The sequence below is a fragment of the Veillonella montpellierensis genome, assembly GCF_947090115.1.
Classification (GTDB): Bacteria; Bacillota; Negativicutes; order Veillonellales; family Veillonellaceae; genus Veillonella; species Veillonella montpellierensis.
The window spans coordinates 57,672-115,342 of record NZ_CAMUMS010000004.1 but is presented as its reverse complement, the minus strand read 5'-3'; the positions used below and the strand labels follow the sequence as shown (position 1 = coordinate 115,342).

Here is a 57,671-nt window from a genome sequence, read left to right as displayed (position 1 = left end):
AAGACCAGGACGGGTGATGGTGATGATAACGGCGTAGACTACAAAGAAGAATGTGCCGGCTTGTACCATGTTAATTTCTCGTGTGTAGGAAGCCATGAAACCGAGCACACCAGAATAGGCCAACCCAACAAGGATAGAAATGAGGGTAACAGAGTTTACACGAGGTTCTAAGTAATCTGAAATGTGAAATGCTGTATGTGCGCCTTTTGGTGCGGAGAAGGTAGGTTCTTTAAATTTCATTAAGAACGCGCCGATAATACAAAGAATAACTAAGGCGACACAGAAGTAAATGATAAAATCGAAACTTGTTAAGTGCAATAAGAAAATGCCGAGGAATGGACCGATAGCAGCGGCCAAACTTGTGCTAAGACCGTAGTAGTTGATACCTTCGCCACGGCGTGCTTTTGGAATAACGCTAGCGATAATAGTACTTGTTGCTGTGGAAGTAATACCATAGGCAAAACCGTTTATAAAGCGAACGATATCAAGGACTGCAAGGTTTGGTGTGTAAAAGTAAAGGATGGTAGACACCAAATATATAAATAAACCGCCGTATAAGACTTTTCTACATCCGAGCGTACCTACAAAGCGACCAGCAAATATACGAGCCACGACGGTACCAATGATGTAGATGCCGACTGCTAACCCAGCTTGACTAGCACTGGCGTGAAAGTTATCTTTAGCAACCACGGCGATGATTACCATGAGTAAGTAATAAATTAAAAATACTAATAAGTTGATGATTGTATCCAACACAAAGGGCATTGTCCACAATCGTTCTTTTGAATCAGCCATTGTATAACACCTCTATTTTCATATTTTTTTCTATAGTTTTTAACTGATGTAGATGATTATAAGACTAAGAAAATAACTTGTAAAATGATAAAATGAGAATACAGTTATAATATTTTTTTATAAATTAATTATAGGCGTGTTGAAAAGTAATATTCATAAAATAAATTAATAGAGTGATGCTATAAAAAAGAAATGGGTACACAATCGTTGATAAAATATAATAGTGTAAGGGTGTGTTATTTTTTGTCATTGCAGATAATTCTGCATAGATTTTATTAATAGCATATCTTATATGTATAAAAGTTGCTTGCAAATAAGAAAATAAATGCCTCTGTTTTGTCAATGTTTCTAGGCACTGGGACGGAGGTATGTTTGCTATGCATAGAGGATGAGTGTATGAGTGTATCATTCGGCATAAAACAGAGAAAACCCGTTGTGATAGGGATGGTATCACAACGGGTTTTCTCCGTAGATAGGAATATATGATCGTTCATGTGCTGCGTTTGATGATTGAAAGGTTACAACTCATGAACGATATGTCCAATATAATGATGCATCAATGTAGCCTAAGTAGCAGAAGAACTCACAATCGATAGTAAGTGTTATTATTTCAGTGCCTTTACTGGATAGGGTTATGGATTAGGCGCCAGCTCGTTGGGCTGTTTGGATTGGTTCTGTAGGTTGTACATTTTGCGTAGGTACAGTACTAGCCACTGGCGTTGCGTTTGGTACGTCTGGTGTAGTAAGGCCTAAGGTCAAGTCTTGAATCATCTGTAAATCTTCTAATGGTGAACGACCGCCTGTTGTCAAATAGCCACCAACCATTAAACCGTTTAAGCCACCAGTTAAGGCGTAGGCTTGTAAATCACGAAGATTTACTTCGCGACCACCAGCGGTACGAATTAATGCTTTTGGCAATACGAAGCGGAATACGGCAAAGGCACGAAGTATTTCAAAAGGAGTCAATCCTTTATTATGTTCAAAAGGAGTGCCTTTGATAGGATTTAGAATATTTAATGGCACCGAATCAATGCCTAATCGTTTTAGCTCAAAAGCCATTTCTACTCGTTGGTCTAAGGTTTCATTCAAGCCTAAAATACCACCGGAACAAACGCGAATACCTGCTTTTTTGGCATTTTCAATAGTACTCATTTTATCCTCATAGGAATGGGTGGTGCAAATGTCTGGGAAATGGCTTGGTGCCGTTTCAATATTGGAGTGATAGCGAGTTACACCAATTTCTTTTAGGGCGAGAGCTTGTTCATAGGTCAATAATCCAAGGGAACAACAAATTTCGAGGCCCACTTCGTTACGAATGCGTGTTAAGGCATGGAGAATTTGATCAAATTCATTAGGGTTGGTGGTGTTTCGTCCGCTAGTAACGATGGAAAAGCGAACGGCACCAGCTTCTTTCGCCTTTTTAGCCGCATTGACGATATCATCTTCTTTCATAAATGGGTATACAGTAACCCCTGTATCGTGATGGGCCGATTGGGCACAGAATTTACAGTTTTCTGGGCATTTGCCGGAACGAGCGTTGACGATGGCGCAAATATCTACCTTGTTATCGTTGTAGTGTTGACGAATTTTGTCGGCCATGGCCAATAAAATCATTGTATCTTCATCGGGTGTGCGAATGAGTTCACGCGCCTCTTCTACGGTGATTTCACCACCGTCTAATACCTTTTTTGCATATTGAATAATTGTTTCGTAATGACCGACTTGGGCCTTAGGATGATTTGTGTCTCTCATAATTTTTACCTCACATATATTGTTAACCTAACCTATTGTTTATAGGTTGATAGTATAAGGCTATTATATATCTCATAGGTGTAATCGTCAATCATGAAAGAAAATAAAGGTTAACAAAAAAAGAAAACTAGACCTCCTGTTGTGGACGTAAGAAAAAGAGAACTAGGGGTGAAAGAGAGAGGAGTTTTATGCTATAAGTGTATAGAACCGATGAGAAACGTAACGCACGTTATACCAAGTCCTACAAAGAGCGTAAACTAGCATATAGGAGCGCATGTGTTATGGACGCAAGAGAAAGAGGGCTAGGGGTGAAAGACAGAGGAGTTTTATGCTATAAGCGTATGAAACCGATGAGGAACGTAACGAGCGCTACGCCAAGGTCCTACAAAGAGCCTGAACTAGCATATAGGAACGCATGTGTTATGGACACAAGCGAAAGAGAACTAGTGGTGAAAAACAGAGGAGTTTTATGCTATAAGCGTATGAAACCGATGAGGCGTGAACGGAATGTGTGAGCATCCGTAGAACTGCGCGTGAAGAAGCGACTTTTAAAATGATAGATACGAAACGCTTTACACGACATAAAGGTAACCCTTACACGACATAAAGGTAATTCTTATATGATATAAAGATAAATAAGGCTAAGTCTTATAGGATATACAAGTAATTCATCATGTATCACGAAATGAGTAATCATTACAGCTATATCTTACACGATATGAAGTTAAATAAGGCTAAGTCTTATAGGATATACAAGTAATTCATCATGTATCACGAAATGAGTAATCATTACAGCTACATCCTACACGATATGAAACTAAAAAAGCACTGTTTGTCATATTGGAAGCGGGTTCATCAGATACAAGGGGGAACGTTTACATAGGGCCTATGAGTTAGTTCTTAAACTTTTACATAGGATACATGACTAGTCATCAAACTTTTATATAGGAATATACGTCGGCATCAAACTTTCACATAGGAACATGGACAGTCATGGATAGGTCTATTCATTTCTTATAGGTCTATGTGGTACAATACAGGTACTAATGAGTGTGCCAGTAGAACGTGGCGCTTGGCACGCAACGATTACGGATAGAGTCGTTGATTACCATGTATGGGTGTACCACGTATGGTATAGATGATTATGACGACCATGACGGGTCGTAGTAGATAGAATTGAGAGAGGATGATTCGATGCAGCCATTTCGTTTTATTCAATGTGGCGATTTACATTTGGGTACGCCTTTTTCCTATGTGAAGATGGATAATCCACAAGTTAATCAAGTGGTGGCTACTTCGACCTATCGGTCATTTGAGCGTATCGTAGAGCTAGCTATTGTAGAAGGGGTCGACGCTCTATTCATTACAGGGGATGTTTACAATAGTGCGGATCATAATTTAGCAGCTCAGGTGCAATTTGTTCGTTTGTTGCGCCCGTTGGAAGCAGCACAGATTTCCGTTTATATTGTGCAAGGTAATCATGATCCTGCTGAAAGTTGGCAGGCCCATATCGCCATGCCGAGCAATGTGCATATATTTTCAGATACCGAGGTGGAACGGATGCCGCTTATGGTAGGAAATGTTGAAATTGGTGGTATTTATGGTATCAGTTGTGGTCACGGTAATGAACGAGTGTCGCAAGTGGAGAACTTTCAGAAATGGGATAGGGACGAGTTTAGTATTGCCATGATGCACGGCACCGTAGGAGGCGTTAGTACGGAGCATATGACGGTGAATCCTTGTACGCAGGGAGCACTGCTAGATAGGGGCATGGATTATTGGGCGTTAGGTCATATTCATAAGCGGAGTGTAGTACATCAACAGCCGTATGTGGTGTATGCAGGCAATTCCCAAGGGTTACATAAGAAAGAAACGGGACCGAAAGGTTGTTATTTGGTACAGGTGGCCAGTAATGGTCATTGTGAGTTGACGTTCAAGGAAACGAATGCGGTGCGTTTTGAACACGTGGATATTCCGATTGACTCACTTCATACAGAAGCGGAAATGGTAGAAATGATACGTCATCATAAAGAGATGATACGAACGAAGGTGGCGGTACCTGTGTTGCTAGACATTACATTGACGGGGATGGGCCCTATGTATCGGTTGTGCGCAGATGAACAAGTGCGCCAAAGTTGGTTGGTTGCATCGCAAGAAGATGAAGCACATCGTCATCAATTTGTCATGCCTTATGAAATACGAAATGCATCTGAGCCAAAGATGGACCTTGCTATACGCCTTCAGGGCGCTGATGTGGTAGGCGACTATTTGCGGGCCTTTATGACGATAGGTGAAGGACGACAGATTATAGAAGAGCGACCTGAAATGAAACGACTAGGTCCCTATCAAGCATTATTAACAGATGAGTTGATTGAGAGGGCTTTACAGCGAGCAAAAATAGAGGGTGCCATGCGTTTAGCAGGAGAGAGCGATGAAGATTAAACAGTTACAGTTAGAAGAATTTGGACCCTATCGAAATTGGTCGTTTACGGCTGGTCAAAAGGGGGTACAACTGATATATGGAGCCAATGAAAGCGGTAAAACATCGCTGTTAGAAGGAATGCGTACCATTTTGTTCGGAGGCAAGGCCAAAGGGTATGCTACTTGTATAGGCTCTATGATTGTGGAGCATGAAGGACACGATTATTATATTGGTCGCCATCAGAAACGGCTTGACTTTTATCCGCTTGGTGAAAGTCCGATTACCCAAGAACCTGCGGCGTATTGGTGGCATGGGTTGAGTAAAAAAACATACAACCGTATTTTTGCCTTAACCTTGGCCGATTTACAAGGGGTACAAATCGTACAAGAAGTAGATGTACGAACACGTTTTTTTGGCGCCGAAGGTGGAGAAAGTCTTAGTGCGGTGGTGCAGAATATTGAAAAGGCGTCACAAGAGTTATTGGTTACGTCGGTGAATGGAAAACGAAAAATCAATCGTTTAGTAGAAGCGTTGCAGCAAAATCAATCGCGGATTGCGGAATTATCCGCTCACGAGGTGACGTATCGGCAATTACAACAACAACTGGATAATACGATTCTTACAGAGCGCGAATTGTTAGACCAATTACAAGAGCGACAAGCGTATATCCACAGTGTTGATTTGGTGTTACAAGCGTGGGAAACCTATGGACGTGCAGAAGAGGCAAAGAAGCAAATTAGCATGTTAGCATCGGTTAAGCAGTTAGAGCGCGATCGCTTTTTAGCGTTGGATCGTGAGCTTAACCAATGCCGCGAACATATGCAGATTTGGAGAGATAAAGAAGCGGGACTTATGCCGGATCATTTCAGTCCTCAATCCCCATTAGGTGTATATGCACAAGATATTGAAGAATTGTATCAAGAGGTGTCTAAATGGGATCAATTACGGAAGGAATGTAAACAAGGCGAAGCCTATTTAGAGAAAGTACAAGAGCAATTAGCCTTGTCACGGACATTGCATTCTGCTTGGCGCAGTGATGTGCCTATGGATACGGACATCAACTGGTATGAAGGAGAGCGCTTGGCCAACCAATTGCGCATAGCCACCGCCAATTATGAACAGTGGCAAGCAAGAGAACCAGTATTGCCGAAAGAGTTAGAAGGTCATGAAGCGGTTGTGAATGGTTCGCCTAGACCAACTGTATCGCCTGAGGCGGTACAAGATATACGCCGAGCCTATGCGGCGCTACAAGACGTACGTGCAGACCAGAAAGAATGGATGAGCAAGAGGAAATGGTGGCTCAAGGTCACTACAGTCGCATGGGTCATGGCGGCTATTGGCATTTTTATGGTCCTTCTTGGCGTAGCACTAGCTATGATGCCCTTATGGATAGGGATAGCACTCTTGGTGATAGGGATTAGTGGGGGCACGTATAGTTATTGGCAAGGCCATAGAGCGAGTACGAATCAGCAAGAGATGGCAGTGTCTGTTGCACATAAAGAAACAGCTCTTCGTCAGTTAGCTCAGCACTATGAGGTGCCTATGCCGACGAGTGAAGTGGATTTACAAGAGATAGAACGGGCTCGTGCCATTACTGCTTCTATGACGCAAGACGTGACCTTGATGAAAGCCCATGCCTATCAGGAACTATGTGCACACTGGCGAGAGGAAGGAAAGACATTAGAAACGGCGAAAGCAGAGGCGCTACGAGCTTGGCAACATTGGTTGCCAGAGGCAGCTAGACGGACGCTAGTGGATACAGATTTTTTTGCTATGAAACAAGAATATGACCGCTACCTAGAACAACTACACCTTTTTAAAGGCTATGAACGTCGCATGGAAGAACATCGAGCGGCACTCAATGCCATTGAAGAGAGAGCACATACGTTATGGGACAACGTGGGGATGAAAACCGCGGTGATACCTAGTGAAATGAGGCGCTTGTATCGCCTGTTAAAAGAGTTTCGTCAAAAAAAGATACGATGGGAACAAAAGGAATCGCAACGGAAAAATTTCCGTGAAGAATTTGATCAGTGGAATCGAAAAGAAAAAGATGTATTACTTGCTCAAGATGAGTTAATTCAGCGTAGTGGATTGCAGTCTGCTGCAGAATATCGGCAACAACTATTGCGTTACGATCAATTGAAGCAATGGGAAACAATTTACCATCAGAGCCGCATTCAATTAGATTTGATTGCAAAGCAAGATGATAATCCAGATATTCTATATCGTCGATTGCGTGAAGGAAACTATGATAAATGGGTGTCCGAATCGAAACATAACGCAGATGAAGTGGCGATAGTAGAACAAAAACTAGCAGACCTTTATGAAAAACGGGGAACGATTACGGAAGCGATGCGCACATTGGCGGATGATGTAGTCTTGGCAAATACGTTGCAAGAACGAGAAGCGTTGGAAAGTGAATTATCTGAGGCCTTAGAAGAATGGGCTACACAAGTATTTATGCATCATGCCATGGATCTAGCACAACGTGAATATGAAGTGCATAGCCGACCGCACATGCTCTCGCTTGCATCGGACTATGTATCCAGTTTGACCAATGGGCAGTACACGTTAGAACAGGATAGAATAGAAGAAACGGTGTATGTAAAAGATTGTCATGGTCAGCGGAAGGATAGTCGCTATTGGAGTAGCGGCTTAGGCGATCAAGTCTATTTGGCGTTGCGCTTAGCCTTGGCCACTTCCTTTTCAGAACGGGTAGAACCATTACCACTGGTGCTAGACGATATTCTAGTGCGCTTTGACCAAGATCGACAAGAACAAGCGCTTTCCTTGTTACGTCGTATAGGTGCCACACAGCAAGTGTGGATCTTCACTTGCCAACGAGAATTGCTTGCTATGGCGCGTAAACAAGATGGCATTGATACCTACGTGTTAGAGGATCAAAACGTGGTAGCTCTCAGTTAGCACAATGAGTCAGTTTGCTCCTACAAACCTTTTTATCGAAACGCGAGAGACCTAGGTATTCCTACTTGTTATAGGCGGTACAGTTTTAGTACGGCACACGTTTTTGTAACGATGAAACAAGTGATACGCCGTATATGATTCGCCCAGCGCATACTAAGGCTAGGCGTAGAGCGACGTATAGGCCGCTATGCATCGTAGCGCCAGAGGGCGACTTGTTTGTATGAGTCGATATAAATCGTAGAGACTAGCGGTGAGCAGTTTAGTGGGATATGGGAAAGATGAAACGAGTGATACGCCGTATATGATTCGCCAAACGCATACCAAGGCTAGGCGTAGAGCAACCTGTAGGCCGCTATGTATCGTAGTGCCAGCGAGGCGACTCATTTGTATAAGTCAATATAAATTGTAGCGACTAGCGGCGCGTCGTTTTATAAGGTATCGGATTGTGTGTTATTGTGTATACAAAAAACAATAATGTTTTAAATGCATGGTATTATGATGAAAAATCATAATACCATGTTTTTTATATATTTTTCTTTTTCAGTAGACTTTATTATACTAGTAGTAGACATTTTCTATAGAATTTATAAATATGAGTGTGACTGTACTCTCCGTTAAGGAGAATTATAGGGACGTGGTTAATGTATATACAAATATAGCTTTGTATATATATTAATAATTGTATAGTCCTATTATGTAAGAAAGTGTAGAGCAGAACTGGAAAATGAAAAATGTGATACATATACATACGACATATTTATACTAAATCTATAGATGAGTGAATCCATGTACATAGGTTATGTACATGGTATAGTTAGTAATACTATGAGATCCAGTAGTATGTATCATATGATACAGTAGTAAGAGAGAGGTTGTTTATAGATAAGGCAATACCTATAAACACGGAAGGAGTCTAGTATGGCAGAAGACAGAGACTGTATAGAGCAGCAACAAGGAGTATGGGAAGAAAATGGCTTATATGATCGCCGTTTTGAAAAAGATGCATGTGGCATGGGCTTTGTGGTTAATATTAAAGGGAAAAAATCACATGACATCATTGACGATGCGTTAGGCGTATTGGAGCGACTTGAACATCGTGGCGCTAGTGGTGCCGATAAAGATACTGGTGATGGTGCTGGTATTATGGTGCAAATTCCTCATGATTTCTTCCGACGTGAATGTGATGTGTTAGGCATTAATTTGCCACCTGCTGGAGAGTATGGGGTGGGCATGGTATTTGCTCATCGGTATGAATCATTTAGAAATGAACAAAAATCGATTTTGGAAGATATTGTTCGTGAAGAAGGGCAAGTTGTATTAGGTTGGCGTGAAGTGCCCGTTGATTCGGGGGCAGTGGGCGCGAGTGCTGCTGCCATTCGTCCGTGGTTTTGCCAAATTATTATTGGCAAAGGTAAGTGCGTTACGAATCAAATGGAATTTGAACGGAAGTTGTATGTGATTCGTAAATTGGCAGAAAAACGAATTATTCCTATTTCCAAGGCGCAAAGCAGTGACTTTTACATTGCGTCCTTATCGTCGAAAACCATTGTGTATAAAGGCATGTTGACGCCGGCACAATTACGTGAGTTTTACCTAGATTTATCGGATTTAGATTTTACCTCCGCCTTAGCCATGGTGCATAGTCGGTTTAGTACGAATACATTCCCTAGTTGGGCGAGAGCACATCCGAATCGCTATCTAGTACATAATGGAGAAATTAATACGATTCGCGGTAATATTAACTGGATTAATGCACGGGAAGAACGAGCAGAATCACCGTATTTCCCAGATATTAAAAAAGTGTTCCCTGTTGTAGATGATACGGGATCCGATTCAGCCATGTTTGATAACACGTTGGAATTTTTGCATATGACTGGGCGCAGTTTGCCCCATGCGATTATGATGATGATTCCAGAACCATGGGAAAAACATACGTTGATGGATCAAGCAAAGCACGATTTCTATGAGTTTAACAGTTTTATGATGGAACCATGGGACGGACCAGCAGCGATGGGCTTTACAGACGGTAAAGTAATCGGTGGTATCCTCGATCGCAATGGACTACGACCAGCACGGTATTATGTAACGAATGATGATCGTGTGATTATGGCGTCTGAAGTAGGCGTTGTAGATGAAGCGGATGAGAATATCCGCTATAAAGGCCGTTTAGAACCAGGTAAAATGTTACTCATTGATACAGAGGAAGGGCGCATTATTTCCGATGAAGAAGTGAAACATCAGATTGCCACAGAACGACCTTATAGTGACTGGGTGAAAGAACATATTATTCATTTGGAAGATATTGAAAAAGCAAATCATCAGGATATTCCTGCAGTAGATGATGTATTTTTAGCACAACAAGCATTTGGCTATACCCAAGAAGATATTGTGCGCATGATTACGCCGATGGCAAAAGATGGAAAAGACCCAGTAGGCGCCATGGGGGTGGATGCACCGTTGGCGATTTTATCGGATAAGCCACAGCTACTGTATACGTACTTTAAACAACTGTTTGCGCAAGTGACGAATCCACCAATCGATGCGATTCGTGAAAAAATGGTTACCTCTACGCGCGTTATGCTCGGCAATTGTGGTAACATGACAGAACCTAATAAAGTAGGCACCTATGCAATCAGTTTGAAAACGCCTATATTGACGAATGAAGAATTAGCGACCATCAAGCAATTAGATTGTCGGCGCATGAAAACAATTACCTTGCCGATTTTGTTTAATCCTGCTGAAGGAGAACAAGGCTTGCGAAGCGCCTTACAAGATTTATGCTTGAAAGCTGAAGAAGCGGCTCGTGGGGATCAAAATATTCTTATTTTATCAGACCGTGGCGTCGATAAAGATCATGCAGCCATTCCAGCCTTGTTAGCGGTGGCAGCGGTACATAATCATCTGATTCGTAACACGTTGCGTACGGAAATTGGCTTGATTTTAGAGTCTGGCGAACCGCGAGAAGTCCATCATTTCTGTACCCTCATCGGTTATGGTGTTACAGCCATCAATCCATACTTGGCCTTAGAAACAGTGAAAGACTTAGTGGGTAAAAAACGACTTGGTGCGATGACCGTAGAAGAAGCAGAACAGAACTATATTAAAGCGGCCGTAGGGGGCATGATGAAAGTTATGTCTAAGATGGGGATTTCTACGGTGCGTTCTTACCATGGGGCACAAATTTTTGAGGCTCTAGGCTTGAACAGTGATTTTATCAACAAGTACTTTGTAAATACACCAACACGTATCGGTGGTATTGGTACTCGCGGTATCGCCTTAGAAGCGTGTGCTAGACATGAACGGGCCTTTGGGGATAACGCCCCTAGCGTATTAGCGCCAGGTGGTTTCTACGGCCCTATGAAAGATGGAGAAGAGCATTTATTTAATCCTAAATCCATTGAATTGTTGCAACGCTCCTGTATTGACAATGACTATGCTGCGTATAAAGAATATGCCCACGATATTCAGACGAACTATCATGTGACGTTGCGCAGTTTACTAGAACTTAATTTCCCTGTAGGCGGTGGTATAGCCATTGAAGAAGTGGAACCAGTAGAAAGCATTATTAAGCGTTTTAAAGCAGGGGCTATGAGTTATGGCGCTATTAGTAAAGAAGCTCATGAAACTATCGCCATTGCTATGAACCGCATGGGTTGCTTGTCTAACTCGGGCGAAGGCGGCGAAGATGTGGCTCGCTTTACCCTATTGCCGAATGGGGATTCCATGAATAGTGAAGTGAAACAAGTATCATCAGGACGATTTGGAGTTACCGCTAACTATTTAGTGCATGCACAAGAATTACAAATTAAATGTGCCCAAGGTGCTAAACCGGGGGAAGGCGGTCAATTGCCAGGGAAAAAAGTAGATCCCGCCATTGCCCATGCACGTCATTCTACACCGGGCGTAGAACTTGTATCACCGCCACCGCATCATGATATATACTCTATTGAAGACTTAGCGGAACTCATTTATGACTTGAAATGTGTGAATTGCGATGCACGGGTATCAGTAAAATTAACATCAGAAGCGGGGATTGGTACTATCGCAGCTGGTGTAGCAAAAGCCAAAGCGGATAATATTTTAATCAGTGGTTATGATGGCGGTACAGGTGCTGCAGGGCGCACATCGGTAAAACATGCTGGCGTACCTTGGGAATTGGGTTTGTCGGAAACACATCAAACCTTAATGCTCAATCGCTTGCGTGATCGTATTATCCTAGAAGTGGATAGTAAATTGATGACCGGTTTTGATGTGGTTGTAGCGGCGCTATTAGGAGCGGAAGTATTCGGCTTTGGTACGTTGCCATTGGTAGCGGTAGGCTGTAAGATGGCTCGTGTATGCAATTTAAATACATGTCCGTATGGTGTGGCCACACAAGATGAAAGATTACGGGCTCGCTTTACGGGTAAACCTGAATATGTAGTGAATATGTTCCATCATATTGCTCGTGAAGTTCGTGAAATATTAGCACGCTTAGGCTTACGGAGTATGGAAGAGTTAGTCGGTCGTGTAGAGTTACTTCGTCAAAAATCCAATGATGATAGTTTTAAATTATCTCGTGTCGATTTAAAGCGGATTCTCTTCCATCCGTATACAGATCCATCCATTGGTCATTTCCATACACAGGAACAAGATCATGAATTAGGCAAAACACTAGACGTGTCTAAATTGTTGCGCATGTGTCGACCTGCCATTGAAGAACAAAAACCAATTCGTGCTAAATTGGCGATTAACAATACGAATCGCGTAGTCGGTACCGTAGTGGGATCCGAAGTTACACGCAAATATGGTGAAGCCGGCTTGCCAGATAATACGATTAAATTGAGTTTTGTAGGTAGTGCGGGACAAAGCTTTGGGGCCTTTATTCCTCATGGCATTACATTGGCGTTGCAAGGTGATGCGAATGACTATGTGGGTAAAGGACTTTCAGGGGGGCGCATTAGCGTGTTCCCACCAGCAAAAGCAACCTTTGAAGCGGACGAAAATATTATCATCGGCAATACCTCTTTCTATGGCGCTACATCAGGCGAAGGATATATCAATGGTCGTGCAGGCGAACGTTTTTGCGTGCGCAATAGTGGTATGACTACCGTAGTAGAAGGTGTAGGTGACCATGGTTGCGAATATATGACAGGCGGGGAAGCCTTGATTCTAGGTTCTATCGGTCGTAATTTTGGTGCTGGTATGTCGGGTGGCTATGCGTATATTCTCGATTGTGATACACGGTATATAAACCAAGAATTAGTAGAACCACGCCCAGCGACAGAGGAAGATGTGGCTCATATTAAAACATTAATTGAACAGCATGTACTCCATACGAACAGTAAAAAAGGCCGTCATATTTTAGATAATTGGCAAACCTTTGCGAAACGATTTACAAAAATTGTGCCACTCGCTTATGAAGCCATGCAAGCCGCCATTGCTCGCCATATGCAAGATGGCTTGAGTCAAGCCGAAGCGGAAATGGCAGCATTCAAAGAAAAATATGCGAAGTAATATTGACATGCTATAGAGTTAGACTCTGTGGATAAGACTCGATTGACGTACGCTCATGTGCGTGCGAAATTTTCTTGTGGTGTCACGATACATAGACATACTGCCTTTCTCTATTGGTAGGGAGATATAAAAATCAGGGATACGTAAGCATCCCTGATTTTTTATTGGTATTGACAAGTGATAGGCAAGGCTTATTAGATTGCATTGTGAATAGGGTGATGAGTCTACGCGTTAGGCATAGTGTTATGGGTAAGATCGTATGTAGAGAACGGTCCTTTGCTATACGCATTACACAGATTCTTGATGATAGCACTTGTATTGTCATACTATGTTGTATATAGACGTAGTAATATATGCTGTCATAGACCGCTAGCTATTTAGTTCTGGTATTCGTAGGTGTTGTTATAGGTGCAAGGGACTGTATCGATTCAGCGTATGGTATTCCTAGCATGACTTGATTCCTACTGCACAAGACGTTCAAAGGCGGGATCACCGTGAAAGGCGGCAAAGTGATCTTGCGTGCGTGCTACTTCTTTTACAGTAGGATCGGTGTCAATGGCACGCTTTAAATAGGCTAAGGCTTGATCGTGGTCGTGGGTGTCTGCATATATGGTGGCCATACCGTAAAGAGACCACGTGTGCGCGGGATCGGTGACGAGCAATCGTTCAAACCATAGGCGTGCATCTTGCAATTGACCGTTTAATTTATAGACCATGGCCATATTGTAAAAGTTGGCTACATACCGCGGTTGCAACTCATACGCATGAGTCGTGTCTGCAAGGCCTTGTTGCGTGTCACCTTGTAGGGCCTTTTCTATACCTAATAAGGAGTACGCCACATAATTAGTAGGATTCATCTGAATGGTCTTCTCTGCCAGTTTGATGCAATGTGGATAGTCGCCTTGTTGAAAGGCTGTAGTAGCCGCTTTGGTTTCCTCAGTTAAACGAGTTAGCTCATTTTGCTCGTCAGTGGATAGAATAATTGGTGTAGACCACTCAGGCGAAGTAGTAGTACTATCTTTTTGAGATAGGGATGCTTGCTTTTTATCTTCAGTGACTCGTGGTGCCTTTGTGACTACTGCAACTAGGCGATGAACACTTGATGATAGAGTGCTACTTTCAGTATGCCAAGCATAGAGACTGGTGATTAGTAGGATACAGATTAGGATAAGAATGGAGCAATGCGATGGTTTCATGGGGGACCTTTCTGGTATATAATAGGTTGTAGAATGTTAAAAGTGCTACTAGTTAGGTAACTTAGTATATAGTGTGATAGTAAGGGAAGAAACATGAATAATTTATATATTTGTATGACATTATATCATATATTTTATACAATTCTTAGACTTAATGAGACAGACAATAATCATTTAATTTTAATGGAACCTATTGAGAATCGAGAGGAGCTAAAACACTTATTAGTAGAAACAGGTTTATTTGATAAGGTTAGTTTATTAGAAGAATTAGATGATAAGTTTGTGTATACAGAAGATGTTATGTCTCTATGCTGGAAAGAATATTTTAAAAACTTCAATGATATATTTCTTTTTAATGATAGTAATATAATGGGCGATTATATTCATTGCCATGGAATAATATATAGATTATTAGATGATGGTCGTGATTCATATTTGGCTCGTGGGAGTTATCATAAAAATTATTTAAAACGAATTAAGTATTATTTTAGGAACAGGTATTGTAATAGAAAGCATTCGTGGGGTTTTTCTCCATATTGTAAATCAATTGAAGTTAATAATAAAATGATTTTAGAACGAGATAAGAGATGGAATAAGTATATAGAAGTTCCTTTTCAGCAATTGATTGAACATGCAAGTAATATAAAAATTAGTGCACTTACTAAAGTATTTCCTATGCCTATAATTAATAATACTAGTAGAAAAAAATTATTATTATTAACACAGCCTCTTTATGAATCTCGAGGTGCATTTTCGATTTTACGTAAAATTACATCGCTAGATAAGCAATTAGAGTTTTACAAGAGTGTAATCGAATCCTATAAAGATAATTATGATATTTATATAAAACCGCATCCTAGAGATAATTGTGATTATTCGTCTTTAGGTGGAATTATTATTAATAAGGCATTTCCTATAGAATTGATAGAGTATATCTCTACTATTGAATTTGATATAGGTATTACATATTTTTCCACAAGTCTTGCTAATTTATCTTGTGTAAAAGAAAAGATCATGTTAGTAGAGTTGAGAAAAGTGTACTAATAATAGTAGAAATATTTGAAAGGATCGTAGTATGAAAAAAGAAATTTTATTAGGAGACTCTATTTATATGGGGGGGGACCATAGACCTGTTATTATTCCAGAAATAGGAATTAATCACGGTGGTAGTTTAGATGTGGCCAAAAAAATGGTAGATGCTGCACATCGTGCAGGAGCTAGACTGATTAAACACCAAACGCATATTATTGAAGATGAAATGAGTGCGTATGCTAAACAGGTCATTCCAGGTAATGCAGATATATCAATATATGATATTATGAAATCATGTGCTTTAGAGGAAGAAGAAGAACTGGAATTAAAGCAATACACAGAATCATTAGGGATGTTATTTTTAAGTACACCTTTTTCGCGGGCTGCGGTAGATAGATTGTTAAAGTTTAATATAAAGGCTTTTAAAATTGGATCAGGTGAAATGAATAACTATCCACTTATAGAATATATTGCTAGTAATAAGAAAACAATGATTGTATCTACAGGTATGAATGATATTAAATCCGTATGGAAAACAGTTAATATAATGGAAAAATATAATGTGCCGTATGCGTTAATGCATACAACGAATTTATACCCAACGAAACCGAAACAGGTTCGTTTAGGAGCGATGCAGGAACTTATGAGAGAGTTTCCAGAAACGCCGATAGGTTTATCAGATCATACATTAAATAACAACTCTGCGATTGCGGCGATAACATTAGGTGCGTCATTGATTGAAAGACATTTTACAGATCATAAAGATCGACAGGGACCAGATATTTTATGTTCTATGGATGAAAATGAGTTAGCATCGCTAATTACAGCTTCTAAAGAAATTCCGAGTATGCTTGGAGGCAAGAAAATGGCCTTGCCAGAGGAACAAGTTACTATTGATTTCGCTTTTGCTACAGTTGTGACGATTCGACCAATTAAACAAGGCGAGACTTTTACAGAGAACAATATTTGGGTAAAACGACCAGGGGTAGGAGAATTATCTGCAGAAGAATATTGTAATGTGTTGGGGAAAAAAGCAACACGGAATATTGAGTCAGATGTACATATAATGTATGACATGATAGAGGAATAAGTATATGGCTAAAAAGATTGTTTTTATTACAGGCACTCGTGCAGATTATGGTAAAATAAAAGGTTTTATTAAGGAAAGTAATAAAAAAGATATAGACGTCCACATATATGTTACGGGCATGCATTTGTTAGAGAAATTCGGAAGTACATATCATGAAATCGAGAAAGATGGCTTTAATAATTTATATCTTGCATGGGATTCGTTAGATTATTCTAATACACCATCTATGAGCAAAAATATATCGAGGATAGTTTATAGCCTTTCTTTATACATAGAAACACTACAACCAGATATAGTAGTTGTACATGGCGATAGAATAGAGGCACTGGCAGGTGCTATTGTAGGAGCACTAAATAATATTTCTGTAGTTCATATTGAGGGGGGAGAGCTATCAGGAACTATCGATGATTCTCTTCGGCATGCTATTACGAAGTTATCCCATATTCACTTAGTAGCAAATAGTGAGGCTAAAAAGAGAGTTATGCAATTAGGCGAACCAAAGCAACAGATTTATGTTATTGGTTCAGCAGATATTGATAGTATGTTATATGCATCCTTACCAACATTAGCAGAAACAGTCAGTCATTATGATATACCATTTCTTGAGTATGGTATTGTATTATTTCATCCTGTCACTACTGAATACAATACTATGAAAAAGCAAGCAGAAATTTTAGTTGAAGCACTATTAAAAAGTGAACATAATTATATCGTTATTTACCCTAATAATGATTTAGGATCTCATTTTATTATTGATGCATATAATCAGTTACAAGGTGAAAGATTTAGGATTTTTCCATCTATACGTTTTGAATATTTTTTAACTTTACTAAAACATGCACAATTTATTATTGGTAATTCTAGTGCAGGCATACGTGAAGCTGGTATATATGATATTAAAACGATCGATATTGGAACAAGACAACACAGAAGATATAATGTGGATAATGATGCGCATATTTTTCATGTAGATAGTGATGTTGAGCAAATTTTAGAGGCTATTAGACAGCCCTATAAAGGGACCGATTCTTTTGTAAATAAATTTGGAAATGGAGATAGTTGTGAACATTGGAGTAAATTGCTAGATAGCAATCATTTTTGGCAAACTGCTTTTCAAAAGCGATTTGTAGATATGGAGGATTGAATGATAGAAGGAAAGAAAGTGCTAGCAATTATTCCTGCTAGAGGAGGAAGCAAAGGCATTCCTAATAAAAATATTATTGATTTAGGTGGAAAACCATTAATTGCACATTCCATAGAAGTAGCTAAACAAAGCAACTATATTGATGATATTGTTGTTTCTACTGATAGTAAGCCTATTAGTGATATAGCAAAAAAGTGGGGAGCGGATGTTCCATTCTATAGACCTTCAAAATTAGCCAGTGATACATCAAAAACTATAGAAACAGTTATATATACTATTGATGAGTTAAGAAAAAGGCGTAGATTATATGATATATTAGTTTTGTTACAACCAACGCAACCATTTCGTAAAGTTTCTGATATTGATGCAGCGATTAAATTACATATAAAAACTAATGAAGATATAGTATCTGTTTCTTCTGTTAAAGATAACCCAATTTTGATTCGGTCATTAGATGACAAAGGGCATCTAAAAAATTTATTGCCCTGTAGTAGTACAGTTCGTAGACAAGAAATGCCTATATATGTTCGTGTAGATGGATCAATTTATATTAATCAAATTAGTACTTTAACAGAGACTACTAGTTTTAATGATAATCCTATGGGTTATCTTATAACAAATTCATATATGGTAGATATCGATACTAATAGAGATTTAGAATGGGCACGGTATCTCTACGCCCATACAATGGATACAGATAAGGTGTGATGCTATGAAAAATAGAAATCGATGGTTCTATAGTTGTCTATGTGTGTTGATAGCTTTTTTTGCATTAGTAACGGCAGGCTGCGGCACTAAGACGGTACATGTGGCTTCGGTGGAAATGAAAGACATGCCGGTTCATATTAGTACTGATGCAAATGTAGTTTCTTTACATCAAGCGACGATTGAACCGACCGTATCAGGACAAGTGGCGACGATGCACGTCAAAGTAGGCGATCAAGTGACGGTGGGCCAAGTGATTGCTACCCTCGATACGGCGCCATTACAAGCACAGTTGGCTAGTTTAGAGTCGCAATTAGGAGCGCCTGCGGTAAGCAGTGGCACAGACATCACTACTGTTGATCCAGTTATTAGTAATGCCCAGGTAGCACAAGCAAAACAGTTACGAGAATCAGGGGCGATTACGCAAAAAGAATATGATATCATCGTATCCCGTGCGACGCCAACTACAGTGGTGCGGACTACACCTTCGGCACCGAACAGAGATACGTCGGGAATTACAGCAGCGATAGCACAGATCGAGCAGCAAATCGCACAATCTACGATTGTATCTCCTATGGCTGGAACGGTGAGTGCTATTTATAATGAAGATAGAAAAATTGCGATAGCAGGACGGCCGTTTGCTATGGTACAACAGGCAACGCCTGTAGTGGCATCGGTTACGATTCCTCAAGAATTTGCTAAAAAATTGGCGATGCCGGAAGGACAAGCCACGACTACAGTGTATCTCAAAGTAGATACAGATACGATTCCAGGGGTCATCACCTATATTGATACAAATGCCATTAAGACTGCACCTAGCGTATTAGTGAAAGCTACGTTCGATAATGCATTGCAGAAAATACGACCAGGTGAGTTTTACACCTTAGTAATTGAATCCAGTGCGACAGCCCCCATCTTAGTAGTACCACAAGAAGCGGTTCACACCAATAATGATGGCACCTATGTATATGTAGTCACTGATGATAACACGATCGATGTGCGTGCCGTCGAAACGGGTGAAACCATAGATGGATATACGGTGATTCTTTCTGGCGTAAAAGAACATGAACAAGTGGTTACGTCTAAAGGAAACTATCAACTAGGGGACCGCGTGAAAGTTAGTTAATTGCGACTTGATAGAACGATGTATCCTATGATTGGGCATACTTTGAAAGTTGAGACCGTTCTAGCACATATGATGGCTTACGTATCGTGATGATGCATACATTAATGACCTCGCGTGTGTGCAGATGACCAAATCACCAATGGTGATGAGATGCAAGTTAATGCACCTTGCGTATATAGATGACCAAATCTCACAACGGTGATAGATAGAACGATCCCTATAGAGATTGATAGCATTCTTAGAGATTTTCATAGCGATTAGAAAGAGCCTTGTAGGATTTTCCCGTCCGTTTCTATCCTATAGGTTGATAAAAAATGTAAAAATGGATATAATCAATTGTATTGAAGATTATAGATATAAAATATAATCAGATCTAGGAAAAGCAGGGGGCGAGACTCATTTTAGAATTTAATCGATTTGAATTATGTGACAAACCAAAAATAGATAAGTATTTTGCAGAACATCATTATGAAGCTTCTGATCAATGTTTCACTACATTATATATGTGGCAGGATGCATATGGCATTGGCTGGGCAGAAGATAGAGGCATTTTATTTATCAAAGGTGGTGGTAAGCTAGAGCATCCATTTTTATTACCACCATTTGCTAGTAAAGAAGCTAAATTTATGGATGGCGTTGAAAAAGCCAGAGAATGGTATGAAGCGAATCATATTCCCTTTGTATTTCGTGGTGTTAGTGCGGAAGTGAAAACGTTATTAGAAGAACTATATCCGAACCAATTTGAATTTACGCCTGATCGCGACAATTTTGAATATATTTACAAGACCGATGATTTAATTCATTTGGCAGGGAAGAAATTTCGACAAAAGAAGAATCATCTAAATCAATTCCGCATGCAAAACACGAATTACGAGTATGTACCAATTACAGATGATATTATCCCTTTGTGTCGTGATACAGCAGCGGCTTGGCTCAATAATCATGAAGACAAAGAAGATGGTGCAGATGATGAATTAGTGGCGATTAATTTATTATTTGACCACTGGCATGAATTAGGCTTATCTGGTGGTGCCATTATCATGTATGGTCGTGTAGAGGCGTTTAGTATCGGTGAATATTTGAATGATAAAATAGCACTCATTCATATTGAAAAAGCAAATCCTAATGTGCGCGGGTTATACCAAGCTATTAATAATGAATTTATTCGTCACTCTTTTGCGGATACAGAATTTGTGAATCGTGAGGAAGATATGGGGATTCTCGGCTTGCGACAAGCGAAAGAATCGTATCATCCAGATCATTTTGCAGAAAAATATGCGGCGACCTATGTAGGCTAGTGGTGATGTAGTAAGAAAAACATGTGATTAGGTAGCTATCTGCTTACCGTAAAAGGATAATCGGGTTTATCATAGAGATGTGTATGTTCTACAAGATGTGTACACATCTATAGTATTTCTCATATAGATGATATTTTGTTGTGAGACCTACACACTGTGGGCAGTATAAAAGGCTATTTTTACATAGACGCATGTATATAACAGTATAAAATAGAAAAACTACACGAAACAGGCTATGAAAGCTGTGACGTGTAGTTTTTGTCTATTCGTTCACTATTTTTACTAGGAGTGATGGTTAGACATGGTATTTGTTACCATAGGAATCTTGGTAGGTGCAGTGCCTTAATGCATTTTCATCGATGAAGGGAAGTTTCTATGTTCAATGATAGTCGTTTTATACATCTCTTAGGATGCACTTTCTAGGGCGAGCCGTGTATAATAGATAGTATAGATGGTGTAGACATTCTATGGTCTCTATAGAGGGAGAAGACGTTACGTGATACATGGTAGAGTGATGCGTGTGGTAGACGCGATGTGATGAGGCGCCATCACGACCATAACGGCGTTTACCAGTTAGTGTAGTAGAAGCACTGTGATGAGGCACTTTAGAGATAGAACATGTGAAAGCAGTAGTTGCCTAGTAGAAGCAATGTGATAAGACACGTTCGTAGCTTTTGATAACGATAGGAAAAGGCGTATTAGATTAGACGTGGTGCGTATCCTAGAAAGTAGGTGTAAGGAGATATGATGCAATTTAGACTTGCAGGAGTAAACGATACAAAAGAAGTAAAAGCGTTATGGGCCTATTGCTTTGAACCAGCAGAGGATCCATTTTTTAAATACTATTTTACGCATTGTTATGAACCTCTTCATACGATGGTAGGTGTTGACCATGGGCATGTGCTTAGTACTGTTCATTTGCGACAATATAGATTATGTACGCGGGGAATGATTCAGCCCGTTAGTTATATGGTAGGTGTAGCGACACATCCAGCGGCACGCCGTAGTGGAATCGGCGGTGCTTTATTGAAAGCCGCCTTAGAAGAGTTGCGACGTCGACAACAAGGAATCACCATATTAATGCCGTCCAAAGCGGCTTTCTATCAACAGTATGGATGGGAATTATATTGCCACCAATGGGTACAAACAATGCCGTTAGAGTCATTGCGCCCATTAACAGATAGAGAATTACATTTTGGGCTCGTTACCGAAACAGATCAATGGCGGTTACTGGCGCCCGTATATGAGCGTTACACGCGAGGAATATCGGGGTATGCGGTGCGTGGTGAAGCGGAATGGACACGGTTATTAGAAAGCTTTTGGGCAGAAGGTGTACAAGTAGTAGTGGTGTATCGAAAAGAGGAAACGACGAGCGACGTGGACTTTCACAGAAACGAACCTATGGAGGACATGACCGTAGCACCAATGTTTGGTGAAGATAGTCTCATAGAAGGGTATTGTGTATATCGATTAGGAGAGCGTGAAATTCCGGTGACGGAAATGGTCTATACGTCGAGGCAGGCACAAAAAGCGCTACTTAATTATATGTATAATCATCGTTCCCAAGGAGATTCGATTCGGTGGAATGAAGGGTTACACGATGAGGGGTATCGGTTTTATCCCGATGGTAAGACCGGTCATAGTACGATGCCGTATATGATGAGTCGGGTAGTAGACGTGACATATGCCTTAGAGACTATGCCGATCGCATGTGTACATGGTGAACGGTTACAGTCTATGCCTACACCGTGGACGTTGGGCATTACCGATCCATTGGCACCTTGGAATGAAGGCACCTATGAGATACGTGTAGAAGCACAGTCACGTGATGAGCACGTGCGTGCTATTGAACGAGAAAATTTGCCTATGCGTGAAAGCGATGGGCGCCATACCTATTTAGATGGAAAGGCGATGGGTTTAACCGTTTCAAAAATAAGTGATACCGTGTTACCTACAGCAGATGTAACTATGACGGTAGGGGCGTTAAGTCTATTACTCATGGGGGCTGTGTCGGCACGAACACTGGCGTTTGAAGGTAAATTACACGGCAGTGATGAAGGGATTTCTTATTTAGATGCTTTGTATCCCGTAGTGCCTACGTTTATCAATGAGTGGTGGTAATGGACTATTTGTAGTGAGTAGTTGGAATCGATGATAAGGAGTAACTAGACATAGTATGGGTTGGAAAACATATACCAATAGAGAATGTGAACCTATGACGGTAGCACAGTATCTACGTGATCATTTTCACGTATCTGCTCGTGATGGGCAGACCCTGTTTCGTAAGAAACGGGTTAAAGTCAATGGGCGTGTGGCACATTCCAAGCGTATGGTGAAAGAGGGCGATCGCATCACGTGGCAACCATTACAGGATACGAGTTATGGTGTGACGGTGGAAGAGGGACCTGTTGACGTGCTCTATGAAGATAACTATACATTGGTAGTGAATAAACCGCCGTATATGGTGGTGCATCCTACGGGACAAACGATGACGCATACGTTGAGCAATTATATTGCAGGATATTACCACGCAAAAGGGGAGCTCCATACGATTCGACCCGTTCATCGTCTAGATCGTGATACGTCGGGCTGTATAGTATTTGCTAAAACGAAGGAATCGCAACGCTATTATACAGAGCAATTAGAACAAGGTGGTATACATCGGGTGTATCGAGCGTTGGTACAAGGCTCTATGAGTGGAAGTGATACGATTTGCGCACCCATCGGTGTCGATCCGCTGCATCCCAATCGACGTATGGTTGTGGCTGGCGGACAAGAGGCGATTACGCACTATACGGTTCTTCTTCATGATGATGAGCAAAGTGAGTTAGAACTTACCCTTTCTACTGGACGGACACATCAAATTCGCGTGCATTTAGCACATATAGGACATCCTGTGCTAGGCGATGGCATGTATGGTAAACGTGATGCGAGTTATACGCGTCAGTGCTTACATGCAGTGGAGCTTCACTTTACACCGTTTTTAAAGGAGAAACCAATTGTGATAGTAGCACCGGTGCCAGCAGATTTTGGAAAAGAAAAACGAGTTTGACCCTAACGTGGATACATCGTGTTTAGTGAATAGAGTGCCGATGGTAGCAGTTTTGGAGAAAACTAAGACCTAGGACGGTGTGGATAACTCGATTTCTTTGATGAAAGTCAGGTAATAACTGATTTACTTGAAATATAATGAGTTATACACTAAAATCTGTGGATAACTTGTGGATAGGGCTTTTGAAAATGTGGAAAATAGGGTATTTATAGTGGATAAGTTGTGGATTATGTGGATAAGTTAACAATTCTAAGGGGGGGCGAGAGTAGAAAATATATTGTATGTGGCGCTGTGGATAGCTGTGGATAGGATGATGGATACCTAGGCTACGTGTACATTGTGATGGTGCATGTACCGTAAAAGATTGTGTCAGTTGATGGCGAACGATTTTACAGAAGAAAATTTACAAGTCTTGATGCTTTTTTTAAAGCACATCAACGATATGCAAGTAGATATAATAACATAGTGCAAAAAGTATTGGGGTTTACATTACCTAATGAATATATAGCAGAGTATTTTTCACGTACATCATTAGGAGTCTGTGTCACAAATGTTTGATTACTACAGACATTTTTGAGTAGTTTTTAAAAGATACTCTATACTCTTAGTATGTGTTGTGATATACTGAACAAGAATAGATGCTAAGGTGTCGATTTATTAATTATTGATACATTGCGATGACCAAGACGGCGAGTGGATAGATACTTTCAGAGAGCTAACTAGATGGTGTGAGGTTGGTAAGTAGTAAGCGAGCGGATCACTTGTGAGCGAGCAGGATAACTGACGGTGCGCACCGTTATATGCTAGAGTGATGTTATAACATCGTCGCATACATTGTTATGTGTGCTAGGCGGTCGGTGTATATAGGTATACAATAGGACTGTGGCGATTGATTGACATCAGTAGGGTGGTACCACGGACAATGCGTTCGTCCCTTCGGGGATGAGCGTTTTTTTTATTGAGAGGAGCTATATAGTATGGATTACGGTAAAACATTACATCTTCCTGAAACGGAATTTCCCATGCGCGGAAACTTGCCAAAACGAGAACCAGACATTTTACAATTTTGGGAAGATAATGAGATTTATAAGAAACGATTAGAATTACGCAAGGATGGGAAACCATTTATTCTTCATGATGGCCCTCCTTATGCGAATGGTAAATTACATATTGGTCATGCGCTTAATAAAACGTTAAAAGACATGATTATGAAATATAAAACTATGCAAGGCTATTACACACGCTATATTCCAGGATGGGATACGCATGGGCTTCCGATTGAACATGCAGTTATTAAGAATACGGGCTTGAATCGTCATGAAATGGCACTGTTAGATTTGCGTGATAAATGTAAAGAATATGCATTGTCGTGTGTGGAAGAACAGAAAAAAGATTTTATTCGCTTTGGTGTGCTCGGCGAATGGGATCGCCCTTATTTGACATTGCGCCCTGAATTTGAAGTGAAACAAATTGGCATTTTTGGGGAAATGGCGAAACGTGGTCATATTTATAAAGGATTAAAAACCGTGTACTGGTGCACTCATTGTGAAACGGCACTAGCTGAAGCGGAAATTGAATATGCAGAGAAAAAATCGTTCTCCATTTATGTTAAGTTCCCATACATGCACGAAATAAAACGCACGTTGCCAGAGGGCATTGACACAATAAAAGCCTTTGCCGTTATTTGGACAACTACACCTTGGACTATGCCGGCAAACCAAGCGATTTCCGTCAATCCAGAATTATCCTATTCGTGGGTACAAGTAGGCGACGAATATTATTTGATGGCTACTGAATTAGTATCGTCCGCCTTGAAAGATTGCGGTATAGACGATTACACCGTATTGAATACATTTAGTGGTGCTGATTTAGAATTATCTACCTTTAAACATCCATTTATCGATCGATCTGCCATGATCTTATTGGGCGATCATGTTACACTTGATGCCGGTACAGGTTGTGTTCATACGGCTCCAGCTCATGGGGAAGATGACTTTGTTATTTTCAAAAAGTATGGTGATGAAGGCCATATTGATGGCACAATCATATCCTTGGTAGATCCAGAAGGTAAGTACACTGCCGATGTAGACAACGGCCGTTATGGCGATACAGAAGTATCCTTAGCAGGTGTAGAAATTCACGATGCAGAAGTGCCAGTGATTAAAATTTTGGCACACAATGGCAATTTATTGCATAAAGGTTCGATTCGTCACCAATATGCCCATTGCTGGCGTTGTAAAAATCCTGTTATTTACCGCGCAACAGAACAATGGTTCTCTTCCGTTGACGGCTATCGTGAACAAGCGCTGGAAGCTATTGATAAACAAGTGCAATGGATTCCTAAATGGGGTCATGATCGCATTTATAACATGGTTGCTGATCGCAATGACTGGTGTATTTCTCGTCAACGCGTATGGGGTGTGCCAATTCCAATCTTTTACTGTAAACATTGCGGTGAATATGTGATTAATGATGATACCATCGGCCATTTACAAGACTTATTTGCAAAAGAAGGATCCAATGCTTGGTGGGCTCATGACGAAAAAGAACTTATGCCAGAAGGCTTTACGTGCCCTCATTGTGGTCATGATGAATTCCGCAAAGAAACAGATATTATGGACGTTTGGTTTGACTCGGGGTCTTCCTGGGCGGGCGTACTCGAAGTGAATGGGCTAGATGTACCAACAGCTATGTACCTAGAAGGGTCGGATCAACATCGTGGTTGGTTTAACTCCTCCTTATTGACTGGCGTGGCCACTACGGGGAAAGCACCGTATAATTCCGTATTAACGCATGGCTTTGTAGTTGATGGAGAAGGTCGCAAAATGTCTAAATCCGTAGGGAATACGGTAGCACCATCCGATATTATCGATGTGTATGGGGCAGATGTTATGCGCTTATGGGTGTCTTCCGCCGACTATCAAGGGGACGTACGGTTATCGAAAGATATTGTTAAACAATTATCGGAAGTATATCGCAAGATTCGTAATACATTCCGTTTCTTATTGGGTAATTTAGATGACTTTAATCCAAATACGGACAAGGTTTCCTATGATCAATTATCTGAAATTGATCGCTGGGCGTTGCTTCGTTTAGAAGAAGTGCGACAAAAAGTAACGAATGCCTATGAAAATTATGAATTCCACATTTTATATCATACAATTCATAATTTCTGCACCGTTGATTTAAGCTCTATCTATTTAGATATTTTAAAAGATACGATCTATGCTGAAAGAATGGACGCGCCAACTCGTCGCAGTGCACAAACGGCGATTTATGAAATCGTAAAGACCTTAGTATGCATGGTAGCACCAGTGCTATCTTTTACAGCTGAAGAGGTTTGGAAATATATGCCGAAAGAAGAAGGCATGGGCATTTCCGTTATGCTAGAAGATTGGCCACAAGGTCATCCAGACCATGTAGACCAAGCATTGGCAGCAAAATGGAATCACTTGTTATCCCTTCGTAGTGAATTAACAAAAGCTTTGGAATTAGCACGACAAGAAAAAACAATTGGTCATCCTCTTGATGTAGCGGTTACAATCTATGCAGATGGAGATGCTTTTACAGCACTAGATGCAATGGGAAATGATCGCTTGGCAGCGTTCTTGATTGTGTCAGAAGTAGAGGTAGTTGAAGGACGTAAGAATGCACCAGCGAATGCATTTGTATCTGATGAAGCCGAGTTAGCAGTAGTAGTGGCTGCGTCTACGTTGGAAAAATGTGAACGTTGTTGGATCCATCGTGATTCGGTAGGCGAGGATGCAGAACATCCAACTGTATGTGCCCGTTGTGCGAGCGTATTGAAAGAACAATAGACGCCTAATGTGACGATACATGGCACAGTACAAAGCAGACGCATAAGGCCGATGGACGTTTACACGTTGCATTGTGTGAGGATGGTGTGCATGGTGAACGATGTATCAATTGTCGGTTACGCAGAATACGATAGTCATCATTGACGGCACTCTAGTAACCACTGTGATGCGTCGATTGTAACTTTAATGTGTATGAACGATGTATTCATTTCTGATTACACAGAATACGATAGTACTGGCATCATTGATGGGCCCTAGTAACCACTGTTGATGAGTTGCTTGTAACTTTAATGTGTATGAACGATGTATTTATTTCTGATTACATAGAATACGATAGTACTGGCATCATTGATGGGCCCTAGTAACCACTGTTGATGAGTTGCTTGTAACTTTAATGTGTATGAACGATGTATTTATTTCTGATTACATAGAATACGATAGTATTGGCATCATTGATGCGGTCTAGTAACTACTGTGATGAGTTGCTTGTAACTTTAATGTATATGAACGATGTATTCATTTCTGATTACACAGAATACGATAGTACTGCCATCATTGATGGCCCTAGTAACTACTGTGATGCGTCGATTGTAACTTTATAGGTTTACACAAAACGCCCCCTACAAATATTTGTAGGGGGCGTTTCATATCAATCGTTCGATGTAGCGGATTTATTAGAAGTGAATACTACATTTCCTTAGTAAGAGATAAAGGTGTTGTTATATACAAAACTGTTTGATATATAATAAAGGCATACAACATGTAGTGTATAGAATAGATGATGACAGGTAGATTACCTATATCACTTGGACGGTATGTGCTATCGTATTCCATGATTCATAATGGAGATACAATAACGATTAGCATATGGTGGGTAGTGTACGTCGGTAGGAGAATGTATTATACTAACAGTAACATGATAGGGTAGTCTTTAAAAGTGTGTATATTTCATTCATAGGATAGAAGAGTAGCAAGTTGTGACATAGATAATTCCTGGTGATAGAGAGTTATAGTCGTAGCGACATGGATGAACGTGGAGAAGGTATGAAATTTAGAATTACTGATCACTGTGTAAAATGTGGTGCCTGTGCCATGGATTGTCCAACACAGTGCATCACACAGTTACCATTACAATTTTATATTGGTGCAGGATGCATTGGATGTGGCGACTGTTATGAAATTTGTCCTGTGGGGGCCATAGAAATTGTAGAAGATGACGCCATAGAGGACATAGATATTCCTAAGTCAGAAGCATGTAATAAGGCCTCTGACTAAATGGATGATAGCTTAGGTATATGCATGTATTGGATAGGTTATTTGGTACTTACTGATAAGTATGGTACAATAAATGAATATGAGTGTATACTGACATAGGAGCGAAAGTAATGGAATATATTATTATGTTTATGCAAGAATGGGGTTATGCAGCGCTATTTATTACGATGGTGTTGGAAAATTGTAATATTCCCATCCCTAGTGAAATTATTCTAGGCTTTGCAGGCTATTTGATTGCTACGAATGTATTTGACTTTCATATTACCATGATTGTGGCTACCGTTGCCGGTGTGGTAGGATCCGTTCTTTCCTATTATATAGGCGAGCATGGAGGTCGGCCATTATTATTGAAATATGGTAAATATATTTTCTTTAACCATCATAAATTTGAATTGGCAGAAAAATTATTTAATAAATACGGCGGTGCTGCCGTATTTATTGGACGTCTGTTGCCTGGAGTGAGAACCTTTATTTCCTTTCCTGCAGGGGTTGCTAGGTATCCGATGGGACGTTTTATTATATGGACCTTACTGGGTACAGTCCCTTGGACCATATTACTCGTGTATTTAGGAAAACTATTAGGAGAACATTGGCAAGATTTGATTGCCTATAATCATGAATTTACGATTGTCGTAGGCGTTGTATTGGTGATTGCCGTGTTGATAGGATACATGAAGTATAAAAAAAATAAATAGAGGTAAGCGTTATGAAACTACATCGATTAACAATAGTACTTATGGTTCTATCATTTATATTCTTTTCCGTCGGTAATACAGTATTGTCTGTTACCGATCCCGTAGAATCTAACTATGCATTGACTGCCAAAGAAATGGTGTTGTCGGGCGATTGGTTATCGCCACAAATCTATGGACATTATTGGTACGATAAACCGATTATGATATATTGGCTCATTGCCGCGTCTTATAAAGTATTGGGCTTTACTGATTTTGCGGCACGCTTGCCTAGTACGTTGTTTGCCACTTTCACAGTAGGATTATTATATCAATTAGTGCGATCCTTTGCAGGTCGTCGCCTATTAGCGTTGTTATCTGCTACCATATTAGCTACATCGCTCTTGTTTTGGACAGTGGCCCATGGAATTATTACCGATATGGTTCTTATGTTTGCCACTGTCGGGACTATGGGATATGCCTATAAAGGTCTTATGAAAGATAGGACGAGTTATATGGTAGTGGCTTATGGATTTGCTGGTTTAGGCGTATTGACGAAAGGGCCCGTCGCCTTGGTATTGCCCGGTATATTACTATTGCTTTTTGTGTGGTCTATGAAATCACGGACCATGTTAAAGCGATTGTTTGCGTGGCAAGGAATTTGTTGCTTTCTCCTAGTCGCCATGCCTTGGTACGGTTATATGTATCACGTACATGGACAAGCGTTTATTGATGGCTTTTTAGGACTGAACAATGTGGTGCGTGCCACTCAATCAGAACATCCAAAAGATAATGTGTGGTGGTATTATTTAGCCGTCTTTCTACTCGCTTCACTGCCTTGGACTGGTTCCGTTATGTACGGCATGGTAACAGGATGGAAGAAACGGTTACCATTTTATAAATTTACTATGATTATGGGCTGGGGAACGATTCTTTTCTATAGCCTCATGGCTACCAAATATCCACTGTATACTTGTATTAGTCTAATTCCTTTCAGTGTGCTAGGCGCATCAGGTCTGATTCAAGCGTTGCGGCCAGGCAGTTCGAGACGGGTGTGGTGGACCTTGTTAGGTCCTACATTTCTATTATGGATCCTGTATGTGATCGCTTCATTTTTTGTATCTTGGGGATTTTGGTACCTTCTGTATGTAGTGGTCGCTACGTGCATCGTGGTTTCCATATGCTATTGGATTAGTCAAAATCGCTATATGGTGCCTGCCGTGGTGGCACTGGGGACAGTGCTTATATCTTCCATTGTAGTCACCGAAGGATTAGAGCCCTTACTCTATCAACGATCTGCTAGAGAATTGATCCCTGTAGTGCAGCACTATAAGGGGCCAGTATACTTTTATAATACATATGCCACATCTTTCGTGTATTACACGGGTGTTCATGCCATTAAGGTGAATGCGGCGCATCAGAAAAAGAATGAAGCGGGGCGTAAAGAGCGTTCTAATGCTTGGGAAGGCAAGTATCGGATGGATCAAATTGATGATACTATGCTAAAGGACGTCATCACTAGAAACGAGCCACTACTCATAGTGGTGCCACGTAAGGAAGAAGAATTTTTTTCTACGGACATTTTACCGGAAGGTATGGTTCCTTGCTATCAATCTAATGAGTACGTGGTGTATGCGATACATCAATAATTGTATATAGAGGTTATAACGAGGTATGCTTACGGTTATAACCTCTTTTTACTAGGCTGTAGGGTTTTAGACCTAGGAAATAGGAAAGGTGTAGTATGAATTCTTTATTTTCTCTCACGATAGATGAATATATAGGCCACTTTAGTGCCACTCGCAATCAGCTAGTCGATGAGTATCTTACTTCTCTAGCAACCTATGAGGGACATAATGTATATAATCCGTGGCGAGATTATGACCCACGCTATGATATATCTGAGGAAGCAGCAAAATGGCGCCTGGATAATTTAAAAGTCTATCTTTTGCCGCGATTGGGACGGGCGTCGCATATAATTGTGGCAGAAGCGGCTGGCTATCAAGGTTGTCGATTTACGGGCATCCCCATTACCTGTGAAAGAATGATCTTAGGCTTTCATAACACGGTAGATCCGACTATGATTAGTCCTAGTACGTTATACCGCACCAGTCATCCTACTAGCATGTATATTGATAAAGCGATTCAGCGGGATAAAGGGTTTAATGAGCCAACGGATACGGTCGTATGGAAAGGAATCGTGGAGAACCACTTGGATCCTTACGATGTGCTACTGTGGAATATGTTTCCTTTTCATCCGCATAAAGTAGAACAGGCGTTGTCGAATCGCACACCTACATCGCAAGAATTGCAATGTGGTTGGCAGTATGTTAAAGATTTGTTGGTCCTTCATGAACGTCTACGTTACGAGCAAGGGGCTCTTTTATCGGATACAGAGTATGACACGCATGGTATGACGGGTACAAACTGTGCAGTACATCCTAGAAAAACCAATAATGATAAGGAAAGGATACTTTCTGATACGCATGCTACTAGTACAGAGCATAGGATGCTTTCACCAGATATCAAGAATTATGACGGTGACGAGTCAGCTAGTACAGGGCGTACGATGCTTTTACCTAGAAATGGCGAGAAGACTAGCGAATCGAGTGGTACATTAGGTAAGAAATCAGAGGTGCCTAGGGTATCCGATCTTCATATCTACGGCGTAGGACAAAAATCGGCAGATATATTGGCACAATTTGGGGTGACGGCCATAGCTCTTCGCCATCCAGCTAATGGTGGGGCCCGTTTATATCAAGAGGGATTTGCTCGAGCGGTGGCGGCGTATAGGAATGAATCGGTATAAGATACGTTTGGTATATAGGTGAGGTGTGTATAGAGAGTGTGTGCGAGATATGAGGCATATAAGACGACCTGGATAGACGTGTAACTAGCTGGCTAGATACCTGTTGGGTGGTGAAAGTATAGAACCTATTGCATGGAACGGTACTACAAACGGTAATTGTATAGGACAGATTCATTAGGAATATGAACGTATTAGGTAACTACTACATGACATGTAATCATAGGGATTCTTACTGGCCCTTATGATGTGTATAAAAAGATTAGACCAACTACTAGCATCATCGGTGATGATATAAAGTAGGTGGTCTTAATTTTAAGGGAATTGTTTGTATGAAGTTGTTACACGGCTAGAATAGACTAAGGGTCGTTGGCGTGATATATTGATCGGATTAGTCTAACGTAGTATGTTCTAGTTCCATATGGCCTTGCGCATTGCGGTATTGGATTTCCTCTTTTTGCGCGGATAGTGCAGGATCGTTAGGCGTGCCAATTAAGCGACCATAGAGAAAGTGATACGCGAGAAACGCTAGCATGGCAATAGCGGCCGTTACTAGAAACATGTAGGTAAAACCGACGATTTCTTTCACACCGCCTAGTAGGTAGGGACCAATACCGACACCCACATCTAGAGCGATAAAGTAGGTAGAGGTGGCCATACCAATACGATGATAGGGTACGATTTTAACCACAATCGCTTGTCCGTTCGACATATAGCTACCATAACCTAAGCCGACCAATACGGCAGAGGCTAGGATCATCCAGCTGGCACTGGCATAGGCCAGGAGAACAAGACCGATGGCGAATAGAATAAAGGAAGGATAGAGAATGAAATTTTCTCCTTTTTTATCGAATAATTTGCCAAGAACAGGGCGCGTAATGGCGGTGGTAACGGCGTAGACAATAAAAAATAACGTACCTGCTTCAATCATATTAATTTCCCTAGTATAGGATGCTATAAATCCGATAATACTAGAGTAGGCTAATCCGACAAGGGTGGAAATTAAAGTAATTGCATTAATCCGTGGCTCCACGTAATCTGAAAGTTGAAATTTTTTGCTAGTCCCTAAAGTGGTAGTCCGTGGTGTTTCTTCGTAGGAAAGTAGACATGCCGCTATTAGACATGGTATGACTAAGGCTACAGCAAGGTAAATGATGGCGTTGAAACCTAGGGTATGAAATAAGAAAATGCCCAGGAAAGGACCAATAGCGGCGGCTAAACTCGTACTAAGTCCATAGTAGCTAATACCTTCACCGCGTCGTGATTTAGGTACAATGGTACTGATGATGGTACTAGTTGCCGTAGAGGTTACACCATAGGCGAAACCGTTTAGAAAACGCACCATATCTAGGATGAGTAGATTAGGGGCATATAGGTATAGTATGGTAGAAACTAGATATAGTCCTAGTCCCCCGTACAGGATATTTTTACAACCGATGGTGCCGATGAAACGGCCTGTCATGATGCGAGATACTACAGTGCCGATGATAAACATGCCGACTGCGAGTCCTGCTTGGCTAGGACTCGCGTGAAAATCATCTTTAGCAATAATGGCGATGATGACCATCAGCATATAGAAAATTAGAAACACGAATAAATTAATAATCGTGTCTAGTATAAAGGAACGAGTCCATAAGGATTCCTTTGTAGTCGTCATTGTATGCCCTCCCGTGTGAATCATATTCATGGTTACCATATACAGTGTGCAGCGTATGACATTCATAGTATACAGTTATAGAAAGAAATGTATAAGTTCCTTCCTAGGATTGTTGGATGTGTACTAACATAGACGGCAAGGATATATTGTTGTACCCCATACATAGATGTATATTAGTTTAGGATACGGTTATACTCTGTAAAGCACTTACATCCTTGAGCGTGTAAAGCAATGATACATTCTATGTACTCAGAGGTGAAGATCTAGTAATATGTTCGTCATAGACTATACATTTTTATGCTAGTAAAATAGTGTGATATAAAAATAATCGTATTTTTTATTATAAATTAATAAATGTAGCATGTAAAACAATAAAAAAGAATAAACTTAGTAAAAAAGTTGATAGTAAGGAGCTCTTAATTAGGGATTTATTTTTTTAAAATTTAATCGGCGTGAAGGGATTACCCTTTGTGCCGATTTTTATATGTCAATTTTCTCTATAAAGTTCCTATATATCCAAATTTGTAGTAGGCAAACATGTGTGACACAGACTCCTGATGATGTACGTAAAAAGTACTCTGCTATATATTCGTTAGGTGCTGTATACCCCCTACTTTTTGCACTATGTTATTATATCTACTTGCATACCGTCGATGTGCTAAAAAACTCCCTAGTATAAAGAGTTGGCAGGGAGTTTTTTTCACCTAAAGACTCTCTGAATCATTTTTTCAAAGTCCCCAATTCAATGAGTCTTATGGGTGCTTTTTTGGCGGCTTTTACTTTGCGTGTATACTGTGTAACCTAACGTGATAGATCTAGTAGGCGTAGATGTTTATAAAGTAACTATGGCGATAGGTAAGGCGTAAACTAGGTTCTTAGCGTATGTGTAGTAATCGATTTCTCACATATATACCTTACTTCATCGGTAAGGGGGATAGCGTTTCATAATTTTTCTAATTAGAACTGTTCTTTTTATAGTAAGTATTTGTTTATAGGTAATGTCATGTTATGATTAATATAGTCCGTGGTGCATAGTTCATTTTGATTTTGACAGATAGATGAATCATAGTAAGAGCGGTTGCTATGGACGGGTATATTACTGTAGATTCGTTGTATCGTATCTCTTGGCGGTGCTAGTATGTTAGCATGTGCCATCCTATATAGATAGTCATGTATATGCATGACAGTTACTGGTAGCACAATATATGTATGATGGTTACCATGTAGAGTGATGGTATTCTTTGCCAAGAGAATTGTATGAGATGATACTAGTATCGATTATATGGATATAGAATAGGAAGGATGTGTTGGTATGGGACATATAGCAACGTCAGTGACAGAATTGATCGGGCATACGCCATTATTGCGGATGGGGCAATTTGAAAAAGCAAATGGTGTACAAGCCATATTATTAGGAAAATTAGAAGCTACTAATCCTGGTGGTAGTGTAAAAGATAGAGTGGCAGCCGCTATTATTAAAGAGGCTGTAGAATCAGGAAAATTACAACCAGGCGGTACGATTGTAGAGGCTACCAGTGGCAATACGGGAATTGGATTGGCTGCGATAGGTGCTGCGTTAGGCTATCAAGTTGTTATCGTTATGCCAGAAACTATGAGTATTGAACGACGCAAACTTATGGGCGCCTATGGGGCTAAATTGGTGCTGACTGAGGGTCGGCTAGGTATGAAGGGAGCAATTGCCAAGGCGAAAGAAATTGTGACGGCTACCGCTGGTGCTATCGAAGCGGGGCAATTTTACAACCTTGCTAATCCTGCGATTCATTATAAGACGACAGGCCCTGAAATTTGGGATGATACGGATGGCACGGTAGATATAGTGGTGGCTGGTGTAGGAACAGGTGGCACCATAACAGGCGTGGGGTCCTATTTGAAAGAAAAAAATCCTCACGTACAGGTCGTGGCAGTTGAACCAGTGGACTCGCCGGTTCTTTCCAAAGGGCAAGCAGGTCCGCATGGCATTCAAGGCATTGGCGCCGGATTTGTGCCAGACATATTGGATACATCCATATATGATGAAGTGATTGCCGTGTCGACGGAAGATGCTTTGGCCAGTGCTCGACAATTAGGCCGCATGGAAGGCGTATTGGTAGGTATTTCTTCAGGCGCCGCTTTGTGGGCAGCCGTAGAAGTGGCAAAACGAAAGGAAAATAAAGGTAAAACGATTGCGATTATCTTGCCAGATACGGGAGAACGGTATTTGTCGACAGATTTATTTTCCGACCTATAAAAGATGATATATTCTATTTCGTTAGCCATCGATGTGTGTCGACAAATTTGTGTCTAACTTATAAAAGATGATTCACTCTATTTCGTTAGCAACCGATTATTCAATGATAGTGTTATTTTCTAACTTGCAGAAACGTATAGGGATTGTAGATTCCTCGTTACTATCATCTCTATATTTTTTTAGACTATACCCTATCCATTATTAGGTTAGGGTATTTATATGTATTAGAATATAGCTCATATTAATAGAGTTATGTTAGATTAGATATATATGTTAGAATATAGCTTATGTACATAGGTTGATGTTAGAATATAGAATGTGTTTATAGGTAGCCCTAGATGATAGTGTCTGAGCCTATGAAAATAGAGAAAGATACTACACCAATCGAATACCGTGGCCATAAGCCGATATGATGCCGATGCACTAGTAAAGACTAGGGCATCGGTTTTTTGTGCGTAAATACTGTCTGTATGAAGTAGTAATTATGAGTATGTATTTGTATGGGAGATAGTAGCTATGAGTATGTATCTGTATAGTAGTAGCTATGAGGAATGTATAGTCTATGGATAAGGCTTTGAGCCTATAAAAATAGACGAAGATACTATAGTAATCGAATACTATGGTATGAGCCTATATATAGCATATATAGAGCATGTATAGTTATAGAATGATTCTGTTCTACCATATGTTAGTGTGTTAGAGGTACAGAAGATTTTCATGTAGCAAGAAATTAAGGACACAGTAAGGATAGACGGGTCATGTGTGTAGAGTAGTCTTTATGCTTCTTTTCTAGGCACAAGATACTATTTGCACGATAAGAACAATGTAAACTGACAATAATTTGTTCAAGTTGACAATGTAAATTATGTGTGATTAAATGATAATAGCATAAAAGATAGGTAGTATATTATTAATAAAGGATCTAATATCATGAGTCGAGGACTATTTGTTACAGGAACGGGAACGGATGTAGGTAAGACCTATGTAACCGCTTTATTAGCCAAAAAGATGAAAGAAGCAGGCTATAAACTTGGATATTATAAAGCCGCTTTGAGTGGCGCTGATACGATTGAGGACAGTGATGCAGGTTTTGTTAATCGTATAGGAAACTTAGAACAAGAGAAAGAAACATTGTTATCCTATTTGTATGAACATGCGGTATCACCACATTTGGCGTCTAAATTAGAAGGCAATCCTGTAGAAAAAGAGGTAGTGATAGATGGCTTTCATAAGGTGGCTAGTACGCATGATTATGTAGTGATGGAAGGCAGTGGTGGCATTGTTTGCCCTATTCGGTATGATGCAGATCACGTGTATTTATTAGAGGACATCATACATTGGTGTCACCTGCCAGCACTTATCGTGGCTGATGCGGGACTAGGTACAATCAATTCAGTAGTGCTCACTGTTGAATATATGCGTTCTCGTCATATTCCAGTGAAAGGGATTATTTTAAACCATTATGCAGGTGGCGTTATGGAAGAAGATAATATATATATGATAGAACAATTAACAGGTGTATCCGTCCTAGGCTTGGTAAAAGCAGGCGATACAGAGTTAGACATAGATCCTTCCCTATTGGCAAACTTATTTGATGATGTATCAAAATGATATATCTGTTAGCGGTACGGTGATATAGGAGCGAGCGACTTGCCATGGTTACAAGTAGTACATAGTATAGTGTAGGAGAAATGCTACTTGTAACTTGATATACAGAGGATGGCGATAGCTTTCCCCTAGGCCTATGTGCTAGTATTCGTAGTAAGTTAGATATAGGTTACACAGGGTATAATCAGCGAGTGTATGAGTGATAAAGTAGTCGTGTATAGTAGATATATACGCTAGGTGCGTTTGATGAGGTGGTATAGTAATGGATTGGGTAGCAGAAGATTTACGATATGTGTGGCATCCATGTTCACAAATGAAAGATTACGAAGAATTAAAACCGATTATTATTGAAAGGGGTCATGGGTCCTATTTGTACGATAATACGGGGAAAGAATATATTGATATTATTAGCTCCTGGTGGGCAAATTTGTTGGGCCATACAAATCAGCGTATTAATGATGCTATCAAAACTCAATTAGATACATTGGAGCATGTCATCTTTGCTAATTTGAGCCATAGACCAGCAATTACACTTTGCCAAGAACTTATGAAAGTATTGCCCCCAGGGCTTTGTAAATTTCATTTTAACGATAATGGGTCAGGCGCAGTAGAAGTAGCGTTGAAAATGGCCTTTCAGTATCATTATCAGACGGGGCATCCAGAACGACAAAAATTCATGTGCCTTACAGAAGGGTACCATGGAGAAACCATCGGAGCCTTATCCGTAGGGAGCATGGATGCCTTTTCTAAAATATACAAGCCTATGATGATGGACTCATTTCATGTAGAAGCACCCGATTGTTATCGTTGTCCGTATGGAAAGACGCGAACTAGTTGCCAATGTGAATGCATTGAAGCGGCAGAAAAGATGTTTGCCGCGCATGGCCATGAAACAGCCGCGTTCATTTTAGAACCATTGGTACAAGGTTGTGCAGGGATGCGCATCTATCCACCTTTGTACTTAGAAAAAATTCGCGCCTTATGTGATGCCTATGGGGTCTTGTTGATCGCCGATGAAATTGCTACTGGATTTGGTCGGACAGGCAAAATGTTTGCGTTCAACTATACTAAGGTGAGTCCCGACATCATGACCTTGTCGAAAGGCATTACCGGCGGTTATATGCCGATGTCGGTTACCGTTACAACACAACAAATTTACGATGCCTTTTACGATGACTATAGCAAAGGAAAAGCCTTTTTACACAGTCATACCTATGCAGGCAATCCAGTGGCATGTAGTGCGGCCTTGGCAGTCCAACAGATTATGCGAGAGGATCATATATTAGAAAAAGCGAATGACATGGCAGTGTATTTGCATGGAGCATTAGAAGACGCTTTGGGTAAAAATCCTCATGTAGGAGAAATTCGCCATATAGGACTTATCAATGCCATTGAATTGGTAGAAGACAGACCGAGCAAACGACCATACCCAAGTCAACAGCGGCTAGGCTATGCCATTTATAAACAAGCTTTGGCCGATGGCCTTTTGTTACGCCCTCTAGGGGACGTACTCTACTTTAATCCAGCCTTAACCATCGATAAACAAACTATCGATACGGCGATTGATCGTTGCGTGAAAGCCATGGCAGCGGTTATATAGAAGATACTATTTATAGAACACTGGATATAAGAAATTTAATAACGCCTATATGGTGAATGTCTTACATTAATCATAAAAGTATCGATGTATGGTAGGATTATTGTACTCATCGATAGATGATTGCCTAGCCGATAGGATATTGACTCTTTTATGAACGCCATGGCAGGGTTATGTAGGCGATACTATTTATAGAACACTGGATATAAGAAATTTAATAACGCCTATATGGTGAATGTCTTACATTAATCATAAAAGTATCGATGTATGGTAGGATTATTGTACTCATCGATAGATGATTGCCTAGCCGATAGGATATTGACTCTTTTATGAACGCCATGGCAGGGTTATATAGGCGATACTATTTACACAACACTAGGTATAAGAAATTTAATAACGCCTAGGTGATGAACGTCTTATGCTACTTATAAAAGGAAATCTATGGTAGGATGATGGCACTACCAGAGATGATGATTGCCTATGGATCTATAGCGTAAAGAGTCGTTTTATAAAAGTGATAGCACTATATAGGCTATGATACATGGCTATGTGCGTAGATGGAGCTATGGGCAGTGTATAGAAGTAGTATCACTGGTGATACGCAATCTAATATGTGAAATAGTGTATATGTGACACAAAAAATTGTATAGGTCTTGCTACTAGGGAATGGCGTACGCTATTCCCTATTGTTAGTAAAATGGGGTATAATAAATCATAGTAATCGTGATAATATAAGAAAGTATGAGGAATATCGTTGATACAGGTAAAAGGTCAATATATAGTACCTATAATAAAAGGAATCGCTATAGGGTGCATGATAAGCACTCTAGGAGGTGCGGCGATAACCGTACAAGCGGATATGCCAGGTCGTGATATGTCTATGTCGGAACAGGCCTGGATGGAACAAGTTCATCCCATTGCCGATGGCGTTGCTACCGTAGATAAACAAGTAGTAACAGATTTAATGAAATATGGCTCTACCGTTATCGTGCAAGATAATGGGAGAGCCAATTATCGTGTGAATATACCTAGGATAGCTAATTTTATAGCCTTACATGCAGTAGATCCTAGGGAAGAGGGCATATTTGTTAAAACGGAAGTAGGCTCCTATTATGTAGGGGCTACGAACATGGACACCTATAAGGCACACAATACATATATGAATCAACCGTATGGACATATTACGGAAACTATGGCGCAGAACATTGCGAAAGAGGCAATTTCTCATTATGCAGGTGCTGTATATGGTGGTGGCGGTTTGTTAACCAAGTCGAACGTAGCATATCCAACGTGGGATTATGGGTCGTATCCGAATATAAATGAAGCAATTCCCGATGCTCTGTCGACGTATACCGCTAATTTTTACTTTCCCCAAGATACACATACTTTTTACAATGTATTCAATAGTGTGAATTATAACGTTCATGACCCTAACGCCATAGTAGCCAATTATGATTTTGCAAACTTTGTAATACCGTCTATGCGCCGTGCCACGATTGATAGTAAGTTGGTACATAATTATACCTCTCTTGTTGATGCGACTATTACGGCAAAGATTCCTGCCTATTTAGACTATGTAGATACACAAACTGATGTAGTCAACAATCAAGAGGTAACGGTTCATACCTATATGGATCGTGAACGTAACCAATTTCAAATTATTGATGTGGCTCCATCAACCGTGATAGAAGATCCACATACGGCGAGCACACCGTATCGTGAATTAATGCGCGGCGTTAATTCACTTGTGTATAATGGCGCTAGCATTGATTCTGCCTCATTAGTATTAGCCAATGAGGCGATGGGTGTATTCTTTGCTGGTACACAATATGGTAAGCACTATATGTACTACTGGATATATCCGGAACATACGAATCGTATGGTAGGGATTACCTTTGTGTATGATACATTACCTAAGCATATGTCGAAACAAATGATGACAGATATTATCCAAAGTATATTGTATACGAGTGGACAACATCGAAATAATCATGTCTATGCCTCGATAGAACCGTTACGTCAGGATTAATCGTGTGAGTGCGTATAAAATGACTGGATACACACTCATACATACACAATTACCCAATTCAGAAGTATCTAGCGTAGTAGTATTTCTGGCCAGTAGTTTGTCATCATCCATTTGCTAAACCTTGCGTGAGCGTAGTAGTATTCGTGGTCAGTAGAAGAGGACCCCACGAACCAATAGAGTAAATCGATAAGCCTTTAATATACATAGTTAGCACGTTGACGATAGTGTGTAGGCGTGCAATGGTAGGTTTTAAAAAATAATTTATTAAAGTAACTGGGCTGATTAAATCCGCATTGATAGGCAATATCGGTAATGGGATAATCTGTCGTGATTAATAAGTGGCATGCCATTTGTAGACGATATTGGTTGACATAGACCATCGGGGATTGATGGACATATTTTTTGAAAATCTTACAACAGGAACTAGGACTGACATTGCCGGCAGCTGCTATGTCATGTAAGGTCAGTTTTTGCCTATACTGTTGATAAATATACTGCAACATTAGATTTTGCAAGGGTAAATCTTTGTCCATGGTAGAGGTGGATGGAAGATGCTTTTCATATAGTAAGTATATATATTTCATGAGCATATATGCTTGCCCTAACAGATCCAAATCACTGCCAGGAGCAGCTGACTGTTTGCATGCCACCATAGTATCGATGGCATATTGTAATTCCTGATGGTATAAGTCGTTAGCAGATACATGTTGATAGTGATACTGCGAGGTATTTAAGAAGGGTTCCATGTATTTTTTAGAAAGCCATGTATTGTCCGTGATGATACTAGGACTGATTAACACAAAATTAAACTGGCAATAGGGACTTGTTGTTAACATAGCATTGTGTAATTGAGAACTATTGATGAACAATATATCATCGCTTTTTACGTGAATTGCTTCTCCATTGATGTAGTAAGTCATAGAACCAGTTAGAATGTGAATGATTTCTATGTCTGTATGAAAGTGATTTACTGTTTTACAAATGACATGTTCCTGTAACTCTTCTGTTAAGGCTACAATCGGTAATGTGCTGGTATTGATCGCATTGAGGTCATACATGGAAAACTCCTTTTGTGTGGTGAATAGGAAACATAGCGTAATATGGGCATAAACAGTTGCACTCATAGATATATAACATACAGTATGTATAGGATGCGACTAGGATTTTGATAGGCATATTCTTTACACATGGGAATATTATTAGTTATAAATTGTAGATATGTTTGTTCATTCATTAAGGGATTGCTATGATTGTATTAGTAATCCCTATTATTTTGCTATTTTCTTGATTATGTTAGTAGTATTATATCATTAGCAACACAAAAAGAGAATGATATTAATTTTCTTTTTGTATAGGCATTCTCTATAAGCCCGTAGTAATGACTGTGATATGACATACTTCTTGTGATGTAAGTGTGATAAGGCATATTTCTTATAAACCTATTAGGATGCGAACATATGTCGCATGCGATAAGAACGGTAGATCATTGAGGAACACCTTACAAAATCTATTATATTAGCGGATAAGGTTGGGTATACCTCGTTTTGTCACTAAAGATAGGAATAAGGTATATTCCTTACAACCTACAAAGATGCGGATATATTTCGTAGCGCAACAGAGACTGGATGGGGAGCCCTTCACGATTTTCTGCTTTAGTAGGCGAGGTTGGTTCATTTATGAGATTCTTATCTTGGTTCTAGAAAGCATGTGAATGATGGTAGTAGGCGCAGATATAGGCTGATGGATGTGTACTTTCAGAGGCGAGGGTATTGACGTAGTAGTCGCACGGTAGGACTCGCATGATGGAATAATGACAGTATTGCTTGCGTAGTTCTTAGGGAATGCGTTCTGTATATTGTATATAAGGAGATTATTATGAACTATCAACAACAAGTCAATGAATATGTAGCGAATTTAGGTATTTGGAATTTTAAGTTGCATAATTTACACTGGAATGTAAAAGGGATAGCCTTTAAAAGTGTACATGAATTTTTGGAAAGCGTATACGATGAAGCCTTTGAATACTATGATGCAGTAGCAGAATTATTGAAAATTCAAGGGGCTAATCCTGTTGTGAAAGCAGCGGACTATTTACAACTAGCATCGATTCAAGAAATTGATGGGAAAGATTTCTCTATTGAAGAAGCCATCACTATTTTGGAAAGCGACATGAAGCTTATGAGTAATTTGGCAAGACAAATTCGTGAAGCCGCTGATAAAGATGATAATTTTGCGCTAGCTAATATGATGGAAGATCATATTGCTTATTATGAAAAACAATTATGGTTTATACGGGCTACATTAAATAAATAGGATATTTGATGTATTCATGTCTATGCGTATGTACTGATATATCAATATAAATTGTATAGGTAGTATGATGTAGTACGTAGTAGAGAAACGATTAAGTTCATAAAGGTCTTTTGCTGGATTTTTGTGAAACCTATGATATAAGTAGATATATTGATACGATAGGATACAATGTAGAAGGTAGATGTTTTTATGAAAGGAAAGTATCTACTAGTTAGCTTACTACAAGCATAGGAAAACATAAAAGCACAAGCTCCACTTGATAATACAAGTGGAGCTTGTGCTTTTTAGGTATAAGTGGTAGATACTTATGAGCAGTATACCACGTATCTATAGTAAAGTATCCCAAAGAAGTAAAATGTTATTACCTATTTCTGCGTGAAATCGAATACTATTTGTATGTGGACATGGTTCCCAAGCTACATGATGTGCTGAGTTTACTTGTCCATATTTTGTTTTAAAGGCCTGCGCCATTTCATCATTGAATTGCACGTCGAGCATCATATTGTAGCGATCATACTGTGTATCAACTAGTATGTAATGGCTATCTATTACTTTGAGATTGTATCGTTTTTCAATGAGTTCAATATAGGCTTTAGGCGCTGGATAATCTGATGCCATAGTTAATCTCTCCTTAGTATGTACATTTTTATAAGTGTTGAGGAGACTTATAAAATATAAATATGTATGTAGAAAATAGATGTACGTAGGGTAGGGCTTGTGAAGGGAAGAAATTTTATGATGCATATAGTATTTGTAAGTTTGTTGTATAGAAAAATTAGCACTTGCATTCATAAAAATAGTAATGATGGTTATCAATTCATCATCAACAACATCCCTACCCTAGAATTATCTAATTTCAAAAGGAGATGATGCTTTATAACTATTTTCAGATATATCCGTTTGTGCAAATAGTTCGATAAAACGATTGACCGCCATGGTGGCTGTCATAGTACCAGAAATGATATCTTCTTCAATGGAATCCTTACTAGCAATAACATTCGGTGATCGATAGAATAAATTGTGGAGGTGTTCTTCGACCATAGAATATACCCAAGAAAGGGTTTGTTGTTTACGACGCGCGGCTAACACACCATTTTCGGTGCCTTGCTTCATGAATACTTCGATTACGTTGTTCCAAAGTTCCATGATACCAGCGCCCGTATAGGCAGAACATGTATAGGCATGGGTTGTCCATTGTTCTGTCGCTTTTCGAATGAAATAAAGAATTCGTTCATATTCAGCGCGAGTCACTTTCGCACGAGGTAGATTATCGCCATCCGCTTTATTGACAACGATGGCGTCGGCCAATTCCATAACGCCTTTTTTCATACCTTGTAGTTCATCACCAGCACCAGTTAATACGACGAGTAAGAAAAAATCCACCATGGACCGTACGGTTGTTTCACTTTGTCCTACACCGACAGTTTCCACTAGAATTGTATCGTATCCGGCGGCCTCACATAATAAGAGGGTTTCGCGACTTTTACGCGTTAAGCCACCTAGTGTACCACCCGATGGGGATGGACGAATAAACGCATTCGGTTCACGAGATAATTGTTCCATGCGAGTCTTATCACCAAGGATACTCCCTCTAGTAACAGTACTCGATGGGTCAACGGCTAATACGGCTACTTTATGACCATCTTGACATAATTTGGTGCCTAATGCTTCTATGAAAGTTGATTTACCAGCGCCAGGAACACCAGTAATACCGATACGACGGGAATTACCAGTGTACGGTAATAGTCGTTGAATGACTTCTTGGGCTATAGAAAAATGGGCAGCTGCATTGCTTTCAATTAATGTGATGGCACGAGATAGTATCATGCGATCGCCAGCAAGAACCCCTTGCACATAATCATCGACAGTTAACTTTTTACGTTTAATCACTTTAGGCATGTGAGCAGGTTTGGCTGCTTGTGTATGTTCTGACATGCCATCATGCCCACCGTCAACACCACGCATAACACGGCAAGCAAATTGTTTATCATCCTCTGTAGGAACCCAATCGGGTTTATACGTTTCAGTCATAGATTAGCCCCCCTCGTGAGTTTATTCCTCCTCTAATCGTTCATTTAATAATTCAAGTACTTTTTTAGCACATACTGGAATGATGGTACCAGGTCCAAAGATGGCAGCGGCACCATGTTCATATAAATAATCATAGTCCTGTGCTGGAATAACACCGCCAATAACAACCATAATATCTTCACGGCCTAATTTGGCTAATTCTTCAATTAATTGAGGCATCAATGTTTTGTGACCAGCGGCTAAGGAGCTCATACCAACGATATGAACGTCGTTATCTACCGCATCTTTAGCGGCTTCAGCTGGTGTTTGGAATAAAGGTCCAATATCTACGTCATAACCCATGTCGGCAAAGGCAGTGGAGATAACTTTAGCGCCACGGTCATGACCATCTTGACCCATTTTAGCAATGAAGATACGAGGACGACGACCTTGTTTCTTTTCAAATTCATCGGTCATTTGACGAACTTCAGCAATGACATCATCGTCACTAAATTCACTGGAGTATACGCCAGAAATCGAGCGGATAATTGCTTTATGGCGACCACATACTTTTTCTACAGCATCGGAAATTTCACCTTTAGAAGCACGAGCACGCGCTGCTTCTACGGCTAATTCAAGTAAGTTTCCTTCTCCAGTTTCCATAGATTTAGTAATAGCTTCTAGGCAGCTACGAACTTTATCGTTGTCACGGTTAGCACGCAATTTTTTCAATCGTTCGATTTGTGATAAACGTACGGCAGTATTATCAACTTCTAAGATATCAAGAGGATCTTCTTTATCAAGACGTAAATAGTTAACGCCTACAATTTTTTCAGAGCCCGAATCAATGTGCGCTTGTCGACGAGCCGCAGCTTCTTCAATACGCATCTTAGGCAAGCCTGTATCGATGGCTTTTGACATACCACCTAAGGCTTCAACTTCTTGGATGTGTGCCCATGCCTTGCGAATCAATTGGTTAGTTAAGAATTCTACATAGTAGGAACCGCCCCAAGGATCGATAACCTTACATACTTTCGTTTCATCTTGAATATATAATTGTGTATTACGAGCAATACGTGCGGAGAAGTCAGTTGGCAAGGCAATCGCTTCGTCTAGCGCATTGGTGTGCAATGACTGTGTATGACCAAGAGCGGCCGCCATAGCTTCGATACAAGTACGAGTAATATTATTGAATGGGTCTTGTTCTGTTAAGCTCCAACCAGAGGTTTGCGAATGTGTACGCAATGCCATTGATTTAGTTTTCTTAGGATGGAAGGAATTAACAATTTTAGCCCATAACATACGACCAGCACGCATTTTGGCAATTTCCATGAAGTAGTTTTTACCCATGGCCCAGAAGAAGGACAACCGTGGTGCGAATTGGTCAATGGTCAAGCCATGTTCTGTACCAGTACGCAAGTATTCAAGTCCATCTGCCAATGTATAACCTAATTCAATATCCGCTGTGGCACCGGCTTCTTGCATATGATAGCCAGAAATAGAAATACTGTTAAATTTAGGCATATACTTAGATGTATATTCAAAGATATCACCAATGATACGCATGGAAGCAGCTGGTGGATAAATGTAGGTGTTACGCACCATGAATTCTTTTAGAATATCATTCTGGATTGTACCAGCCATAACGGCTTTATCAACGCCTTGTTCTTCACCGGCTAGAATGTAGAACGCCATGATAGGAAGTACGGCACCATTCATTGTCATGGATACAGACATTTGATCAAGTGGAATACCGGAGAATAAGATTTCCATATCAAGGATGGAGTCAACCGCAACGCCCGCTTTACCAACGTCACCAACAACGCGTGGATGGTCTGAGTCATAGCCACGGTGTGTAGCCAAGTCAAAGGCGATGGATAAGCCTTTTTGACCAGCTGCTAGGTTACGACGATAGAAGGCGTTAGATTCTTCGGCGGTAGAGAAACCAGCATATTGACGAACTGTCCATGGACGAGTGACATACATGGTGGAATATGGTCCGCGTAAGAATGGAGGTATGCCAGCAACGTAGTGCAAGTGATTGCAATCCTTATAAGCGGATTGGTCATATAATGGCGCTACATCAATTTGTTCCATAGTTCGATAATAGCTATCATCAAAGGATTTGCCAGTTTCGGCTTTTAATTTTTCTTCCCATGCAGTGAATGCCTTTGGGTCTTGGCTGGCTTCTGCAAAAGGAATGGTTGTAAAATCAGGAATTTTTGACATAGTTAGCACATCCCCTTTTCTTGTTGCATATGACGCAATGTTTCATAACAATTTGATTTCACACTGATGTAATCATCCATGCCAGCAGCATCACAAAGTTCTTTTAATTCTGCGGATGGAGCACCGGCTAAGAATACTTTCATAGCAGGGTTTTTAGCTTTGATGGCTTTTGTAATAGCTGGTGCTAACTCTGGATAAGTCGCATCGGTAGAGCATACGATTGTCGCATCGGCTCCTGATTCTAAAGCGGCTGCCACAGCGTCATCGATTGTTTTGAATCCATTATTAGTCAATACATCAAAAGCAGCTACTTGCATAAAGGAAGTAACAAAATCGGCACGTGCTTTATGTTGTGGAATTGGTCCCATATTTGCTAAGAAAATAGTGACATTACTATTATGTTCAGCTTTATACGATTCTGTACGCATACGTAATTGTTCGAATTGTTCAGTCCAGCGATGAGGCGCAATAGGATCTACGCTTTCCCCTTTGGCACTTTCAGATAAGGCAGCATCAATTTCGCCTAATGTAGCACCGCTGCGAATGGCTTTTTCTGCTGTATCCATCAAGCTACCTGGTTCACTGAAATCACGTTTACTAATTTCAGAAAGTAGTGATTCAGTAAATGCATTATCGCGTACTTTTTTGTTAACGGCTAAGTCGGACTGTTTAGTTTTGTAAATACCATCAAAATCGACAGCAGGAATTTCCAATAATTCTTCTGTCATATTTGGATACATGTTGTTACCAACGGCACGATCTTTACGAGTCGCTAAGTTTTTGAAACGTTTTTGTAAAATTTCATCAATAGCTGTTTGCACTTTGCCAGATGTTAATGCGGCTAGAATGCTACCGTGACCTTCGATGTCTTGGAATTTAGCCCATGCTTTTTCCGTAAATTCTTTACAAAGTGGTTCAATATACCAACTACCACCAGATGGGTCGATCGGTTGAATAAAGTTGAATTCATGTTGTTCCATAATTTGAATATTGCGAGCAATACGACGAGAAAATTCATCGCTTGGACGAATGCAATGATCAAATGGTTTTACAAACATACCGTCGATACCGCCAATAACGGCAGAGAATGATTGAGTCGCTGCACGTAATAAGTTTACATATGGGTCATATTTGGTTTGACAGAATGTAGAAGTGCTGACAAATAGATTAATTTTTTGTGCTGTTTCGTCACCACCGCAATGGCGAATAATCTGTGCCCACATAGTTTTTACACTACGTAATTTAGCGATTTCCATGAAGAAGTTAGCACCTACACTAAAGTGTACGCGTACATGTTTACAGAATGTGTTTACATCAATACCACGTACTTCCATAGCACGAAGATAGGTAAGTGCCGTATTCATCGCATAGGCTACTTCTTGAATATCGTTGGCACCACCATTGTGATATACATCGGTATCAATCATTACAGTACGTAACTGTGGTGCATAGGTTTCTGCCCAGCTAATGGCATGCGCCATTTCATCGTAATACTCATCGAGAGGGCGCTTTAGTGAGCCCAAACGTGCTAGTTCTCCCATAGGATCACTAGTGATAGCACCTGTTAGTGACGATAAATCGATGGATCGACGTTCACAAACGGTAGCGATGGCAGCTAATAAGGCAATGTTAGAAGCACCACAATGAATATCAAGTTCATTAGCTGCTAAGTCCACATCTTGTAAAAGTGTATCTACATCGGCTAAGGTGCTAAGGGATACACCACAATCGGCTACATCTTCTTTGTTTGCTTGATCAAAGTCAAGGCCTTTACGAGTTGCTGTGTCAAGGTAGACAGAAGCGGCAGTAGAACCTTTTTTTAATTCATAGAGTATTTGTTCATTCGCTTCTTTTGGTGTTTTCCCGTCTACACGTTGAGCAATTATCCAAGGTTGATGAATATAACCTGCTGGATTAGCACCACGTAAATTACTTTCACAACCAGGATAGGTTTTATTGTGGGTAAGGCCTTCCTGATCTTCCAGACGATAAATTGGATTTAATGTAATTCCTTCATAAGTGTCGGTGAACATACTACGTTCAAAAGATTTACCTTTTAATAAACCGATAACATCTTCTTTCCAAGCTTCAAAAGTAGGCACATCAAATTCATCAAAGCTTACTGCTGGAAGTTCTTCTTGTAGATTGTCTTCACCATGTTGCATAGAGGCACAACAAGTCGAATTGTCGGCGGAATCATGATGATTGTCTTCGCCATGTTGCATAGTGAGGTTAGTATCTTGTTCCATATAACTGTATCCTTTCTGTTTGAGTTGGGGCAGTATATACCAAAATTGAATGAAGATGTATGTCGATTTATACAGCTTGATTGGTTCACGGACCGTCTACCTAATGCAAGGTATTAATGGACCTCATACTAATAAAAAAAGCCATCGCGGAAACGATGGCGTACACATTAGACAAAACCCCAATCTGTCATTGCTTTTCGTAGTAAGGGCGCATCTCTTCATATATCGTCACACAATTACAGTATCGATGAGTTAACGTTTGATATCCTATAATATTGCCATCTATATCATGGGAGATGAGGAGAAACAATGTTGATAAGGAAATCATTCTGTTTGCATTGATAGAATGTGTATAGATACATTCTATGATGGTATGTATTATAAGAAAAACCGTCTTTCAATAGATGAAAAACGGTAGATATTCTTAACTATAGTATAGGCACTATACAATACCACATAATTAGTATATACATGTTACATATCTACCTGTCTCTCGCAGTTCAAACGATAATGCTTCTTATAGGCAGTTCTTCTGACTTAAATTCAACGCTGACTTCGCCTTCCCAGTTACCCAGTGACATTGTGAAGTGTGCTCATTATTACAGCGGCGGGACCGTGTCGGAGTTACACCGACTTCTCTATTAAGCTACATATGATACATATAAATGTAGATACTCTACTTTGAAACTATGTGACATATGATGTGTATAGCACCTATAAGGTTTGATATTCAGTTGTTTGAGTTCATTATAGGCTTGAAAAAAATGATTGTCAATTTATGGATACTTCAATTGCTAAAAGCACATAATCACTAGCTTTCTTGCGTTTTATTCATATTGCACATATATCAAATTGTTATAAGTGCTATATGATAGATAGCTTTGAAAAATCTTTTTTTAGAATCGGCGGTAACAGTCCAAGATGATAGATATAGATAGGTTTGCGGACCTTATATATGGGTGATTTCTAATCATTCATCGCCATAGTGATTATGAAAAATAGTTATATACAAGTATTTATAAATTTCGTTATAATATAATTTGATAAACGTTATTAGTTAACACTGGGGAAAGAAAATCTCTTATTCTACTATATCTGACTTTTATAGGGATAGGTATGTGGATACTACTTGTCGTGGTTATTGAAAAAGTAAGTGTATTGCGTAGACCTAGGGCGCTCGTCACTCAAGAAATTTGAATAGGATCTAGGAAATAAGCATGGTATGCATTGAGGTCTACGTATTTGGCGGTAATTAAGATACGAGAGTCGTATCTGTGATATTCTGTCATGCGCGTATCGTGTTATGCACTGATACCATTTGGGAGATACTCAGTGCGATAGCATGTAATGGTGATAGACAACGAATGATACCTATATGATAATCGATAGGTGCTATGATTGATGGTAGTGGTATACATGTATCGCAATATATAGCGTGTATGTAGGATTTGTACGTAGAAAGTGTGTTAGAAAGGGCTTGGTATGAAACAGATGACAACAATGAATAGAGAAACAAAACGCTCTAGATGGATGCGGTATGGTTGGTTAAGTGTAGGGTTTTTAAGTCTTGCATTAGGAACGATTGGCTTGGTATTACCTATTTTGCCGACGGTACCATTTTATATGGCTACTTTATTTTGCTTTGGCAAAGGTTCAACGCGATTACATCAGTGGTTTATAGGGACGAGTATGTATACAAAACATGTGGCACCCTTTGAAAGAGAGAGGGCGCTCACAAGAAAATCAAAAATTTCTATTATTACAACGGTTACCATTACTATGGGTATTGGATTCTATTGTATGGGTGACAGTATAGTGGGGCGCAGTCTCTTAGGAATTGTATGGGTTCTCCATGTAATAGCGATGGTGTGGATTGTCAAGACGAAACCAGAATCCTTGTAGTCATATGACGTACATAGTTTGTTAACTAGTGCGCATGGTGCAAAACGAGAATTGATATACTCATATGACGTACATGGTTTCTCCGATAGAGTTAGTTCTGATGTGTTTGTTAAAGGGTATTCATAGTACGTACATGGTTTACCAGAATGCATTGTTCAAGTTCAATGCCATAATCATATAGTCGTATTCCGCACATGGCCTATCAGTGATCAGTGTATACTGTCACTTTTTGTATAGCTATACATTCTAGCGCATCAATTAGGCAGAAGTCATACATATGTATTGATTAGTCAAATTTATAAATAGTATTAATTTTATAAGCTAGTTCGTTGACCCTGTTAGGGGCATATGATATGATTATTACGTAGATAATCTAATGGGGAACGGCGATGCCCTCCCTGCTATCAATGAAGGAGCGATATGAATGATTGAACGATATACACGAGAAGAAATCGGTCGTATTTGGGACGAACGTCATGAATTTGAATCGATGTTGGAAGTTGAAATTTTAGCGTGTGAAGCACAAGCGGAATTGGGTAATATTCCTAAGGAAGCAGCGAAAGCGATTCGTGAAAAAGCGGATTTTAAAGTCGAACGCATTCATGAAATTGAAAAGGAAACCAATCATGATATTATTTCGTTCGTTACAGCAGTGGGTGAATTTGTAGGGGATGAAGCTAAATATATTCACATGGGGTTAACCTCTACAGATGTGAAAGATACAGCCTTAGGCATTATGATGAAAAAATCTTGTGACATTTTATTGAAAGACTTGCATACATTCCATGATGTGCTTCGTCGTAGAGCGAAAGAATTTAAGTATACGCCAATGGTGGGACGTACGCACGGTATTCATGGAGAACCAACTACGTTCGGCTTGAAATTGTGCCTATGGATGGCAGAAATTGAGCGCGACATAGAACGGTTGGAACGTGCAAAACAGACTGTAGCGGTAGGTAAATTATCGGGGGCTGTAGGGACCTATTCTGTAGTGGATCCCTTTGTAGAACAATATGTGTGCGATAAATTAGGGCTTACACCTGTGAAAGTAGCGACCCAAGTGGTACAACGCGATCGCCATGCAGAATTACTATCAACGATTGCGATTATCGGCAGCACCTTAGATAAAATCGCTTTGGAAATTCGTCATTTACAACGCACGGAAGTGCGGGAAGCAGAAGAATATTTCTCGCCAAAACAGAAAGGATCCTCTGCGATGCCTCACAAGCGCAATCCGATTACATGCGAACGCATTTGTGGATTGGCTCGTGTCCTTCGTGGCAATGCACAAGCGGCGTTAGAAGATGTAGCATTATGGCATGAACGAGATATTTCACATAGTTCTGTAGAGCGCATTATTTTACCAGATAGTACGATTACATTGGATTATATGTTGTCATTGGCGACGAAAGTAATCGATAAATTATTAGTATATCCAGATACTATGATGGCGAATATGCAACGTACGGGAGGACTTATCTTCTCACAACGTGTACTCACTTCCTTGGTAGAAAAAGGTGCCGTTCGCGATCAAGCGTATCGCTGGGTACAAAAATATGCTATGGAGCGGTGGTTAGAAGGCAAAGACTTTGCTAAGGGGTTAAAGTCCGATACTAACATAGGTAAGTATTTAACACCAGAAGAAATCGACGCTTGTTTCGATTACAAACCACTATTAAAACATGTGGATACGATTATGGCACGATTTGGTCTATAAGGATGTAGCATAAACGAAACGGATGAACACTACAAAGTAGATAGTGATGATGGAATGAAGAAATTTCTATCATCATATGGACTACATCTATTCGTAACAATATAGTATATAAGCGACTATCACAAAATAGTCTTACATAAGACAGAGGAAAGTTGATCAAAACGTATGAACTGCACTCCAAAAATTGAACACAATTTTTGGAGTGCAGTTCAGCATCAACTTTCCTCTGTTTTTCTAGTTTATGGTGTACTCTATAGGCACTTCTTTATGGTATACACCTATAGATATTTGTTTAGAGTATATCCTATAGGTACTTGCTTGATACATATCATAGATAGTTGTTTATGGTATACCCTATGAATACTCGCTTATGATATATATCTATAGATACGTACTTATGATATATCTATAGGTAGCTTAGAAATATAGGCGACTCCGTCAAGGATCGCGTTGCTCGTTAACTACCGCATAGGTAGCTTAGAAAAAGTAACATTAGTGTTTACTCTAACAGTCAATGTTAACTACTGCATAGATTCTTGTTTATGGCATATACTTAGAGAACTGGAGCGGTGCCTTGATGTACACGTTCTTGTATATAGGCACGTATGTACTGTATGTTCAATGTACATGACTCCTTTTATAAGGATAAGAAATACTCGTGCATGGCCGTATGATCTGTTACTTCTGGATGAAAGGAAACGGCTAGTTGCTTTTTGTATTGAGCGGCGACAATCATATCATCCACAGTGGCGAGCACTTCCACATCGCTACCGACGGATTCAATGTAAGGCGCTCGAATAAAATGCATAGGCACCATTCCTACGTGAGTTACGGAAGCAGTCGTTATAAAGCTGCTAGATTGTCTGCCATAGGCGTTTCGTTTCACGGTAATCGGCATAGTTTGTAAATGGGAGCGCCGATCATTGGTTGTACTTTCACTGAGTAAAATCATGCCAGCACAGGTACCAAATGTAGGGAGCCCTTGGGTAATTTGTTCCCGCAAAGGTTCTAACATATGCATATCCCGTAATAATTTGCCCTGTACCGTACTTTCACCGCCGGGTAAAATTAAGCCGTCATACGATTGGAGTACATCTTGTGACTGACGAAGTTCCACCGTAGTTACCCCGAGCGTGGCTAACAGGCGTTCGTGTTCGATAAAAGCACCTTGCAAAGCGAGAACCGCAATTTTTTTACTCATCTTACTGACCTCGCTCTGCCATGAGTAATTCGATTTCTGCTTCGTTGATACCGACCATGGCCTCTCCTAAATTACTGGATACGCGTGCGATTAATGCTGCATCTTGATAATTGGTGACCGCCTGCACGATGGCAGCAGCTCGTTGGGCAGGATTGCCAGATTTAAATATGCCAGATCCTACAAATACACCGTCTGCACCTAGTTGCATCATAAGTGCCGCATCAGCTGGTGTGGCAATGCCACCTGCGGCAAAGTTGACTACCGGCAATGTGCCAGTGGCGTGAACGGTGGCTACAAGTTCATAAGGGACTTGTAATGATTTGGCCACGTCATATAATTCATCGGTGCGCAAGCTTTTAATGTGAGCGATTTGTTTCTTCACAAGGCGCATATGGCTTACGGCTTGTACTACGTTGCCCGTACCTGGTTCGCCTTTGGTGCGAATCATAGCGGCCCCTTCGTTAATACGTCGTAACGCTTCTCCTAGATCTTTAGCACCACATACAAAGGGTACGTGAAAGTCGCGTTTGTTGATGTGATGTATGGTATCTGCAGGAGATAGTACTTCGCTTTCATCGATATAATCAATATCGATGGCCTCTAATACTTGGGCTTCTACGAAATGCCCGATGCGACATTTTGCCATGACGGGAATGGATACGGCGGCTTGAATCCCTTGAATCATAGCGGGATCACTCATGCGTGATACGCCGCCAGCAGCACGAATGTCCGCTGGAATTCTCTCTAACGCCATAACGGCACAGGCCCCGGCTTCTTCGGCAATCTTAGCTTGCTCTGGTGTGGTAACGTCCATAATTACGCCGCCTTTTAACATTTGTGCTAGTTCTTTGTTTAATTCATGTTGTTCTCTGTTCATAATTCCTCCTACGTGTTCATCAATAGTGATGTGTCTAGTATACACTTATGTGATATTATTAAAATAACCATTTTGATATTTTTTGATAGAACCAGATGTGAGGTTATATGATTACCTATGAATTGCGAGAAGACGTGACATCTCCTTTATACGCCCAGTTATATGAGTATATACGAATGGACATAGTCAATGGTCATTTAAAAGCACATGACAAGTTGCCGTCGAAACGCCATTTGGCAAACCATTTACAAATTAGCGTGATTACGGTTACTACGGCGTATGAACAATTAATGGCGGAAGGCTATATTTACACCAAGCCTAGGCGCGGTTACTATGTGATGGAACAAATCGTTAAAGGCGATACGCCAACCATTAAAGAGGCGGTGTGTGAAAGGGATACATCGCTGGTTATAGCTCCACCGTCGTATCGATTGGATTTGACGGCCAACGACACACCACAACAGGCGTTTCCCTTTAGCGTGTGGTCAAAATTGATGCGCCATCGCATGAGTTATGGGCAACAAGAGTTGATGGCCACATCACCGCCAGCAGGGGTCTATGCGCTGCGACGGGCAGTGGCAGGGTATTTACGAGTTTTTAGAAATATGCCCGTTGAGGCCGATCAAATCATTATAGGAGCGGGCACAGAATATTTATATACGATTCTCATTCATTTGTTGCAGCAAGACTATGTATACTGCTTGGAAAATCCTGGTTATTCGAAACTTTCCCATATTTACAAACAACATCAACGGACGTGTACCTATGCACGATTAGATGAGGAGGGCGTTGTTATGGATGACATTATCCACGCGGACCCACAAGTCTTGCATTTGAGCCCATCGCATCACTTTCCTACAGGAAAGGTGACATCCATAGGGCGTCGCCAAGAATTACTACAGTGGGCCGCAGCTTCCTCGGATCGCTATATAATTGAAGATGATTACGATAGTGAATTTAGACTGACAGGAAGGCTGATTCCTACTTTGGCGAGTATTGATACGAGTCAATCGGTTATTTATATGAATACGTTCTCTAAAAGTTTGGCCTCTACCATTCGTATTAGTTATATGGTATTACCACCATCGCTCATGAATATCTATCATGAAACGATGACCTATTGTAGTTCGACGGTGTCTAACTTTGAACAATATACGTTGGCAGACTTGATTGAACAAGGATATTTTGAGCGCCATATTAATCGCATGCGCACCTATTACCGTAAACAGCGACAACAAGTCATTCACACGATGAAAGCAAGCTCTCTATATCCGTACTTGAGCATTCAAGAAAATAGCTCAGGCTTACACTATGTAATAACCCTTGCGACGACGATGAGTGATACGGAGTTTATTAAACGTTGTCATGAGAAAGGCATCCATATTAAAGCCCTTTCAGAGTACTATCAAAAGAACACACACCGCGATA

At 40.2% G+C, this 57,671-nt stretch carries 37 protein-coding genes and 1 riboswitch (2 of these 38 cut by a window edge); of the genes, 26 read left to right on the top strand and 11 right to left on the bottom strand.

Going from position 1 to position 57,671, the window contains the following annotated elements; translation table 11 throughout:
- Both P6940_RS03180 and bioB read right to left on the bottom strand, forming a co-directional pair.
- Window positions 1-795, bottom strand: the 5' portion of a protein-coding gene (locus tag P6940_RS03180) for an MFS transporter (RefSeq protein ID WP_038152178.1). 471 nt of this gene lie to the left of the window's left edge; only the first 795 of its 1,266 coding nucleotides appear in the window; its start codon is at window positions 793-795; the stop codon falls past the left edge of the window.
- Window positions 796-1,434: 639 nt separating this feature from the next.
- A complete protein-coding gene (gene bioB / locus P6940_RS03175; RefSeq protein ID WP_277293174.1) occupies window positions 1,435-2,547 on the bottom strand; it encodes a biotin synthase BioB in 1,113 nt (370 codons plus the stop codon).
- 1,194 nt (window positions 2,548-3,741) lie between these two features.
- On the opposite strand from bioB, the gene P6940_RS03170 reads away from it, so the two are divergent.
- The 4 genes from P6940_RS03170 (at window position 3,742) to gltB (ending at window position 13,393) form a co-directional block, all read left to right on the top strand.
- The gene (locus P6940_RS03170; RefSeq protein ID WP_277293173.1) at window positions 3,742-4,989 is read left to right on the top strand and encodes a metallophosphoesterase family protein; all 1,248 of its coding nucleotides are present in this window, start codon (window positions 3,742-3,744) and stop codon (window positions 4,987-4,989) included.
- Window positions 4,979-7,897 carry an ATP-binding protein gene (locus P6940_RS03165; protein WP_277293172.1) on the top strand — a complete coding sequence of 973 codons (2,919 nt, stop codon included), beginning with the start codon at window positions 4,979-4,981 and terminating at the stop codon, window positions 7,895-7,897. The genes P6940_RS03170 and P6940_RS03165 overlap by 11 nt, the downstream gene beginning before the upstream one ends.
- A 250-nt stretch (window positions 7,898-8,147) precedes the next feature.
- Window positions 8,148-8,306, top strand: a complete 159-nt coding sequence (locus P6940_RS03160) for a hypothetical protein (RefSeq protein WP_277293171.1) — start codon at window positions 8,148-8,150, stop codon at window positions 8,304-8,306.
- 509 nt (window positions 8,307-8,815) lie between these two features.
- The gene (gene gltB / locus P6940_RS03155; protein WP_277293170.1) at window positions 8,816-13,393 is read left to right on the top strand and encodes a glutamate synthase large subunit; all 4,578 of its coding nucleotides are present in this window, start codon (window positions 8,816-8,818) and stop codon (window positions 13,391-13,393) included.
- A 461-nt stretch (window positions 13,394-13,854) separates the two neighbouring features.
- On the opposite strand, the gene P6940_RS03150 is transcribed toward gltB, so the two are convergent.
- Window positions 13,855-14,589, bottom strand: a complete 735-nt coding sequence (locus P6940_RS03150; protein ID WP_277293169.1) for a tetratricopeptide repeat protein — start codon at window positions 14,587-14,589, stop codon at window positions 13,855-13,857.
- A 183-nt stretch (window positions 14,590-14,772) separates the two neighbouring features.
- Between P6940_RS03150 and P6940_RS03145 the strand changes: the two genes are divergently transcribed.
- The 14 genes from P6940_RS03145 (at window position 14,773) to P6940_RS03080 (ending at window position 32,609) form a co-directional block, all read left to right on the top strand.
- Entirely contained in the window at window positions 14,773-15,633 is an 861-nt protein-coding gene (locus P6940_RS03145) for a glycosyltransferase family 52 (RefSeq protein WP_423839104.1), read from the top strand.
- 31 nt (window positions 15,634-15,664) lie between these two features.
- Window positions 15,665-16,711 carry an N-acetylneuraminate synthase family protein gene (locus tag P6940_RS03140; protein ID WP_277293167.1) on the top strand — a complete coding sequence of 349 codons (1,047 nt, stop codon included), beginning with the start codon at window positions 15,665-15,667 and terminating at the stop codon, window positions 16,709-16,711.
- A gap of 4 nt (window positions 16,712-16,715) precedes the next feature.
- Window positions 16,716-17,855, top strand: a complete 1,140-nt coding sequence (gene neuC / locus P6940_RS03135; RefSeq protein ID WP_028257567.1) for a UDP-N-acetylglucosamine 2-epimerase — start codon at window positions 16,716-16,718, stop codon at window positions 17,853-17,855.
- Window positions 17,856-18,563 (top strand): cytidylyltransferase domain-containing protein, encoded by a 708-nt coding sequence (locus P6940_RS03130; protein WP_277293166.1) that lies wholly within the window; start codon window positions 17,856-17,858, stop codon window positions 18,561-18,563.
- Between the two features lie 4 nt (window positions 18,564-18,567).
- Window positions 18,568-19,686 (top strand): efflux RND transporter periplasmic adaptor subunit, encoded by a 1,119-nt coding sequence (locus P6940_RS03125; protein ID WP_277293165.1) that lies wholly within the window; start codon window positions 18,568-18,570, stop codon window positions 19,684-19,686.
- Between the two features lie 398 nt (window positions 19,687-20,084).
- Window positions 20,085-20,984, top strand: a complete 900-nt coding sequence (locus tag P6940_RS03120) for a DUF2156 domain-containing protein (protein WP_277293200.1) — start codon at window positions 20,085-20,087, stop codon at window positions 20,982-20,984.
- Window positions 20,985-21,731: 747 nt separating this feature from the next.
- Window positions 21,732-23,105: a GNAT family N-acetyltransferase gene (locus P6940_RS03115; RefSeq protein ID WP_423839105.1), complete on the top strand. Its 1,374-nt coding sequence runs from the start codon at window positions 21,732-21,734 to the stop codon at window positions 23,103-23,105.
- 55 nt (window positions 23,106-23,160) lie between these two features.
- Entirely contained in the window at window positions 23,161-24,036 is an 876-nt protein-coding gene (locus tag P6940_RS03110; protein ID WP_277293163.1) for an RluA family pseudouridine synthase, read from the top strand.
- A gap of 366 nt (window positions 24,037-24,402) precedes the next feature.
- Window positions 24,403-24,594, top strand: a complete 192-nt coding sequence (locus tag P6940_RS03105; protein ID WP_277293162.1) for a hypothetical protein — start codon at window positions 24,403-24,405, stop codon at window positions 24,592-24,594.
- A gap of 419 nt (window positions 24,595-25,013) precedes the next feature.
- Window positions 25,014-27,854, top strand: a complete 2,841-nt coding sequence (gene ileS, locus P6940_RS03100; protein ID WP_277293161.1) for an isoleucine--tRNA ligase — start codon at window positions 25,014-25,016, stop codon at window positions 27,852-27,854.
- A 1,044-nt stretch (window positions 27,855-28,898) separates the two neighbouring features.
- The gene (locus P6940_RS03095; RefSeq protein ID WP_277288003.1) at window positions 28,899-29,129 is read left to right on the top strand and encodes a DUF362 domain-containing protein; all 231 of its coding nucleotides are present in this window, start codon (window positions 28,899-28,901) and stop codon (window positions 29,127-29,129) included.
- A gap of 110 nt (window positions 29,130-29,239) precedes the next feature.
- Complete coding sequence (locus tag P6940_RS03090; protein ID WP_028257560.1) at window positions 29,240-29,824, top strand: DedA family protein; 585 nt, start codon at window positions 29,240-29,242, stop codon at window positions 29,822-29,824.
- 11 nt (window positions 29,825-29,835) lie between these two features.
- Window positions 29,836-31,449 carry an ArnT family glycosyltransferase gene (locus tag P6940_RS03085; protein ID WP_277293160.1) on the top strand — a complete coding sequence of 538 codons (1,614 nt, stop codon included), beginning with the start codon at window positions 29,836-29,838 and terminating at the stop codon, window positions 31,447-31,449.
- Window positions 31,450-31,544: 95 nt separating this feature from the next.
- On the top strand, window positions 31,545-32,609 hold the full coding sequence (locus tag P6940_RS03080) for a uracil-DNA glycosylase (RefSeq protein ID WP_277293159.1): 1,065 nt from the start codon (window positions 31,545-31,547) through the stop codon (window positions 32,607-32,609).
- A 388-nt stretch (window positions 32,610-32,997) separates the two neighbouring features.
- Here the strand turns inward: P6940_RS03080 and P6940_RS03075 are convergent, their stop codons facing one another.
- The gene (locus P6940_RS03075) at window positions 32,998-34,263 is read right to left on the bottom strand and encodes an MFS transporter (RefSeq protein WP_277293158.1); all 1,266 of its coding nucleotides are present in this window, start codon (window positions 34,261-34,263) and stop codon (window positions 32,998-33,000) included.
- A gap of 1,312 nt (window positions 34,264-35,575) precedes the next feature.
- Here P6940_RS03075 and cysK point away from each other — a divergent pair.
- The 4 genes from cysK (at window position 35,576) to P6940_RS03055 (ending at window position 41,745) form a co-directional block, all read left to right on the top strand.
- Entirely contained in the window at window positions 35,576-36,511 is a 936-nt protein-coding gene (gene cysK, locus P6940_RS03070; RefSeq protein ID WP_038152152.1) for a cysteine synthase A, read from the top strand.
- A gap of 930 nt (window positions 36,512-37,441) precedes the next feature.
- On the top strand, window positions 37,442-38,122 hold the full coding sequence (gene bioD, locus P6940_RS03065) for a dethiobiotin synthase (RefSeq protein ID WP_038152149.1): 681 nt from the start codon (window positions 37,442-37,444) through the stop codon (window positions 38,120-38,122).
- A gap of 259 nt (window positions 38,123-38,381) precedes the next feature.
- On the top strand, window positions 38,382-39,719 hold the full coding sequence (bioA, locus tag P6940_RS03060; protein WP_277293157.1) for an adenosylmethionine--8-amino-7-oxononanoate transaminase: 1,338 nt from the start codon (window positions 38,382-38,384) through the stop codon (window positions 39,717-39,719).
- Between the two features lie 751 nt (window positions 39,720-40,470).
- The gene (locus P6940_RS03055) at window positions 40,471-41,745 is read left to right on the top strand and encodes a hypothetical protein (protein ID WP_277293156.1); all 1,275 of its coding nucleotides are present in this window, start codon (window positions 40,471-40,473) and stop codon (window positions 41,743-41,745) included.
- Window positions 41,746-41,939: 194 nt separating this feature from the next.
- Here P6940_RS03055 and P6940_RS03050 read toward each other — a convergent pair whose 3' ends face one another.
- Entirely contained in the window at window positions 41,940-42,803 is an 864-nt protein-coding gene (locus P6940_RS03050) for an AraC family transcriptional regulator (protein ID WP_277287782.1), read from the bottom strand.
- 817 nt (window positions 42,804-43,620) lie between these two features.
- Between P6940_RS03050 and P6940_RS03045 the strand changes: the two genes are divergently transcribed.
- Window positions 43,621-44,058: a Dps family protein gene (locus P6940_RS03045; protein WP_277293155.1), complete on the top strand. Its 438-nt coding sequence runs from the start codon at window positions 43,621-43,623 to the stop codon at window positions 44,056-44,058.
- 327 nt (window positions 44,059-44,385) lie between these two features.
- Here the strand turns inward: P6940_RS03045 and P6940_RS03040 are convergent, their stop codons facing one another.
- The 4 genes from P6940_RS03040 to P6940_RS03025 all read right to left on the bottom strand — a co-directional run bounded on the left by P6940_RS03040 (window position 44,386) and on the right by P6940_RS03025 (window position 50,546).
- The gene (locus P6940_RS03040; RefSeq protein WP_038152133.1) at window positions 44,386-44,676 is read right to left on the bottom strand and encodes a hypothetical protein; all 291 of its coding nucleotides are present in this window, start codon (window positions 44,674-44,676) and stop codon (window positions 44,386-44,388) included.
- 228 nt (window positions 44,677-44,904) lie between these two features.
- Window positions 44,905-46,089 carry a methylmalonyl Co-A mutase-associated GTPase MeaB gene (gene meaB, locus P6940_RS03035; protein WP_028257551.1) on the bottom strand — a complete coding sequence of 395 codons (1,185 nt, stop codon included), beginning with the start codon at window positions 46,087-46,089 and terminating at the stop codon, window positions 44,905-44,907.
- A 21-nt stretch (window positions 46,090-46,110) separates the two neighbouring features.
- The gene (gene scpA, locus P6940_RS03030) at window positions 46,111-48,297 is read right to left on the bottom strand and encodes a methylmalonyl-CoA mutase (protein WP_028257550.1); all 2,187 of its coding nucleotides are present in this window, start codon (window positions 48,295-48,297) and stop codon (window positions 46,111-46,113) included.
- Window positions 48,298-48,299: 2 nt separating this feature from the next.
- Window positions 48,300-50,546, bottom strand: coding sequence for a methylmalonyl-CoA mutase family protein (locus P6940_RS03025; protein ID WP_277293154.1), 2,247 nt, complete (start codon window positions 50,544-50,546; stop codon window positions 48,300-48,302).
- Between the two features lie 506 nt (window positions 50,547-51,052).
- Window positions 51,053-51,241, bottom strand: a riboswitch (cobalamin riboswitch).
- 787 nt (window positions 51,242-52,028) lie between these two features.
- On the opposite strand from P6940_RS03025, the gene P6940_RS03020 reads away from it, so the two are divergent.
- Window positions 52,029-52,448, top strand: a complete 420-nt coding sequence (locus P6940_RS03020; RefSeq protein ID WP_277293153.1) for a YbaN family protein — start codon at window positions 52,029-52,031, stop codon at window positions 52,446-52,448.
- 424 nt (window positions 52,449-52,872) lie between these two features.
- Window positions 52,873-54,165, top strand: a complete 1,293-nt coding sequence (gene purB, locus P6940_RS03015; RefSeq protein WP_277293152.1) for an adenylosuccinate lyase — start codon at window positions 52,873-52,875, stop codon at window positions 54,163-54,165.
- Between the two features lie 637 nt (window positions 54,166-54,802).
- Here the strand turns inward: purB and pdxT are convergent.
- Window positions 54,803-55,366, bottom strand: a complete 564-nt coding sequence (gene pdxT / locus P6940_RS03010; protein WP_038152987.1) for a pyridoxal 5'-phosphate synthase glutaminase subunit PdxT — start codon at window positions 55,364-55,366, stop codon at window positions 54,803-54,805.
- A gap of 1 nt (window position 55,367) precedes the next feature.
- A complete protein-coding gene (gene pdxS / locus P6940_RS03005; protein WP_277293151.1) occupies window positions 55,368-56,243 on the bottom strand; it encodes a pyridoxal 5'-phosphate synthase lyase subunit PdxS in 876 nt (291 codons plus the stop codon).
- 107 nt (window positions 56,244-56,350) lie between these two features.
- Here pdxS and P6940_RS03000 point away from each other — a divergent pair, with 107 nt between their 5' ends.
- Window positions 56,351-57,671 carry the 5' portion of a PLP-dependent aminotransferase family protein gene (locus tag P6940_RS03000; protein WP_277293150.1) on the top strand. It continues 98 nt past the right edge of the window, so 1,321 of the gene's 1,419 nt are visible here — the first part of the coding sequence; it begins with the start codon at window positions 56,351-56,353; its stop codon lies beyond the right edge, outside the window.

What these genes read in the sequence shown, in the direction of transcription:
- bioB (WP_277293174.1), bottom strand. Translation starts at nt 2,547, where the DNA reads ATGAGAGACACAAATCATCCTAAGGCCCAAGTCGGTCATTACGAAACA.
- P6940_RS03170 (WP_277293173.1), top strand. Translation starts at nt 3,742, where the DNA reads ATGCAGCCATTTCGTTTTATTCAATGTGGCGATTTACATTTGGGTACG.
- P6940_RS03165 (WP_277293172.1), top strand. Translation starts at nt 4,979, where the DNA reads ATGAAGATTAAACAGTTACAGTTAGAAGAATTTGGACCCTATCGAAAT.
- gltB (WP_277293170.1), top strand. Translation starts at nt 8,816, where the DNA reads ATGGCAGAAGACAGAGACTGTATAGAGCAGCAACAAGGAGTATGGGAA.
- P6940_RS03150 (WP_277293169.1), bottom strand. Translation starts at nt 14,589, where the DNA reads ATGAAACCATCGCATTGCTCCATTCTTATCCTAATCTGTATCCTACTA.
- P6940_RS03145 (WP_423839104.1), top strand. Translation starts at nt 14,773, where the DNA reads ATGGAACCTATTGAGAATCGAGAGGAGCTAAAACACTTATTAGTAGAA.
- P6940_RS03140 (WP_277293167.1), top strand. Translation starts at nt 15,665, where the DNA reads ATGAAAAAAGAAATTTTATTAGGAGACTCTATTTATATGGGGGGGGAC.
- neuC (WP_028257567.1), top strand. Translation starts at nt 16,716, where the DNA reads ATGGCTAAAAAGATTGTTTTTATTACAGGCACTCGTGCAGATTATGGT.
- P6940_RS03130 (WP_277293166.1), top strand. Translation starts at nt 17,856, where the DNA reads ATGATAGAAGGAAAGAAAGTGCTAGCAATTATTCCTGCTAGAGGAGGA.
- P6940_RS03125 (WP_277293165.1), top strand. Translation starts at nt 18,568, where the DNA reads ATGAAAAATAGAAATCGATGGTTCTATAGTTGTCTATGTGTGTTGATA.
- P6940_RS03115 (WP_423839105.1), top strand. Translation starts at nt 21,732, where the DNA reads ATGCAATTTAGACTTGCAGGAGTAAACGATACAAAAGAAGTAAAAGCG.
- P6940_RS03110 (WP_277293163.1), top strand. Translation starts at nt 23,161, where the DNA reads ATGGGTTGGAAAACATATACCAATAGAGAATGTGAACCTATGACGGTA.
- ileS (WP_277293161.1), top strand. Translation starts at nt 25,014, where the DNA reads ATGGATTACGGTAAAACATTACATCTTCCTGAAACGGAATTTCCCATG.
- P6940_RS03095 (WP_277288003.1), top strand. Translation starts at nt 28,899, where the DNA reads ATGAAATTTAGAATTACTGATCACTGTGTAAAATGTGGTGCCTGTGCC.
- P6940_RS03090 (WP_028257560.1), top strand. Translation starts at nt 29,240, where the DNA reads ATGGAATATATTATTATGTTTATGCAAGAATGGGGTTATGCAGCGCTA.
- P6940_RS03085 (WP_277293160.1), top strand. Translation starts at nt 29,836, where the DNA reads ATGAAACTACATCGATTAACAATAGTACTTATGGTTCTATCATTTATA.
- P6940_RS03080 (WP_277293159.1), top strand. Translation starts at nt 31,545, where the DNA reads ATGAATTCTTTATTTTCTCTCACGATAGATGAATATATAGGCCACTTT.
- P6940_RS03075 (WP_277293158.1), bottom strand. Translation starts at nt 34,263, where the DNA reads ATGACGACTACAAAGGAATCCTTATGGACTCGTTCCTTTATACTAGAC.
- cysK (WP_038152152.1), top strand. Translation starts at nt 35,576, where the DNA reads ATGGGACATATAGCAACGTCAGTGACAGAATTGATCGGGCATACGCCA.
- bioD (WP_038152149.1), top strand. Translation starts at nt 37,442, where the DNA reads ATGAGTCGAGGACTATTTGTTACAGGAACGGGAACGGATGTAGGTAAG.
- bioA (WP_277293157.1), top strand. Translation starts at nt 38,382, where the DNA reads ATGGATTGGGTAGCAGAAGATTTACGATATGTGTGGCATCCATGTTCA.
- P6940_RS03050 (WP_277287782.1), bottom strand. Translation starts at nt 42,803, where the DNA reads ATGTATGACCTCAATGCGATCAATACCAGCACATTACCGATTGTAGCC.
- P6940_RS03045 (WP_277293155.1), top strand. Translation starts at nt 43,621, where the DNA reads ATGAACTATCAACAACAAGTCAATGAATATGTAGCGAATTTAGGTATT.
- P6940_RS03040 (WP_038152133.1), bottom strand. Translation starts at nt 44,676, where the DNA reads ATGGCATCAGATTATCCAGCGCCTAAAGCCTATATTGAACTCATTGAA.
- meaB (WP_028257551.1), bottom strand. Translation starts at nt 46,089, where the DNA reads ATGACTGAAACGTATAAACCCGATTGGGTTCCTACAGAGGATGATAAA.
- scpA (WP_028257550.1), bottom strand. Translation starts at nt 48,297, where the DNA reads ATGTCAAAAATTCCTGATTTTACAACCATTCCTTTTGCAGAAGCCAGC.
- P6940_RS03025 (WP_277293154.1), bottom strand. Translation starts at nt 50,546, where the DNA reads ATGGAACAAGATACTAACCTCACTATGCAACATGGCGAAGACAATCAT.
- P6940_RS03020 (WP_277293153.1), top strand. Translation starts at nt 52,029, where the DNA reads ATGAAACAGATGACAACAATGAATAGAGAAACAAAACGCTCTAGATGG.
- purB (WP_277293152.1), top strand. Translation starts at nt 52,873, where the DNA reads ATGATTGAACGATATACACGAGAAGAAATCGGTCGTATTTGGGACGAA.
- pdxT (WP_038152987.1), bottom strand. Translation starts at nt 55,366, where the DNA reads ATGAGTAAAAAAATTGCGGTTCTCGCTTTGCAAGGTGCTTTTATCGAA.
- pdxS (WP_277293151.1), bottom strand. Translation starts at nt 56,243, where the DNA reads ATGAACAGAGAACAACATGAATTAAACAAAGAACTAGCACAAATGTTA.